Raw genomic sequence first — 57,454 nt, 5'->3', positions numbered from 1 at the left:
TCATCCCAGTCATCATCGTCATCGTCGTCGTCATCCCAGTCATCATCTTCATCGGCCTTCAATACCATCTTGCCCTGAGCAAGACTCGCATCAAGATCCGTCATCGGGGCTTCTTCATGCACCAGGTTCTGATGACAATCTATACACGTCGCTCCCTCTGTTTCCATCTTCTTATGCGCAGCCTGTGCATCCTCTCCAGGTGGATCCGGATTCTTATGACAATCACGACACGTCACACTGTCCCATTTCTTCAGGTTCATCCGCGCATCATGCGCCATGATTAACCGACGTTCGTTAAACTTCTCCAACGTCGAGTAATCATTCACCAGCTCCAGCCATAATTCCCGCGCACCATCTACTACATGAGTATAAACCGCCAAATGAAAGTTCTTGAATCCCTGCGGTATATGACAGTCCTTACACCCAGGATTGACTCCCAATGCCCCATAGTGGGTCGATTCTCTCAGCTCGTCCTGGGTATACGTCATCGAGTGACAGCTCGTACAGAATTCTTCTGTCGATAACGCCGCCTCTCCGCCAAATACTATACCCACCAGAACGATCCCCAGTAACGCCCCCGTTAACAGGGTGCCTATCGCTCCTTTTTGTAATGCAGTCATTCAGGTCTCCTGTTAATCATCATCGTCATCGTCGTCTTCGTCGCCTTTCTCACCCTCTTGGGCGTTGGCCTGGAATTCATCGTGAAACTTGAATTTCGGTTCGCCGACAAATGCACCATCCAGTTTGTAGTGCGCATGCATCGCACTGTCGTCTTTTACCATTTTGTCAAAGTCAAACCGGTATTTCTCATCAACTTCTGGTGTGAATGGCGTATAGGGTGCTTTCGTGCCTTTCCAGCCCGAACCTTCATAGTTCAGGTGACACCCCGCACACGCTTCTTCAAAATGAAAGTCCTGACCTCTGTCCGCCAGTCGCTTGCGCTCGGTGGTCCTGCCTGTTCTTTCAAATTGCTGCCCGCCTTTTCGGTGATCGCCCCTGTATCTTTTGCCAGCACCATGGCAGGATTCACACCCTACTGCCGCCAGTTGACGTCTCGGCCGCTCTATGGTGTATCCTCCTCTCTGCTCCCAGCCATCAACATGGCAGCCTACGCAGTCTTTGTCTTTGGTGTAGTCCTTGTCTGGGTCAAGGCCTGCTTTTTCTTTCGCTTCCTTGCGCTCGCCTGCCTTCAGCGATTCCATCGCTTTGGCATGCGCTGTCTCGCGCCATGATTTACCTTGTGATTTGTGGCATGAGCTGCATTTCTGCCGCCCCTCAAAATCCGCTACCGCTGTCCCCGTGAAAAACACAAATGTCGCGAGTATAGCCAGTACGTACGTTATTGGGTGTTTCATCCTTCCTCCTTGTACTTTTCTTATTTCAAGTTCTTAAGCCGCGTATTGTACGCGATCACCCGTTTGTGTAAATGCTTATATGGATGCCGCGTGCTTTTTTTGTTCTTGTTGTTGCTTATTTTAGCTGTCTCTGTCTACGCTGTCTTTATTGTATCAATCCATCGCTTTCGTTGCCCGGAATTTTGTATACCCAGTAACCGCCCTGCTGGTATACCAGTTGCAGTGCTTCCAGTTCCATCGGCGCGTCTTTGTCTGTGAACGGCAGCATTCGCGCCAGCAGGGTTTCACTGCTTTGTGCGTCGCTCAGAAAGTAGACTCTGATTTGCGTATCGGTTATCGATTGCAGGGTATAGGTGTCAAAGTCGTTTTCCTTGAGTTGTACTTTCATGTGGTTGATCATGCCATGGATGTTGCCCGTCATTGGAAAGTTCTGGTAGGCAACGCCAATTTTATCCGGGTACATGAGACCCAGTTTATACAGGTCTGTAACATGAACGATGATGTAGGCTTCCCGGTCCGTTCCAACGAGGCTGCGAAGTTGGGCTACGCCTTCTTCCGCTTTGGCTGTCAGCGCCCGGCTAAATCGCTCGAATTGCTCCAGTTCGCTTTGGCTGGGTTTGCTTTGCCAGAACGCCTGTTCATACGCATCTATGGCGTCCATATATTCATACCAGTGCTGCGGTATGATTAAAGGTTCGTTCAGGTGGCTGGTGAACAGGGTTTCGTGTCCGCTCAACAGGTTGATCTGTTGCGAGATGTCCCACCAGGCTAAGATGAGCGCATCTTTTTCTGCGTATTGGCCAATGGCTTTGGCCAGCGCACTCAGTTCGGATGATTTCCAGTCTAATGCGTGCAGGGTTTCTTTGCTGTGGTTCTCCCATTTGACCAGCACCGGCGCTGCGCCGTCCCGTTGCGCTACTGTTGCCTGCGCTATGGGCTTTTCAACATCCGGAACGATGACGTCATACCGGCTGATTTCAAGTTCAGGCCACGCATCCAGTTCCAATTCGGGATACTGCTGCGGATTCCCTGAGGATTGCTTCTGGTACTGATACGGTGCCGCTACCGGTTCAAACCATAAGTACGCAAACCACCCCAGAAAAACCAAACCTCCCGTCACCAGGAGTATGCCTAATGACGGGAGTAGTTTATCCCCCGACCGCTTCACTTGCGTGTCGCGGCCGGTCGTCTCTGCGGGTATCAAGCTTCGCTTTGCTTACGTTTACGCCATCCTGCCAAGGCTAATGTGCCTGCCAGCAGCATGCCGCCACCTAAACCGCCCAACGAGATTTTCTCTGCTGTACCGTCCAGATCCAGTAAGCTGGTGCGTTTGCCTTCGAGTTTGGCAACACGTTCTTTTAACGCGACCATTTCCCGAATCCGGAAGTTTTCGTCTTGTACTTCAACGTACGCCCGGTTCATCGGTCCCCAGCCTTCGGTGTAGGTCCAACCGCCTGGATTGACGTGTGCAAGACCAACGTGCATTTTAGCCAGGTCGTTTTCACCCATCTCGAGCACTTTCAACTCCATCGAGGCCGGGTTGTTGTCTTGCGACCAGAATAATTGCGTGAAGATCATGAATCCCGGTTTCTCCGGTGCCGGTGGATTCGGACGGTTGGTCTTCTGTCCTGCCAGCAAACCTTCGTTGTACAGCTTCTCGACTACTGCATGTGCATCCTGGTATTTCGCCAGACCTTGCAAGGTGCCTTTGTCCATCAGATCCAGATACGAACGTGCAAAACGCTCTGAGTGACACTGAGTACAGGTTACTACCCATGCATCCAGTCTCTCTTCTGACCATTCGCTGTTGATGTTCTCTGCTATCCCAGGTACAAATGGATAGTTCGCCCAGCGAATCTTTCTCACCATGTTGTGCGCGTATTCGCCTTCAAATTCCATGTGACAGCCCGCACAGGTCGGTGCTGTCTGGCCACCTTTGCTGTATGCATCCGAGAGTTGAACTTCCCAGTTCCAGCTATTGCCCAGCATCGCTACCATCTTGCCGTGCTTGGACATGGAATACGCTTCCCAGTTGTTGTGGTCTACACCACTGTGACAGGTCGCGCAGGCTTCCGGCTTACGAGATTCCGCCGCTGAGAATTCATGACGGGTATGACAGGTGTCGCATTTGTTCTGGTTCATGTGACACATGGTACAGCCTTCGGCTACTTCACGTTGTGGCATCGCCGCCCATACCGTGGTCTCTACGTTCGCCTTGTAGTCCAGCGCATGCGATGGACGTCCATCTGGCCACTGTCCGTTCGGCCAGATCAGCGTGTCACGCTCTGATTCGCGTTCCGCAAATTCCTGCAAGTGACATTTGCCGCATACATCCGCCGTCGGCATGATCAGGTCTTTGCTGTGATCTATCTTGCCCTGCTCGTTGATCCCAGCATGGCAATCTATACAACTCACTTCCTTCAGCTGCTCGCCTTCCTTCAGGTAACCCATCGAACGCAGATTCTTCTCTACGTCTTCAAGCTTGCCTTTCTTGTAAAATGTCGGATCGCTTGGCTTTAATGCACGCACTTTGTCCAGATTCGCATGGGTACTCTTCTTCCATGCGTTGACCCATACCGGCGATTCGTCCGAGTGACATTCCACACACTCTTTACGATCCGCTTTGTCTCTCATCGAGGTCGGCGGCTCATAAAATGTCGCAGGATCCATGTATCTGCTCAACGGAATCGGCTCCCAGTAATCACCCATCGTGCCCTTGCCCGCGCCTTGCTCAGGATCCTTATAACGCTTCACCAATGCTTCATGCAACTCCTTCGGACTCGCACCTCTGTCTATACCCAGTGCTTCATACGTCACGTCAGGAACACTTGGTATCGCCTGTACCGCACCCGCCAGCGCAAATGCACTTACAAACATGACCAATCTTAGCCATACCTTGGAAATCATCTCTCTCTCCTTTGTCTTTCTGTTATTTCCAGTTTTATTTTTACTTCTTTCTTCTTCTCTTCAGTGCAACAATTGCGCTTCCAAATACCCAACATACCTCGCGCATACCTCCCAATCCCACGCATAAATATGCAAATTCCCTTCCAGTATCCGAACCCCAATTCAACGCACTTGCCCTACCTTCCTTCGCTCCCCTAGACTACTCAGTCACCTTAACACTGTCAAGAAGTTTGTTAAATTCCATGGCATCTGGTTTAGCGTTCTCACACAAATTACAACATCAAATTCAGTACGGTAAGAATTGAAAATCAATAGCTTTGATCACCGCTTAATGCATAAATTCATAAATGCACTATTTAGATGAAGTAATTTATTTGACTTCCCCTTACTTTCCATGCGGTATTACTTAAATGGTTGCACATTCTTGTTATGGCGTTCAATAAATCTCCGGATCGCATATTTCTATTCTGAACCAAAACTTTTATTTTCAATGTTTTGTAGAATAGAATGCCAAATCAAACTTCCACCTTGTTTACCCAGTTTGTCTACGCCTTCATGTAACCGGTGCTCCTTCTGCTACATGGCATGGTCAACCACAACCCGGGTTAGCTCAGACTCAATCTGTAATAGTTTAGCTACACGAGATAATTTGGGTTTACACCATGATTTTTTAGTACGTTAGATTCAATTATATTGATACATGGTCTTGACTATGGCAAGATTCTGCAATTAATCAGTGCATTGAATAAAAGACAATCAAACAAAAAATCAAAATATCAACAATTTATTCAATTCGCATATTCATTAAGTTTAATGTGAGGTTACCTTGGAAGAATATTTAGGACAAATTTCCAAATACTTGGAGAATGTACCACTCTGGCCCTTTTTATTGTTTGGGTTTATAGGAATAGTCGCTTTAGCGGTAGATGTTGTCAATCGAAAACGCCGCGAAGAAGCGATCGAATGTTTTCGTCAAACGATCGAAACAGAATTAGCCAGCATGTACCCGAAACATATTCGCTGGCCGGAGAATATTAATCGCTACCTTTGCTCCCGTTTACCTGAAATGCATCATAATTTCGAGGTGCTAAAAATTTTTATTCCTCAGGATCAACTGCGTGACTACAACATCGCATGGAACAAATATAACGATTTCTGTCGCAATATCACTGATGAAAAATGTGCAGCAAGTGATGCATCAGGTACAGGCAATCCTTCTAAAGCTAATGAAACCGATCCCAGGGAAGAATTTCATAAACTTGTATCAGACTTGCTTGCTTATACTAAACTTTAGCAATCTTCGCGCACTGGTTCGAATGAAGTGAAAACCGATGTCGTTCGTTCGACAACAATGCGTTTAAAGTTACATAATCGTGCATATTATCAGATCTCGAAGCGATTCTAAGCCCAGCTTTATTATTGCCTCATTATCCTTTGCACAACCCCAATGGCGTGAAATCCCAGAAAATTACGTGCCAACATTGATTATGTGAAGTGAATATGACAGTATGATTTCCGCTGCGAAAACACAGCGGGTAACACATGTGATGGGGCGTCCATGATGTACAGATCACCTACATCCTACGTGCTGGTCATTTCCCAACCACTGATAATCCAGATTTTGTAATCGACACAATCATTAATTTTATCCGCTGTGCTCTGGGAAATAATGCTTTAACGGGCGTTTACATCGGCAACCATGGATCTGTAAAGGCAATGAACATCAGATGACTCATGTGCTACGCAGTTTACAAGGAAGGCATCGCCATCACTGATTTAACCTTTTCAAGACTTTTCGACTAAGAAAATGAAATACAATTGTACCTGTATCAAATTTGATTTGACCAAGCTGTGGAATTTCAATGACGAAATTTTTCGCTATCAACAAAACAAAACTAATCAATATAATTTAAGGGCACCTCTAAAAATTCAGAGTTTTAAACAAGACGAGGCGAGAACAAAAAATTTTGACACAGCATATGATTGATATGTAAGGAAATATTTTTTGTAAACAACGAAGTATTGTAACGAAGTATGGATTTTTAGAGATGCCCTTAAATCTTTTTCCAAATACTCCCGGTAACAATTTTAACTCGTCAATTTATTTTGGCATTCTCTTGAATATATGAAAACACCAAATGATGAACTGAATCCGCATACCTGGTTGAATGAACATGGCAATTATTTGTACAGCTACGCATTGTCAAGCGTGAAAGATCAACATATTGCAGAAGATCTGGTTCAAGAAACACTGCTTGCGGCGCTAACCGCAAAAAACAGTTTTTCCCATCAATCGACCGTTCGAACCTGGCTGATTGGCATTCTCAAGCACAAACTTATTGATTACTATCGCAAGCAAGGACGATATGTGGCACTTGAAGACTTGGCCGATGATGGAGATAATTTTTTAGACAATTTCTTTAGAACCCATTCCAGCTGGAAAGATAAACCTGAGGTATTTCCAAATCCCGAGTCTGTCTTCCAGCAAAAACAATTCTGGACAATATTCCAGAATTGTTTATCCGGTTTAAAACCCCGATATGCAGAAGTTTTTCTTGCCAAAGAAATTCATGGCATGAGTAATGATGAAATTTGTAAGTGTTTTTCACTCACACCGACAAATGGATGGGTTTTATTGCATCGTGCACGATTATCCTTGATTAAATGTCTAAAAACAAACTGGATTGACTGATTATTAGAAAAAAGTATGTTGAATTGTAAAAAAGCCAGTCTATTGGCTTCAAGGGCAATGGATGAAAAACTGCCATTCTGGAAAAATATTGCACTTAAAACACACTTGTTGATGTGTAGCAACTGCAAAAATTTTACGCATCAACTTGAATTTTTACGCAAAGCATCACTCAGCTTGACCGCCAACCAAAAATTAGAATTATCGGTGGAGGCTAGACAACGCATAGCTAGCAAATTCCCGAGGAATTAACCAGTTATTCCTTAGGCCATAAGCCCACGAGCCAATTCATTCAACTCACCTTGGCATTCAAGTACATTCTGTAACTCCGATTCTGCGTCAGATTCACTGACACCAAGATCTGTCAACAATACGGATGTTTCAATATGCGGACAAGAATCAGACACACCATATTTTTGTAACAAACGATTTGCAGTTGCAACCAGTTTTACATAAATTGCATGTTTACCTGCACAATCCGGGAAATGATGCTTGGCTGCCATCATGACGACTTCTTCCGGCAAATCCCAGGCTTTCAACAGATACAAACCAATTAGGTCATGGGTAATACCGAAATTCTGTATTTCAAGCGCCCTGATATCCTGTTTAGATTCATGGGTAATCATCGCATTCAGACTTGAAAATTCTTTAGGACAAAAATGTGCAAATAGCAGATAACCAAAGTTATGAAGCAATCCCCCCAGATAAGCAAGACCAGAATTAACACCGTGTGTTTTTGCCATGCATCTACTGAGTTCTCGGCATAATTGGGCACATTGCAATGCTTCACTCCAAAGACGAACACGCCCAAGCGGACCATAATTTGGAATTTTTAGACTGCCAGATGACGCAACACCCAAAGCAACATTTAACGCGGTTGCATAACCAAGTACCAGCGAAACAGCATGCGTAACTGAAGTTATACGTTCACCATAGCCGAAAATTGCCATTCGTGCATATTTCATAACAAAAGCCGCCAGAGAGGGATCTTCCTCTATTAATTGCACCAATTCTTCTAGGTTGGCATCCGGTTTGTTGCGTAATACTAAGATTTTCTGAGCCGTTTCGGGCAGCGGCGGAATCAATTCAGTCTGCTGTAGTGTTTTTCTAAGGTTTGTATTAATTTCCTGCCTATCATGCGCTTCCAAAACTTTCATTTCAATATCCTAAATTCTGAATTAACTAGATTGTCTGTCATCTCAAAAAATCATTTCCAAATCAGCCAATCCCATACTCTGGACATTGTTAATCGTAAAAACTGCTTAAATCTTTAGCAGGATGCTGCAATTCATTTCAGCTTTAACAAAACGCATAAGAAACACAAAGAAAATAAAATTAAACAGGCGCAAACAACCTACCTGTATTGCTTTTAGAGAAACCCATTTTCTTTCCCTAGTATTCAGAATACTATCGATAAGACAATTTGAAGTATCGACTTATCCACAATTACATCGTATGTTATTGTCGTCACAAAGTTTTTCTGGGCATGTTCATTTTGGACAAAATTGCAAATAATATGGAAGTTATGCGCTACGGCCTGTCAACTTCCAGAATTTCAATCAGCGAATTAAATACCCATCCTTGGGTATTTTTATCTGTTTGAACCATCAACCAATTCCCCTGATAGGCATTTGCAGTTAAAACTGTTCCTTTTTGCAGCAAATCGATAATTAATGAATGTCTGCCGGGTTCACGGCGCAAGTTCGCATCAGTAGTTGTCTGCAACATAATTGGCGTGTTAAATCTTATCGTTGTTCGATTAGGTTGCTCACGTTCCGAGTCAGAAATCATATTGATAAATTCGAGTGCCTGTGAAGCATAATATGTCGCTGTGGGGTAGTCATCACGCTGATAATTCGTAACAGCCATTGCCAGCAATCTCTGTGCTTGCGCATGGAGTTCCTGATCAGCTGGCAAAGTCGACTGCTGCTCGTTATAAGCTAAAGCGACTTCAGCTTCCGAGATTAAAGAAGCTGAACTGGGTTTTGTTGCCAAACGATGCAACTTGACCTGGGTATGTGCGATTTCTTTACTTGTCGCCTGAATAAGTTGTGCTTGATCTTGCTCGCGAACACGCTTTTGCTTAATCAGCGCACTCTGTTCCACCAGCTGCTGTTCCAATTGTTCAATTTTTCTTTGCATGCTTTCAATCTGCTGTTGATGGATATAAATTGGAATCTTATCTACATCCTGAATTGGCTCAATCGCAGGCGACTCTTCCATAGTTACGCAGCCGGACAGAAATACACTTGTCATAACGAGCATGCAATTTATTGATCGTAAGCTTTTTATTGTTTGCATATCTACCTTTTTGTTTCAAATTTAGATTTGAAAATCAACCATTCCAATGTTTATATTGAAAAATATATAATGTGATCGCCAAAATTTGAGGTGAAAAGAACATATAGAGGGGTGACAACTTGTTGGATGAACACGTTCATAGCAAATCACTTAAAAAGATGAACAACAAAATTGCGCCAACTTGGAAGCCAGATAGATATTGAACAACTGATTGAATTAGAAATCATCTAAAGCGATCTATCAAGAAACCAAACCTCATAAGCCTTTCTTCCTGCTGTCTTATGCTGTAGCTTCAACAAGCCATTCTTCTGGATTTACATTCTACTATTCTATCCATATGACATTGTCGGGTATAGCATTCCGCAGCGTTATGCAATAAGGTATAGTATGCATAAATAATCATTCCCTTTTCAAGTACTTTAAGCGGATGCACAGCACCAAGGTAGACCATGTGGATAAGTTTTTCATCCATGAGCTGTGTTGTGCCTTTTGGCGATAAAGCGACTATTCCTGCAATAAGGCGCACCTTACCATGTACACTGACAAGCTCACAAAACTCGGCGCTATCGTTGATCATTCGGTTAGCGTTCTCGTCGATCTTTAGAATTAACTCAATATTATTTCCAAAACAAATTTACTACCGATATAGGCAAGTAGCAGCATAACGAATCCAACCAATGTCCAGCGTATTGCAATCCTGCCGCGCCAACCGTAGAATTGTCGTCCTATCAATAAGGCCGCGAAAGTTCCCCATGAAATAAAACCAAACAATGTCTTATGCGAAAATGTCAGCGGCTGACCAAAAACTTCCTTGGAAAATACGACGCCACTAAGCAACGTTAATGTCAACAGTACGAACCCTACCGAAATAATACCAAACAGCAGCTTTTCCATCGCCAGCAATGGCGGCAAATTGGTCAATAATGAGTGTGCAGCCGGATGATGTAACTGATACTCAACAACCGTCATTAACACCGCATGCAAAGCCGCAATCGTTAAAAGGCTATATGCCGACATCGCAACAATCAGATGCGCCTTAAACGCTGGTAATTCGGTATTTTCCAGTGGTTTTAACGAAGGAAAAACCAATGGCAGCAACACTGCTATCGCGGCAGCCGCTGCAATCGGCGCGAGCAAAGATTGCAACCCCTGATAACGGCTAAAAAACCCTGAGAACCAATAAATAAATGCTGTTAGCCAAACAATCAATGAAACAGCGCTACCGACCCCCAGATTCAATCCTGTTCCAGCAAGAATAGACTGATAAAGCGCCAAAGCGTGCAACATCAATGGCGCAAGCATGGCGTAGTGAATGTAATGTACAGTAACTGCACTATTATCTTCTTTTTTCTTTAGTAGCTGGGGCTGCTCGTGAAGATTACGCCATATTAACAAACCCACCAGGATATAAAGCAAAAAAGCCGCAAGATAAGTTAAAATGTCAATCATCGATATGATCTTAAAAATAGGGACAACTGCTAAGTCTACATGGCACTTTTACAAATTCATAGTTTTCATCTGCATATTTCGTGAATTTTGACAAAAAAACAATTTCAATATCCGTATCCATTTATTTACTGAGGTTTCTAGTATGTTTGAGAATCTAACAGGCCGACTTTCTGATGTCATCAAAACGCTTAAAGGTGAGGCAAGACTCACTGAAAGCAATATTCAAAAGGCATTGCGTGAAGTTCGTCTGGCTCTGCTTGAAGCAGATGTTGCCCTACCTGTTGTAAAAGAATTTATTGCGCGCGTCAAAGAAAAAGCTATCGGTCACGAAGTCATGGGCAGTTTGACACCCGGGCAAGCTTTTGTAGGTGTTGTACACCAGGAACTCATTGCCATCATGGGTGGTGAAATAGAAAGCCTCAATCTTTCTACAACACCCCCCGCTGTTATTCTAATGGCGGGTTTACAGGGCGCCGGAAAAACAACCAGCAGTGGAAAACTTGCCAAATGGCTCATCGAACAAAAAAAGAAAAAGGTTTTGCTGGTTTCCTGTGACATTTATCGCCCTGCGGCTATTCATCAATTGGAATTACTGGCGACTCAATCCGGAGCCGATTTTTTCCCGGTTCAGGAAGGACAACAACCCGGAGAAATCGGAACAACCGCACTAGATTATGCGCGTAAACATCATCATGATGTTTTGATTGTCGATACTGCGGGCAGGTTGGGTATTGATGAAGCGATGATGAAGGAAATCAGTGAACTCGAAACACTGCTCAAACCGATTGAGACCCTTTTTGTCGTTGACGCCATGCAAGGCCAGGATGCCGTGAATACTGCAAAAGCTTTTTCGGAAGCTTTACCGCTTACGGGCGTTATTTTAACCAAGTTGGACGGTGATGCGCGAGGCGGCGCCGCTTTGTCCGTCAAGCATATCACTGGAAAACCCATTAAATTTACAGGTGTTGCGGAAAAATTAACCGGCCTGGAAGCATTTCATCCTGATCGCATGGCATCGCGCATTCTGGGCATGGGTGATGTTCTTGGTCTAATTGAAGAGGCCCAGCGCAGCACTGATGAACGTGAAGCAAAAAAACTGATGCAAAAGGTCAAATCAGGCAAGGGTTTTGATTTGAATGACTTTAAAGCACAATTTCAACAAATGAAAAAAATGGGAGGTATGAGTGCAATGCTGGACAAATTGCCTGCCCAGTTGAGTCAGGCCGCACAAAACGTGAATGTGGATGATAAAGTAATCAACCGCACCGAAGCCATCATAAATTCGATGACACAACAAGAACGCGTTAAGCCGGATATTCTCAAGGCTTCGCGTAAAAGGCGTATTGCAGCGGGTGCAGGTGTGACAGTTCAAGAAGTAAACCGCCTTCTTTCTCAATTTGAACAGGCAAGAAAAATGATGAAAATGATGAATAAGGGCGGCATGTCAAAAATGATGCGCGGACTAAAAGGAATGTTTCCGCGCATGCGTTAATATGCCGCAGGCACATGCTCAAGTCCGACAATCTGACTGCCTATACTGATTCCCCTGCTTGCAAACCAGCCGACGTTCATTTCCAGCGCGTATTTCGCCGGCCCGGCAGAATAATGTGCTGTGAGGGAATGAGGCTGCATATCAGCAATATTAATGATAACGCCCTTTTCATCAATAAAAGCTACACTTAACGGAATCACCGTGTTTTTCATCCACATGCCATAGTAGGCACTCTTTGGAAACACAAATAACATCCCTGTATTTTCAGCGAGCACCTTACGAAACATCAGTCCCTGTTCTCGGGAATTTCGCGTATTTGCCACCTCTGCTAACAGCATATGATGGGATATTTGTAAAGGAATCGTTGGTAAATCTAATGCATCCACATACATGGGATGCATCATGAAGCAAATAAAAAAATAATGGATTAACGTTTTTAGACGTGACGAACTTAACATTAATGCTTACCGGTACTTCCGAAACCGTTTTCTCCACGCAGACTTTCATCAAAATTTTCCACAACGTTAAAATCAACCTGCACAACAGGCACCACAATCAGTTGTGCAATACGTTCCATCGGATTTAATTCAAAAGATGCCTGCCCCCGGTTCCAGCAGGACACAAAGATCTGGCCTTGGTAATCGGAATCAATAAGACCGACCAGATTTCCTAAAACGATGCCATGCTTATGTCCCAACCCAGAACGTGGTAACACCATTGCCGCCAATCCGGGGTTTGCAATATGTATCGCAATACCACTTGGAATCAAAATTGTCTGCCCTACTTCAATTGTTTCAGTTTGATCGATACAAGCTCTCAAATCCAGTCCAGCGGAACCCGGTGTCGCATACGACGGCAGTTGTTCGTGTAAACGTTTATCCAGTATTTTTACATCTATAGTTGTCATATCATTGCCTGATTAATTACCGTTCTGTTGTTCGTATAATAAAGCAATATGTCTGATCAATTGCTTCGCCTGAAGATATTTGGATGCTTTCTTAAGAACATGCTTGCCGGCATCATCGAACAGTATCAATGCGGTTTCATCTGTCCCCATTGCTTCTTGCGCCCGATTGGCAACCAGTAACGGCAATTTCTTTCTCTGACGCTTAAGCGCCGCATTCTTCTCCAGATTATCTGTTTCCGCGGCAAAACCGACACAAAATGGTGGTTCCGGCAAATGGCTAACATATTGCAGAATATCCGGATTCGACACCAGTTCAAGCATCCATTTTTGATCGGATTTTTTCAGTTTTTTTGGACTGACCACTGCAGCACGGTAATCTGCCACAGCGGCAACACTGATAAAAATATCCGTACCGCCAATTTCTTCGTTAACTGCCTTCATCATTTCCTGCGCGCTCAACACATTTACCAAGACTGCTGCAGCGGGTGGATGCAAACTGGTCGGACCTGATATCAACTTAACATTTGCGCCCGCTTCCACAGCAGCCTGCGCAATGGCGTACCCCATCTTACCCGAACTGATATTGGTAATACCGCGTACTGCATCGATGGCTTCATAAGTCGGCCCTGCCGTTATTAAAACATTCTTACCGTTTAACAAGTTGGCAAAGTCAGTACATAATTTTGCTTTAACAATCGCCAACAATTCTGCTGCCTCAAGCATGCGTCCCATGCCTATTTCGCCACAGGCTTGCCCTCCGTTTGCCGGACCAAGAATCAACACACCGTCTCTTTTCAGACAATCAATATTACGCTGCGTTGCCGGATTTTCCCACATCTGCCGATTCATTGCAGGCGCGATCATCAACGGACAATCACGTGCCAGACATAGCGTCGTTAACAGGTCGTTCGCCAGACCACAGGCCAGTTTGGCGATAAAATCCGCACTTGCCGGGGCAATTAATATCATATCAACGCTTCTGGATAGGTAAATATGCGCCATATTACTTGCCGCATTCGTTTCCCATAATTCGGTAAAAACGGACTGTCCAGTCAATGACTGGAAAGTAACCGGACCAACAAAGCGGCATGCAGATTCAGTCATTACAGTCTGTACAACGCATCCTTCCTGTGTCAGCAATCGGGCAAGCTCAGCTGCTTTGTATGCCGCCACGCCTCCAGTTACCCCGAGCAACAGACGTTTTCCTGAAAAAGAATGCATATTGTCTTTTTTTTTCATCGAGATTAGAGAAATCCTTTTCTTTAAGTACAAGGCAGATCAATATCGAACTTTATCAGCCTTTGGAAGACCGGCACACATCATAATATTCACAATCCAACTCAATCAAATAAGGGTAATGCCGTAAAACAAAACACCCCCTAAACTTAAAATTGATCTTTATGGCAATCACAGATTGGCCAGTCGCCGAACGCCCTCGCGAAAAGCTTTTGAAAATAGGCGCAAAGAACTTGTCTGATACGGAATTACTCGCTATTTTCCTGCGTACAGGCACCGCCGGCAAAAGTGCCGTTGAACTGGCCAGAACTCTACTCACTCATTTTGGCAGCCTTACCAGCCTTTTTTCTGCAGACCAGTCATCATTATGCAATTTCCCGGGTATCGGCGTTGCCAAATATACACAATTACAAGCAGTTCTTGAAATGTCACGGCGCACCCTGGAAGAAAAACTGGAGCAAGGAAACGCCATGAATACACCACAACTTGTCCGCGAATTCCTACGACTAAGCCTTACGAACAAACTGCATGAGGTCTTCATCGCAATCTTCCTGGATGCAAAAAATCATATGATTTCGACCGAAGAACTTTTTAGCGGAACTCTAACACAAGCAAGTGTTTATCCACGCGAAGTCGTCAAACGCGCATTACACCACAATGCCGCAGCAATCATTTTTGCACACAACCACCCTTCTGGTGTTGCAGAACCCAGTCAGGCCGACAAAGATCTTACAGACACCCTAAAAAAATCACTTGACTTAATAGACATAAAAGTTCTTGATCATTTCGTTGTCGGCAAAAACAAAATCATATCTTTTGCCGAGCAAAATCTAATTTAACAACCACAACCAACCTGAAATCACAACGCAAACTGCTATAAATTTTTTGAATCTGCTTGCTGACACATCAGCTCACCTCGATTATATATATTTGAGAAAAAAACTGGAATCGCGATATAATGCTGGTTTTGTAATTTCGGGGTATACCAATATGGCACGCGTATGTGAAGTAACGGGGAAAAAACCGTTGACTGGAAATAATGTGTCTCATGCTAACAACAAGACCAAAAGGCGTTTTTTACCAAACCTGCAGCGTCGTAAATTTTGGCTGGAAAGTGAAAACCGCTGGATCAGCTTACGCCTATCCAATGCAGCTTTGCGCACAATCGATAAAAAAGGAATTGATGTGGTTGTTGCTGAAATGCGTTCGCAAGGCAAAAACATTTAGCACATAATACTACTTAAATTTATCTCATTATATTGAATCAGAAATAAGGAACTGACCCGATGCGCGATAAAATAAAACTTGAATCTTCGGCAGGTACAGGACACTTTTACACCACAACCAAAAACAAACGTGCAAATCCTGAGAAACTAGAAATCTCAAAGTTTGATCCGGTTGCACGCAAGCATGTCAAATATAAGGAAACAAAATTAAAATAAGATATTTATCTTGTTTCTTATACATGCTTATACAATAAAAAAACCCGTATAAAACGGGTTTTTTTATTCATCAGTCTAAATAGCGATTAAGCATAACACCGCAATCTTTGAGAGAACGAACGCAGTACTTCAATGCCACTTTCTTCGGCACGCTTACACCAATCTTCCAACTGCTTCACAAGCTCATCCTTTGATGCGGTTGAACGCTGCCAGATCGAGATTAGCTCTTCACGCATGTTATATACTGTATCCAGAGTCTTCGTATTACTCAGCACCTGGCTCAACGTCTCACGTTCATGTTCCTGTAATGTTTTGGCATCAGCCAAAAGCCAGCGTTTCAAAGTTGTTTTATCAATATCGTGATGTGCAATCAACTCTTTCAAATGCACTATTTCTTCGGCAAAAGTCGCCTTGAGTGACTTGGAATATTTGGCCAGTACTTCGTAGCGATGCGAAATAACTGCATGCAGGGTATCCACATCGCATTGTGTTTTATCTTTATTAAGGCGCAGCTTAGGTGCAACCTTTTTGACTTTCGCCAGGCCCATCATTTCCAGAAGACGAATATAGAGCCAGCCAATATCGAATTCATACCATTTATTGGACAAACGCGCTGATGTTGCATAGGCATGGTGGTTATTATGTAATTCTTCACCGCCGATCAAAATACCCCAAGGCACTATATTAGTGCTGGCATCTTCAGCCTGAAAATTACGATATCCCCAGTAATGTCCAATACCATTGATTACACCCGCAGCAAAAAGAGGCGTCCACATCATTTGTATCGCCCATATCGTTAAACCGATCGGGCCAAACAAAACAACATTAATGATAAGCATTAAGGCAATGCCTTTTGCACTATGTTTAGAGTAAATATTGCGTTCTACCCAATCGTCCGGCGTACCATAACCATAACGCTCCAGCGTTTCCTTATTTTTCGTTTCAATCCGGTACAGTTCCGCGCCCTCTGACAGGACTTTCTTGATACCATAAACTATAGGGCTATGCGGGTCATCAGGCGTTTCACATTTGGCATGATGTTTTCGATGAACGGCCGTCCATTCCTTGGTTACCATTCCACTTGTCAGCCATAACCAGAAGCGGAAAAAATGACTGGGAATAGGGTGCAACTCCAACGCTCTATGCGCCGAGTGACGATGCAAGTAAATCGTAATACTGGCAATCGTAAGATGTGTCAGGACCAGAGTTACCACGATATAACCCCACCATGGCAAATCAAAGACACCTGAAATTAAATTAAGAAAATCTGAAATCATATAGCGATTATCCTTCTAAAAGCTTGGAATTCATTCATTTAAACGAATTCATAGCAGCATATATAAACTTAAATCAAAACTTCAAAACATAATCGGTTATTCAGATGCTCACATTATGTCGATTAAACATTTTGCGAGTCGACAGACCGACTATTCGAACTTAAAAAAACCGTTAGAACCGTTAGTTTAGTTCTTACAATACCAACTTGATTTGTAAAAAAGTTACATTTTTGTATCTTAACACTTAATTGACTTGACTGTTAATATTTATGTCAAGAATTTTCAACGTCATGTAAAAGAAAAAAACCGAATAAAAATTTCAACCACAATACCTTCATAATCAATAATTTGTCTCAATATCCCACCACAAACAACCCACAGGCTTTACCTCAGTGAAATAAAACCAACGCAACAAACTAAATTTTTTGTTATCTTACATTTAACAGTCGCCAATCACCACAGGCAAGACTTCCCAAGGTATAGTGTCCAACTGAATATCGAATTAATCTTAATGTAGGATACCCTACTGCAGCAGTCATGCGCCGCACCTGACGATTTTTACCCTCCTTGATCACCAGTTCCAGCCATGCTGTAGGAATATTTTTGCGGTAACGCACGGAGGGTGTTCTTGGCCAGAGATTCTCAGGCTCGTCGATCAATCTGGCTTCAGCCTGTTGTGTCACATAATTTTTAATCGTGACTCCTTGACACAACTGCCCCAGTGCTCCAGGCGTCGGAATACCCTCAACTTGAACCCAATAGATTTTGGGTAATTTATATTTGGGATGGCTTATTTTATTTTGCAAATGGCCATCATCCGTTAATAGCACCAATCCTTCGCTATCGACATCGAGCCGGCCTGCCGGATAAAATTGTGGCAATGAAATAAAATTCTTCAGCGATACATGCCCCGATCCTTGAGTAAACTGGCAAATAACTCCATAAGGTTTATTAAATAGTATTAGCCGCGCCACAAAATGAATGTCCTATTTATCATTCAATATTTTCCGGCGATTAAAATCGAAACAGGGTATCAGGCAGGTGTCTGGACTGTATTATCACGACAGTTTTACGCCTGGATTTCTCACCATGCTTAAGCACCACCTGATTTTGTGGTACTTCAAAACATTCAGCCAGATATTTTAACAATGCAGCATTAGCCTTGCCTTCAACAGGCGCGGCGGCAAGCTTGATTTTAAGCGCATCACCATGCAACCCTATAGCTTCGGTACATTTTGCGCCTGGCTGCACATGCAATGTTAACACCAGGTTATGTGCATCATCATGTCGAAACCAGCACATATGCAAACTAATCTAGCATTGATTTGACTTCCATATTGATACCCGCCACGATCATGAGTAACAGTTGAATAATAATCAGCACAAATAATGGCGAGAGGTCTACATTGGCAATAGGTGGAATACGCCGGCGGAAAACAGACAGAAATGGTTGCGTAAATGTATTGAGCAAAGGCGCCAGAGGACTATACGGATTAATCCATGAGATAATTGTCTGAACAATAATCATAACCAGCACGATATACAGCGTCATCTTGACAATTTCGACCATGCCCAGCAATCCCATAACCCCCACAGCTGTGATCATGTTTGCTCCAAAGCCAATGCCTTGATAAAAATAAATACTGGTCACAATAACACACTCAATCAGCCATGCCAGCACCAGTGTCGACATGTCCATGCCTTTCCATCCCGGAATGAGTCTACGCGCAGGCCGCACAACAAAATCAGTCACCGCAATCAAAAACTGTACAATATTGTTGTAATAAGGCACGCGCAACAACTGGAAATAAAAACGCAGCAATAATGCCAGGGAAAAAAGTCCCAAAATAGTGTCTATAAGAAAAATCATAATTTGGTTAGTCATAAGCACTTTCCTAAATATTGATACAAAGATTACCCTTTAGGTCACTATCGGTTCTAAATTCATAGTTTACCGAACTCATCACTCATTTCCCGGGACCGCTTGTTAGCTGTATGAATGGCCGCGATGATTCTACGTTTAACCTCACTTACTTCCATTGATTCTATCGCCTGCTCTGTGGTGCCGCCTCTTGAAGTCACTCTTGCACGCAAAACAGCCGCATCGTCGTCACTTTCATTGGCAAGTTTGATTGCGCCCTGAAATGTTTGCAGGCTGAGCTGCCTCGCTTCATTCTGTGTCAGACCTAATTCTATCGCTGCCTGTTGCATCGATTCAATAAAATAAAACACATAAGCCGGACCGCTACCGGAAATCGCGGTTACCGTATGCAGCATTTCCTCTTCACTCACCCAAAGTACCGAGCCGACCGCTTTCATTATTGTCTCGGCAATCCGCCTATCCTGCTCAGCGGCATCGGAAGCCGCAAAAAGTCCTGTTACACCCGCCCCCACAAGTGACGGCGTATTGGGCATGGCGCGAATAATCCGCTTATACCCCCCCAACCAACGCATAATATCTGCTGTCCGGATACCCGCCGCAATGGAAATTACTAGATGCCGATCCAATAAACCAGCCAATAGCTGTGTAAGCGCATGCAGTTGTTGCGGCTTTACAGCAAGCACGATGACGTTGTCTGCATCGCCTGTTCCACAGGGTGCAATACCATTTTTCAGATCAGCGGCTGCCGTAATACCAAACACTTCTTTAATCCTGGTTCGGCTTTCTTCATTGATCTCAACGACACCAATTTGACTGGTTGCATAGCCTTGCTTCAATAATCCGCTGATCAATGCGGAAGCCATGTTACCACCGCCAATAAATGTAATTTTCATTATTCTCTTTTCTTTTTAACCGCCAATCATTGACTTATCTTAAATATAAACCACTACACAGACTTTCAATACAAGCATTCAATACGTATAGTGCATCATACTTGGACGTTACCGGCGCTGACAAGCAGGGCAATAAAAACTTGACCGCTGTGCTTGTTTGATCTGTCTAATCACCGTTCCACACTTTTTACATGCCTTACCGGAACGACCATAAACCCAATATTGCTGCTGGAAATAACCCGGATTGCCATCACTTTTAACAAAATCACGCAAACTGCTGCCACCTGCCTCAATCGCCATTTCCAGCACTGATTTTATTTGCGGCACAAGCATCTTATAACGGGACAGTCCAATTCTTCCGGCGGCCGTTTGCGGATTAATCTTCGCATGAAATAACGCCTCGTTTGCATAAATATTGCCAACGCCGACAACAATCTGATTATTCATTATCATTCCCTTGATACTTGTCTTTCGTCCACGTGAATTTTCATATAATCGTGGAGCACTAAAAGCCTCACTCAACGGCTCCGGCCCTAAATGAACAAATAAACGATGGTGTTTGATACTGCCCGGTTGCCACAAAACGGCGCCAAAACGGCGCGGATCCCTGAATCGCAACACAGTCTGATTATCCAGAATCAAATCAAAATGATCATGTTTATCTGGGGAAACAACAGATTTTATCGGCTGGATGGATCTTGGGTTGTCCACGCCAAGCAACCGTAAACTCCCCGACATTCCAAGATGCAGAATCAAAGTACCAACTTCACAATCAAGCAAAAGGTACTTTGCCCTCCGGCAAACTGACACAATCACCCTTCCTTGCAATTGTTCGTGCAACCCGTCAGGGATCGGCCAGCGCAGCCTTGGTTGACGAATTGTAACGCCGGCAATACGGCGTCCCTCAAGATGGGGTGCGATCCCAAGCCGTGTCACTTCTACCTCGGGCAACTCTGGCATAAAATGGAAGCGACTACAAACTAATAAACGTTATGCACTATTCTTGCATAACAAAAAACGGGTTTAGCAAGTAGCGTCCCTCCTGCTCAGGAAATAAATAACCAACTTGTTCTCCCCGCCGCTGAAACACAGTTCCAGTTTCTTTATCAATCACGTTAAAATCAACTTCACGCCCATCCATAAGTCTGATTTTTACAGTTGGTTGATCGTTAGAGTACGCCTGCATATTTATCAGCAATTCTGTTGCCGGCATGTCCCGCCATTCCTCCGTCCAGCGCTCCAGTACAATACTGTTTTGATTGTCCTGCCTGTCTGAATCAACAAACCACACGCCATTCTGTTTTGTTATCGTCAGGCCATTCAGCTCAAACTTGACCGGCAATTCATCTTCAGCCAGCAGCATCGGACTGACCAGATCAGAAGAACTCACAGGCATCCAGACCGCATAGCGTGGCGAAACCAGATATACATGCTCATTAATCGCCAAATACTGCTCATTTGTTACGGGTGCCATTCCACCAAAAGCAAAATAATCGTCATCAATATACAATTCGATACTTGGATGATCCAAATTAAAACTTTCGGTATCCCTCAGTGGAAAACGTTGCCGGCTATGCGCAGATAAAACATTCAGCATTTTGCCAACCAAGGCCTCATCTGCTCTGGCGTAAAATGGTGACACCAGGTGCCAGCCATGTTCATTCCGCTCCAATGTTGCTTCCTGTCCTTGCCGTATAAACCGTATCGACTGTACTGTTTCAGGTGTACGTACAGAGATCTGAGTGGCTTCATCGGTTTCAGATTGGAACTGGGGCGTCAAATACAAAAAAACTGCCAGACCAATGACAGTAACCAGCATGATCAAGTTTAGTTGTGAATGATAAGTCATGTTTTAGTTGGAACCTTTGTTATTCTTTTTCTGCGCCACCAGATGACAGCGCCACTCAACAGAAAAATTGCTGGCAAAATAAATAAAAAAACAATCACGATACCAGTCAATGCAGTCTCACTGAGCATCAGATAACTATCCACCGTAGCACGCGGTTGAATGGTGATCATTTCTTCATCACCAACCAGCCAGTTGACAATGTTAATACCCAAATCCAGATTATTACCATTTCCCAGATAAGCATTGGCCAAAAAATGACCGCTGCCAATCACAATCACGCGTTGTTCGCGGTCATTCACATAGCGTGATAGCGCAACCGCGATAACAACCGGACCCGCCACATCCTCATCCTCGTCAAATACATGTGTATCATCGAGCGAGCCTTTCTCCACCCAGCCGTTTTGCGCAACCTCAACCAAAGGTATCGTACGCCAGATTTCATTTTCAAGAAACGAAATCTGGCGCGCAAATGGAAAAACTGTGATGTAATCAAAACCACGCGTCGTTTCATGTTGTCCGTAGCCTGTACCCAATGCAAAAGTCATGGGCGCTTTAAGTTGCTCGGCCTGCGGATCGACAACAACGCCCGGTGTCAAAACCAGATGCAATTTTTCAGTTAGCGGCAACAGCCCCCGCAATGGCTCCTGGTCAACCAGCCATAATAAATTACCCCCGGCATCAATATAATCCAGCAATTTATCCACTTCGCCGGGCAACAAATCGATTTGCGGCGAAGCAATTAACAGCATGCTGGCGTCAACGGGAATTTCGGATTCAATCGCCAGATTAAGTGGGCGGCTGATAAATCCAGTGATGTGAAGCTGTCGGCCAAATTCCCCTAAATCATAATTTGCCGCACCCTCCAGGCTCCGTTCTCCATGACCGTTTAAAGCCACAATCAGCTTTTCTTGCTGACGGGCGAGACGCATGAGCACCTGGGTAAAAGCCTGCTCGTTGATTGTCGTCAGATGCTGCTGTCTGTGTTGAAAACTGATAACCATTTCCCCATTAACTTGCACACCGGCTTCCTTGGCCAAATTCGGATATTCCGTTGGATCGATGAATGTCAGTGTAAGGTCCGGTTTAAAACGCTGATACAGTTGCACAAAATTATGAATGATTTCACGCACATTCCCAAATTGTGCGTGCTGCGCTGTAGCATATGCCGTTACCTGGATGGGCCCATTCATTTTCTCCAGAATTTCGATGCTGGTTTGACTCAAACTGTTGCGGTTATTTTGACTGACATCCCATTGCATACGCGTTTCATATGCCAAATATCCCAGCAGAAAACATATCGATAACAATAACAATATAAAAATACCCTGCTGCATTTTCTGGTGAAACCGGAATTTTTTGTTTACTTGCGTCATTGTCGCAAACACACCGTCAAAGTGTTGGATTCATTAAATCTAGCCATGCAATCGTTCTCCTTCCAAATGACGGATGGTCAAAAACAAAAACAGCAATGTGAATAACGTGAAATACGCAATACTGAAGGTATCGATCAGGCCGTTGTTAAATAGCTCAAAATGCTTAAAGATTGAAAAAAAGTGTATCCACGCTTCATAATCGCTGGTAACCAGATCAATAACCCAGAAACCCAGCAGCACGCCCAACATGCCGACTGCTGCAATAACCGGTTGCGCGGTCAAACTGGAGACGTAAAGCCCTAGTGCAACAAAGCAGCTCACCATTAGAATCAACCCCGCCGCGCCACTGATTAACAAACCAAAATCCAGGGTACCGCCAGCCAGCAATGAAACAGACAGTGCAACAATCAGCGCAACAACACCCAGAAAAAAAATCATAAGACCAAAAAACTTACCTAAAACAATATCTGTCACAGATATGGGTGCAGAAATCAGCAATGTGAGCGTATGATTTTTACGCTCCTCCGCTAGCTGACGCATAGTCAGTAACGGTGTAATCATTAAGATCACAATTGCAGCCAAGCCAAATACCGGTGTTACAATAATCTCGGTAAATCCCGGCGGATTTGCGATCTGCATGAGCTGAGGCTGTACTTGCAGAAAAGCATCAAGACGGCCAAAAAAAACCCATGCCAATAGAATCTGTATCACCGTTAGCAATACCCATGCCAAAGGTGAAAAAAACAGCATGCGCAATTCTTTCTTCGCTATGGTGAAAATCATGGTTATAAACTATTAATGTGTAGTTTGAGCAGGTTGCGTCAATTGAGAGAATACCGTTTCCAGGTCAACATTCCTTTGCTTTAAATCATCCAATGTTTCATTCAAAACAATTTGCCCCTCATGCATGATGTACACCCGGTCACACACGCTTTCAACTTCGGAAAGAATATGCGTAGACATGATTACACTGCACGATTCGCTCAAATCCCGGATTAATCCCCGGATTTCGCGAATCTGATTGGGATCGAGACCTACAGTTGGTTCATCAAGAATTATGATATCAGGTTGGTGAATGATCGCTTGTGCGATACCAACGCGCTGTTGCAGTCCTTTTGACAAAGTACCGATCAATTGTTTACCCCGATCAGTCAGGCCACACCGTATTTTACAGTTTTCCAGCATCTGTAAAATGCGTTTTTTTTCAACACGGTGAAGTCGCGCGACAAATTGTAGATATTCATCCACAGTCATATCGAGATATAGCGGCGGCAACTCGGGCAGATATCCGAGGTGCGCTTTGGCTTTCTGAGGATGATCCAAAAGATCAACGCCGCATATCTCTATACTGCCCGCACTCGGCGCAAGATTACCGGTTATCATGCGCAGGGTTGTCGTTTTGCCTGCGCCATTTGGGCCCAGCAATCCAAGCACTTCTCCTTTTTTTAATTGCAGGTTTATGTCATTTACAGCCTGATGACGACCGTAACAACGCTGCAAGTTTTTTGCCAAAAGTGTAAATCGCACAGCCTGATCATTCATGGTATTACCTCCGACATGGCAAAGCCTTTAATCTCAATTCAATCCAGACGACGCATAATATGTATTTATTGTGCACTTACTTCTTCCATGCCTGCGCTGACATGTGCACTATTCTATAGCACAAAACCGGAACGGCAACACCGTATTTCAATCGTGAAAACACAGGTGCTTTGTAGTCCGGCAGACTTACACCATTTTTACACCATTTCCAAAGATTTAGTCTGCTTTGATATGTTATTCGTTTAAAAAGTATACTGTATGATTATTGCGACACAATCGCGCCTGTCCCGCCTATTTACCACCTATCAGAAATACCTGACACCGACAATAATTCTTTTTTATTTCAATATACTATTATTATATGTTGTAAATAAGACACATCCATATTTGACAAACAACTGAATATAAACTCATAATCGCGTCAGCACATCATACGTGGAAAGAAAATTAATGGTGGGACGGCCTTTTGTTATTTGTTCTATGCAAATTAACAAAAATTCTAAATCTGAAGTTTTCACTTAAAAGGATAACAGCATGAATAAATTGTCAACCAAACTGATTGGAATGATTTTACTGCCAGCGTTCTTCTCCGGTGCAGCACTCGCGCAGGATGGACCGGCGGACCGATACGAAAATAGCGATATTGAAAAAGCCGAAGGTTACGGCGTAGAAGACGAGAATGGCGTTGTTTGGCGCAGCTCACCCGATTTAGGCAATCACTGCTGGCGCACGGGGTACTGGGACGAGTCACTGGCTATTATCGAAGGTTGCGATGGCTATGAAAAAGTGGCAGAAGCAGAACCGGAACCCGAAGCAGCGCCTGCTCCTGTAACAGCACCTGATAAACTGACCTTCTCGGCTGATGCATTGTTTGATTTTGACAGCGCCGAATTGAAGCCGAATGGTAAAGTTGCATTGGACGACTTCGTCCGCGGACTGGAAGGTATCAATTTTGATGTGATCGTCGCTGTCGGTCATGCAGACAGAATCGGCAATCCTGATTACAACCAGAGATTGTCCGTACGTCGCGCAGAGTCAGTTAAATCCTATCTGGTAACAAAAGGAATCGACGGCAGCCGCATCTTTACCGATGGCAAGGGTGAAACACAACCCGTGACCGGTGACACATGCGTGGGCAAAACCAGTCATGCGCTCAAAGAGTGCCTAAGACCCGATCGTCGTGTTGAGGTTGAAGTTGCCGGTACACGCTAAGCACGTAACCCAAACAAAACTCTTCGCTTCATGAAATATTAAAGCCCTGTTCTCACAGGGCTTTTTTTATGCATTTTCCTTATGCAAGACACACCAAAATCCAAAATCGATACTCTGATTGAAGCCCGCTGGATTATTCCGGTCGACACTCTTCATTCCGTTCTGTGTAATCATGCAATTGCAATCAACCATGGCAAAATTATCGATATTCTGCCGATTAAACCAGCGCACGCCCGATTCAAAGCTGATAAAGTCTATATTTTGCATAATCATGCATTAATTCCGGGGCTTGTTAATTTACACACACATGCTGCAATGACACTGCTGCGCGGACTTGCTGATGATTTGCCGCTCATGGAATGGCTAAACCAGCATATCTGGCCCACCGAGAGCCGTCATGTGAGTCAATCCTTCGTACGCGACGGAACTTACATCGCCTGCGCTGAAATGCTCAGAGGCGGCATTACCTGCTTCAATGACATGTATTTTTTCCCTGAAGCCATCGCGCAGGCGGCGCTTGATATCGGAATGCGCGCGTCAATCGGCATGATTGCCATTGATTTTCCAACTGCCTACGCCAGCGATGCTGACGATTACCTCGCAAAAGGCATGGCGCTGCGCGACACACAGCATCCAAACCCTTTACTGTCATTTTGCTTTGCGCCCCACGCCCCCTATACCGTCAGTGATAAAACGCTGACCAATATCCTGACCTATGCCGAGCAACTTGAATCCCCTATCCATATCCATTTGCATGAAACGGTTGATGAAATCCGCATCAGCATGGAAACATATAACATGCGCCCTATTGAACGCCTGCATCAGCTCGGCATGCTCAGTCCCAGCTTGATCGCGGTGCATATGGTGCATTTAACCGACAATGAAATCGGACTTTTAAAACAGCATGGTTGCCATATTGCGCACTGCCCTTCATCCAATCTAAAACTTGCCAGCGGCTTTGCGCCCATCACAACCTTGCTGGATAATGGCATTAATGTTGGACTCGGCACCGACAGCGCAGCGAGTAATAATCGGCTTGATATTCTTGAAGAAATGCGGCTTGCTGCCTTGCTGGCCAAAGCTTCCAGTAATCGGGCAGATGCCCTGCCCGCGCATCAAGCACTCGAAATGGCCACAATCAACGGCGCGCGCGCACTTGGCATTGACGCAATAACCGGCTCGCTTGAACCGGGCAAAGCGGCTGACATTACAGCCCTGGATTTTTCCGACCTGCATTTATCGCCCTGTTACGATCCGGTATCGCACCTTGTTTATGCGGCCGGGCGCGATCAGGTGAGTCATGTCTGGGTAAATGGTAAAATACTGCTGGAAGATAAACAATTCATCACTCTGGATAATGCGGCTCTATATAATCGTGCTGCATACTGGGAAGAATGCATCAAATCCACACATAATTTAACCGACAAAAAATAACCTGGGAAATCGCAATGAAAGACGACGGCATAAATGCAGATCCTTTGGAACTGGAAAAATTCAGTCAGCTGGCGCACCGCTGGTGGGATCCTAACAGTGAATTCAAACCACTGCATGAAATCAACCCCCTGCGCATGGATTATATTGAGAAACTTGCCGGACTGGAAGGCAAGACCGTGCTAGATGTAGGCTGTGGCGGCGGCATCCTGTCTGAAGGCATGGCTTCCCGTGGCGCAACCGTCACCGGTATCGACCTGAGCGACAAAGCCCTCAAGGTCGCCAAACTGCATCTTTTGGAAAGCGGTCAGCAAGTTGAATACCGTAAAATCACAACCGAGTCTCTAGCCAAGGAACAACCGCAGCATTACGACGTCGTCACCTGTATGGAAATGCTCGAGCATGTACCAGACCCGATGAGCATCATCCGCTCCTGCGCAAAACTGGCCAAACCCGGCGGTTGGGTGTTTTTTTCGACCATCAATCGCAATCCGAAATCCTATTTATTCGCGATCATCGGCGCGGAATATATCCTCAAACTGCTGCCGCGCGGAACACATGAATACGCCAACTTCATTAAACCCTCCGAGCTTGCCCGTATGGCGCGTAACGCGGGGCTCACCGACGAGAAACTAATCGGCATGACCTATAACCCATTCACCAAAGTCTATGCACTGGGATCAGACACCGATGTTAACTACATCATGGCTTATCGCACCTAACACACCTGGAATATCAGCCAACTATCATGATCAGCGCAGTTTTTTTTGATTTTGACGGCACCATAGCCGATACCGCACCCGATCTCGGCCATGCGCTCAATCGCCAGCGTATTAAACGGGACATGCCACCGTTACCCATCGAGCAAATTCGGTTACAGGCCTCCGCCGGCGCACGCGGCCTGCTGGGACTCGGATTCAATATCGGGCCTGAAGATGAGCGCTATCTTGAAATGCGCGATGAATTTCTCGAATTTTATACTCACCGGCTCTGCCATGACACCTGCCTGTTCCCCGGCATAGATATACTGTTTGATCAACTGGACATGCATGGATTACCCTGGGGAATCGTCACCAACAAACCGGCCCGCTTCACTCATCCACTCATCGAACAGTTGGGTCTGCAGCAGCGCGTCGCCTGCGTAGTCTGCGGCGATGAAACCACAAAAACCAAACCGCACCCTGAACCGCTGCTGGTCGCCTGCAAAAAAATCAACGTCGCTCCCGCAGATTGCATTTATCTGGGCGATGACCTGCGGGACGTCAAGGCCAGTCTCGCCGCCGGCATGGAACCCGTGATCGCGCGTTACGGCTATCTCGGAACGGATCAACCGCCCGAAAACTGGGGCGCAAGTCATATCATTGATCATCCGCAAGACCTGCTCGCTTATATCCGGAACAGGTGTTAGAATATTGTTTCTAAACGGGGTTGAACTTTTAACAACCAACTCTATCTTATCAGTACCACAAAGAATGCGGGGACGATCTGGCTTCGACGTGGGTTGCAAAGCAGCGTAGGGCATACCGAGGATCAGATTACCTCGTAAATCCATCTGAAAACAATAGTCGCAAACGACGAAAATTACGCTTTAGCCGCTTAATGGCTAGCCTCTGCGCCGGTGGGCCTCAACGCCGGGTCTGGCAACAGACAGCAGAGTCACTAACGAGGATCGCGTACTGCAGGGTTACTTTGTAGCGCGTTAAATATAAGGTAACTCGCCTGTCATCAGCCTGCCAGTTGGCGGTTGCCGGGTTAAATCAAAGAACATGGCTAAGTATGTAGAACTGCCTGTAGAGGGCTTGCGGACGCGGGTTCGATTCCCGCCGTCTCCACCACGGATCAAGTATTCATGCGCTTTTCAAGCTGTTTGGATACATTTACCATCAATAATCCCATCAAAAGTGATGGGATTATTTGATACCTTAAAAAACAAAATGACAATGTGATAATTTGATTGTTACCCGTATCTGCTGATCAATTATCAGTCAATCAGCTAACAACCGGATTATTATTACCTTTTGCCATTTTTTCACAACCTCATACACAGTAATTGGGGATAACTTCAATCACATACCCAGAGAACAATCCCATCCACAACATTTGACGCGGCCTGAGTCTTATGGGCGTTTAGTAGCGAGATCAATTTCCCATTAAGCAGTTCCGTGGCTTCCTGTTGATCAGCATCTATGAATCGCGTTCTTACATTCACGGTCTGTCCAGATTTGCGGATAAGAATTTACCTTATGGCCTTTTGATGCCAGTATTTCAGCAACATAAGCCTTGGAGTATTCAAAATTCCAATCGACCTTCTTCAGTGTATTCAGACTTCCTAACAAAGCAATCACAGGAACTCGCCCTTTCAGTTCACCCAACTTTTCTGCCATCCACACATCCCGATTGGTTTTCAGTATAAGACTCGCATCGACAGCCATCACCTTCAGGCACTCATTGTGTTTCTGCAGCTCAATCAAGTCGGTAATCATTGATCTAAAATCCTGGCGGTCAATCATTGGAGCCACTACATCTTTGGTCTGAGACTTTAGAAACCATATGCTCAGCTCAGGATATTGAATCCATTACTCCCGTGCCTGATCTGATTGAGGCTGCAGAAACTGAATGACACATCAGTATATTGCTACTGTTTAAGTCAAATCGTATACAAAAATGTTTATTTAAGACACTATATAATTCCTCCAAAATGTCGTAAATATCTCTAGGCCATGATTTCACAAGAGAGAATTAACATGCCAAGAAAAAAAGAGAAAATTGTTGAACAGCTTTTTTATGCTGATATTAAAAGTGAATGTAAGTCTTCTCCTTTTTTAAGGGGACTAAATTTTCCTGAAAATATTAGAATCCACTCTGTAGTGTTTTGCGAAACCAAGAAAGGCGTACGTCGCGGACGAAGAATTCTACTTCTGCCAGGACAATTAAATAGGCTTTCAGAAGAATGGAAAAAATTGCAAGCAGAGATTGAGAAACAGAAACATGAAAATGAGAAGCTCCACACAATAAATAAACAATTAATGGAAAATATTGAAAACGAAGCTTTAAGAGAATGCAACCGTTCCAACAAACATAGCAGTAATTCTTCACGTTTTTCTGAAGCAGCTCCCAGCTTACACGGATTACCTTATCAAGGCGGAGCTCCAGGCCTAGGGAAAAAATAGTGTAAAGTCTAAAACTATCATTTTTTCAAATTACTAATTCCATACATAAGCTGACCCAGCTTTATTAATCTTGGCCAACGATCATGTATCCACGCATATTCCGGAGGCGTATCGATCGTTACCACATAAACCCGCATCTTTTCTTTACGTTCGGCCAGCAGCCCTTGTATGACCATTCTGTTATCGATCGGTATCCAGTGAGATTGACCATCGTGATCCTTTTCCATGAATTGATCGGCGGCAATTAAAACTGGTCTTGGGCGCCAAGGTTTCCATTTACCTGCTTTGATGGAATCCAATCGTGCCCAGCCGCCATTCGGAAATTGACCAATGGCTTCTTTTTGACGCCTACCCCATGTTACCCAGGTAACGTCGCCACTACGCAACCGCACGGGTAGTCTAGCATCGGGTTGGGGAAAGTAGATTTTGTGATCCTGATATTGGATACCGCCGCACATGTGAGAATTATTATTTCAATTGCCATACAATGGTCAGCTATCATGAATCAAAGCACGAATCGCGACAGCCTGCTTTTCCTTGGTAGCGGTAAATTTTCCGTATGTTGAAAAGTGATAATGCCAAAAGACAGTTTTGTTTTCATCGCTGAACCAAACCTTCAGTTCGCTATCGGTAACATCAGGTTTGGTTGTTATCCACGGGAAATGTCCGGTTTGGCGCATCAGATTGCCAACACTGGTAGGCATGAAGATATATTTTGAATCGCCTTCCAAGATCACCCGATTCAGCCACACCAGATGTTGATCGTCAAGATCGGACGGTACGAGTTTACTCCGGCCATATGTTGGTAGATGCAATAATTCTATAAAAGCAATTTCAGGCGCATGCGATTGGGTAAAGCCGATTTTTGCGAAACTGCGGTGATAGAACTTGCCATCACCTTGGTAATTGTCCAGCAAAAAAGGATGGTGCACACCGTATTTTTCCCAAAACAATACACCGTCATCAAGATATTCATACATTTCTTGCGATATTTCAGATTGATCGATATCTTCAGCATAGTTTGCATCAAGGCCAATAAATAAATACTTGGCTTTCATGGGATCAGTACCTTGATAGGGTCGATTGGAAAACAACCTGTTTAATGTCGTACTGGGATGTTTATAGTACATAAATGATTTAAATCCTAAAAAAGTTGAAAGCTATATAGCTGGGTCGGTTATCTATCTTTGAGCAGGATTCTTAATAATCCCCATGAAAAGGCAGCAATAAAACCAATACAGAAGAAAACAGTATTGATGCTCCATGCTAGGGCGGTCACAATCAAACCATTGTCTTTTTTCTTGTGGCGTTTATTCATTGGAGCTGCATGCCTGTAAAGATGGGGACTATCCGCTTTTTCTGTACCTGGTTCAGTCACACCCGCACAATAATCTCGATGCATTCGGGTGCGACCCCTAGCTTTTTTGCCAAATCCTCCTTGGCTTCTGCTATGGTTGCTTGGAGATTTGCGCCGGTAAGATTTCCGTAACTCGCAGGAAATTTCTTCCAATCAAGCTTATCTGGATCGAGATCAAAGCCCAGCTCATTTAGAGTTGTATATCTAACCGGATTTTGCTGTCCACTCCAGGCGTTAGGCAGGCTGATTTCAGCATAGTCGCTAAATTGAATAATGACTCTTCCTGGATTTTCAATGGAAGGTTTTATACCGGATATTTTTCCAATGAAAAAAGCTTCTCCGTGATTCTCGGGTTTATGCATACTCCAGTTTGAATGCGCATTTGCCACGGCAATTAGATAAGTACATTTGGCAACACGATCTTCTCTGGCAACCCAATCGCCACACCCGCCTTGTTTAAACATGTGCTCAAGGTTCTTGCTGGTTAGCACAATCATCGTATTCATATTGACACCGCGTAAAAAGATAACAAGAATACTAAACCGAAACATAAAGAAAGTAAATAGTATATAAAAAGTATATTAATAGTATGTAGGGTTAATATGCCAAGTACTTTTGATCTAACGTGCTATTGATTAATAATGACAACCTGAAAGCCATTCAGGAACGTCTGGCGGTTATGTGTTTTCTGTTGATATATAAGCTTCCTGTCAGCACGATAAGTGTTTGGAATAAAAAAACTATTGATTTGTGGTGTTATGTATTGTTAAATTACGACCACTTCTTAACCCACTATCAGGAGCGTCTCATGAACAAGACTGAATTGATTGAAGCTATAGCAACACGTTCCAACACCACGAAAGCACAAGTCGGTACCATGCTCAATGGAATGCTTGACGTTCTTCAACAAACACTAGCCACTGGAAATAACATTCAGTTAGTGGGATTTGGTACTTTTTCAGTGACGGAACGTGCAAGTCGCGAAGGCCGTAATCCGGCAGCCGGAAAAACCATGACCATTCCTGCAAAGAAGGTAGTCAAATTCAAGCCAGGCAAAGCCCTGTCAGAAGCCGCTGCAACACGTGCAGCCAAAACCGGAAAGCCGGTTAAATCAAGTGTGAAAGCGAAGAAGAAATAAATTTGAGAAACCCAGGGAATCAAGAAGGGGCCAAAATTCCCTGGGCAGGTTAGTTTCAAATTTACTCATGATTCGTAGGTATGAACACCCTACAATTTATGTATCGACCATATAAGCATACGGCTTTAGCGATTCAATGAACTGGACGGTTTATATTCTGGAATGTGCTGATGGTAGTCTTTACACTGGCATAACCAAAGATTTGACACGCCGGATCACCAAACACGAAACCGGGAAAGGTGCACGCTATACCGATGGTCGTGGCCCATTCCGGCTTGTGTGTCAAGAATTCCAACCAACCAGATTGGAAGCGACAAAAAGGGAAGCAGCAATCAAAGCGATGACTCGAGCAGATAAATTGGCATTGATTACAAAGGTTATGTTTACAACAAATATTCCCTCAGTGTAACTACGCCCGCATAATCTACGGCATGAATTTGCAGTTTCCTGGAAAACGATGACAGAACGCTGTATGTGGCAGCGGATACTCGGCTATTACGAATGGTGACTATGCGGTATGCGCATTCGTCCACCAAGGCATTGCGGGAAGCGGCTAATAGTGCTGCGGTGAAGATTCGGGGGTAGGAGAGTTGGGGGGAGTGTTCGGTGGTGCGCTTCTCTCTTTTGTCCTAAATCAATTGAAGACAGAATGCAAAGTCGATCATATTGGCTACTCAAGATTGGTATAGGGGCATGTGTTCATTCTGTTTAAATGAATCATGTTTATAATTCTATTCATTAAAATGAGTAAATTAAAATATTCTATACTCGTTTTGTATCTGGAAACTCTATTTTAGAGGTCTTTGATAAGGACAAACCATATAGGACGATGGGGATGCAAAGTGATTGTGTGTAATAGACATTTTGAGATTTTTTGTTTTTCCAAAGTGCTGCTGTTTTTTGATTAACAGTTTCTCTGATTTATGAATTGATGGAAAACAATTTTTGGTTCTATATGAATCGTAGTGACTTTGGCCCAAATTACCTTGGCTAATTGTTCGGGTGTTAGTACGCCGATTTATGTTATCTCTTTGGTTTATCGATGCTATATCAATAATTGAGGAAAAATTATGCAACATCAAGGTATCATTCTTGCAAAGAGCATTTCTTTGCTTGCTTTGCCGCACCAAGTAGCTTGTTCTGCCGAAATATTGCCAATATAAAGGAGAAATAGTTCATGAGAGTAAATTTACCAGTCTCCAATAATGAATATCCAATTAACGATGATACTCTCATTGTTTCTACTACAGATACAAAAGGGCGGATAACATACGTTAATCAGGCATTTATAGAGGTAAGTGGATTTGCAGAGGATGAATTGATTGGAAAGGCGCATAATATTGTACGCCATCCGGATATGCCGCCAGAAGCTTTTGCCGATTTATGGAATACCCTGCAAAATGGAAAACCCTGGACAGGGCTGGTCAAAAACAGACGCAAAAATGGTGACTATTACTGGGTATTGGGTAACGCAACCCCACTGATTGAAAACGGAACCGTCGTCGGGTACCTGTCGGTCAGGACAAAACCGTCACGTCAGCTTATAGAAAAGGTCGCACCGATTTATCAGCAATTTATCGAGGGAAAGGCTAAAAACCTCAAGATAGAAAATGGAGGTGTTGTTCGTACTGATTTTGTAGGCAAGATGGCTTCACTATTCAAAATGACCTTTGGTAAAAAAGTGGCAATGCTTTTATCGTTACCGGCATTATTATTACTAAGTACCGCAGGCGCCGGGTGGTGGAATATAAGTGATGCCACAGCGCCGTCTTGGCTGAATACTTTTGTAATGGCTGCAGGCATCGGTGGCGCTTTATTAATAGGTGCCATAAGTCTTTATTTAATCCGCAGTACGCTTAAACCTTTGAATGAAGCAATTGATGTGGCCAATACGCTTGCTGCGGGTGATTTACGGACAAAAATTTCTTCAACTTATACCGACGAATTTGGTTTATTGTTTAAATCACTGGCTCAGATGAATATTAATTTAAAAGCCACTGTTCTGGATGTCCGCAATAATGCTGAGATAGTTCGTCAGGCTGCTACTGAAATAGCATGTGGCAATATGGACTTGTCACAACGCACTGAAGAACAGGCATCTTCGCTCGAAGAAACGGCTGCAAGCATGGAAGAGTTGGCTTCAACTGTAAAACAAAATTCAGAGAATTCCAAACAGGCAGATCATCTTGCAACAAGTGCAAGCCATGTCGCAATTAAAGGCGGTCAGATGATGTCCGAGGTAGTCAATACCATGACATCAATCAGTGACAGTTCCAAAAAAATAGCGAACATTATTAATGTAATCGATGGCATTGCATTTCAAACCAATATTCTGGCTTTGAATGCGGCTGTAGAAGCAGCACGCGCCGGTGAGCAGGGAAGAGGATTTGCTGTTGTGGCAACTGAGGTTCGCAATCTTGCGCAAAGAAGTGCAACGGCTGCAAAAGAAATCAAATTACTGATAGATGATTCGGCAAGTAAAGTACGAAATGGAACGCTGCAAGTTGATGAGGCAGGTAAAACAATGGAAGAAATTGTTAATTCAATTAAACACGTTGCCGATATCATGACCGAAATAACCGCCGCATCTCAGGAACAAAGCTCAGGTATTGATCAGGTGAATCAGGCGGTTATGCAAATGGATGAAGTCACTCAACAGAATGCTGCTCTGGTAGAAGAAGCTGCTGCTTCAGCAGAATCTCTCGAGAACCAGGCTAAAGAACTCAGTGGTGCAATTTCTATCTTTAAGGTTGATCATTCAAGAATGGTTAATGAAACCGGAATACAGCAAATACCTGAGATAAAACAAGGTGTGAAGCAGATAACCCTAATGCCTCATAGGCAAGATCAAAACAGAAGTGCGTATATGAAAGTTGTCAATAGCAGAAAATATTGACATTATTTTAAATAAGCCTCCATTGTTAAATGGAATTAAATTCATTCCTTTGATTTTAATTAAGAAATATCGCCCTGTAATATAATAATATTTGTACCGTTTGATTTTTCACTACATGGTAGCTGATTATGAATAATAAAAAACTTTCACCTTCTATTATTGCGCGTGAAACTTTGATCAACTTGGCGTCGAAAAAAATTCCACCCACGCCGGACAACTATCAAAAAATTTATCATCAAATTGCGGGGTTGTCAGATGACCATGTAACCGATGTTCAGGTAAAAATGTTATTGGAATTAGCCAGAGGGATTCCACGTCACTCACAGAATTTGCTTGACGTTGCAAACGGTCTGGAACAGGCTGCAAATGAGAAGAAGTGGGCAAAGTATAAAACGATATTAATCAGATTTTTCGCTAACAATACCTCACATCTCGACAATTCATCAACACCACTCAAACCAGGATCGAGTTCTGATTATTCTCGGAACGTTTCCATGCAGGAGGGAAGTGATAATTCTGCAGCAAAACAAAATTTACATCAGGATTCCAATACTTCATTAATTAACGAAGACTTTGAAGTGGATAGTTATTCCATGCAATTCCTGAAGGTGGTAGTGCAACTTTTAGAACATGTATCTTTTAATTCGATTGAAAAAGAAGCAGTAGCCGAAGATATTAAAAAACTAGCTTTAAAAGCTTGCAAAATAAAGAACAAGCAAGAATTGAAACAATTCATAAATTCTCTTGAGCAACTTAGCGCTACATTAGAACCAGATGGCGAGAATGGCATGCTGTTGCAACAGGGTATCCGCCGGATACTCAATTTAATAATGGATAGTGCCGGACAACTGTTATCTGAGGATCAATGGATTAAAGAGCAGATTTCAAGTGCAAAAGAGACTATATCTGACTCATTAAGCCTTGAGGATATTAATCAAGTAGAGCAGATACTTAAGAAGATTGCACAAAGAAAGCAGGCCATCAAAGACAGGTTAGTTGAGGCCAAGACAGTTATGAAGCAAATGGTCACTTCTCTCATCTCAAATCTAGAGGAGTTATCTACCGAGACAGGTGATTATAGTGCCAAGCTTGAGAATTTTTCCGAGAGAATAGGTCGGAGTGATGACGTTGCAGATATAAGTTTGTTGATTGATGATGTGATACAGGAAACAAAGCAGGTACAGGAAAATTTATCGACGTATAGCGAAGTAATACTGACTTCTCGTGCCGAAGCGAGAGGTGCACTACTTCAAATCAACCAACTGGAAACCAAGCTGCAAGAAATGAGTGAGAAAGCATCTGAAGACCACCTTACCGGAGCACTCAATAGACGCGGATTTGATAATGCCTACCAACGCGAGATTTCGATTGCAGCACGTAACGAAAAACAACTGTGCTTTGCCTTGCTCGATATCGATAATTTTAAGCAGTTAAATGATACATATGGCCACGATGTGGGTGACAAAGTGTTGGTTTATTTAGTCGAGGCCGTAAAGAAGGTTGTCAGGCTGGAGGATATCGTGTCTCGATATGGAGGTGAAGAGTTCGCGATTTTATTACCCAACACGATGATTGAAAGTGCTGTTGAGATTTTAGAGAGAGTTCGTCGCCACATAGTTAAAGAGTTTTTTCTGCACGAAAACAAACGAATATTAGTGACGTTTAGCGCAGGTGTGACGCAATACCAACCAGGAGATTCACAACAAAATCTGTATCAACGCGCTGACAAAGCTTTATATCAGGCAAAAAGAAATGGCAAAAATCAGATTGTTGTAGATGCTGAAGTTACACAATTGATCCATTCATAAACATTCAATGATCCGTAATGGAGTGAAATAAAAAGTTGCTTCTTGAAATTAAGGCAATTATCAAAATCATTTTTTAAGGACGATCATGCTAGATCAACCAAACCTATCCGAATCAAATGAAATTAATATTTTAAAGTATGATTTCAATGACATTAAGCTTAAAATCGGCGATAGATTGCATATCAAACCTTCTGCGATGGCAAAGGCTCAATGCTGTTTAAAAAATGATGATCATTGTTCTGCTATTGTAATAGGTTACGTTCCTGATAAAACGCTGCTTGTCTATTTGCCAAAAGCAGAACCACTAATCGGATATCCTTTAGTCGGTGGCGATCAAATTTTTGTTCGCTTTTTCAACGGACAAAATATTTTTAGTTTTAAAGTTTTTGTTGAGAAAATCATTAATCTTCCCTTTAAATACATTCATTTATCATTCCCCACTCAGATTCATGGACAAGCTATACGGAACTCAGTACGTATTAAGACCAATATAGAAGCAAAAGTAACCGTTAACCATGAAACCTTTCCTGCAACAATCACAAATCTTAGCAGTACGGGTGCTGAAATCCAAATACGCGCTGATTTGGGAGAACCTGGTTCCTCTTTGAATCTATCTTTTGATGTTAGCATCCTTGAAAAAATTACCATCTTTTCTGTGTCTGCCATTATTAAAAGATTTAATGTGAGCAAAAATGAAATTGGTCAATTGATTTATGGCCTTAAATTTATCGACGTGAAGCCTGAGCAAACACAAATTCTATTAAATTATATATATCATGAGCTTATTTTTGGCAATGGCAAGATTATCTGAGAATGCCACATAAAACAAAAAATAGTTAACAGGTTCCTCGAGACATAGTGGCGTAATTATGGCGGATAGAATTGATCATCATCAGAGGCCTAAGGTCGAAGTGGAGGCATACCTAAAATATTTGGTCAGAAGCAGAATTAGAGTCTTGCAAATCGAAGACAATCCGTTTGATACCGAAATACTTTTAGCTTATTTAGATCAGACTTGCTATGCAGGGTCAGATAATGACATTGGCAAGGCAATGGGCATGCAGACGATTGCTAAATTTGTTGAGAATAATCAGATTAAGGCCGCGCTAAAAGAAATTGGCATTAATCGTGCAAGGCTATGGCGTTGGAAAACCAATTCCCCTGATTGAGTTACTTAAAGCGGGCGAACATTAAATATGTTAACCAATCTTGACAAAAGACTTTATCTTAATAAGCCGATTATAAATATTATTATGAATGCGGTTCCCGCCATCGAATTTTTTAAACAATTCGGCATTGCAGCAATCTACTTGATTCTTGGTAGTATCATCCATCTATACTTTACTAGCAATGGTATTGTAAGTGCTATCTGGCCAGGTAGTGGATTTGCGCTAGCGGTTTTACTTATTGGCGGCAAGAAGTATATCTTGGGCATATTGTCCGGTTCATTGCTGCTAAATTCTTTATTTCTTGATTCACCTTGGGCAATAGCTGGTATGACATTGGCTCAAGTCTCAGAAGCATTCTTAGGTGCGTGGTTAATTATTCGTAGCGTAAAAACTGTATTTTCATTGAACACACTATCAAACTACCTGTACTTGTTTGTATCCGGAGGCTGTGTTGCCTGCATTCTGGGTGCATTTATTGGCGTATCAGCGCTACTAAGTGCAGATATGATAGTAACAACCGACTATCTTGACAATATTTTACATTGGTGGATGGGAGATGTGCTTGGTGTTTTATTGGTTACCCCTTTTGTATTAGCTTTGAGAGAGACACTCCACTTTCAAATTAACGCAAAACAACTGTTTGAAGTCATCCTGTTAATAACCTTAACATTTATTGCCGGGCAGGTTATTTTTCTAGATTGGTTCCATGATTATCTCAGTGAAGCTCCAAGGGCTTACGTCATGTTTCTTTTTGTTGCATGGGCATCGATGCGTCTTGGCGCTTATGGTTCTGCATTTGTTTTGCTCATGATTGCAACACAGGCATTATGGGGTGCTAAACAGGAAATTGGCTTTTTTGCTAATGAGATAGCTACTGCGAATCTTAAGAATTACTGGTTCTATATGACTATTCTGTCCACGGTCGGTATCATTCTGGGAATCCATGTCAAGACAATCAACCTGGCGAATGAAACGATTAGGATTGCCAAGAAACGATTTAGTGATTTGGTTAACTCTACTGACGGAATTGTATGGGAAGCAGATGCTGCTACATTTAATTTCACCTATGTCAGTTGCCAAGCCGAACGTTTGCTTGGGTACTCGGTAGACGAATGGTATAAACCTGGATTCTGGGTGGAGCATCTGCATCCTGAAGACAGGGAGTGGGTGCCTAAATTTTGTGCAGCTAGCACAAAACGAATGGAAGCACATGATTTTGAGTATCGGATGATTGCAAAGGATGGCCGCGCAGTTTGGCTACGTGATATTGTTAATGTGGTCGTTGAGAATGGTGTGCCACGATGGCTGCGCGGTATCATGATAGACATCACCAGTCAGAAAAGAGCTGAGAGCGACTTGCGTATCGCTGCAACAGCTTTTGAAGCCAAAGAAGGAATGATGATTACTGATGTAAACAAAGTCATTCTTAGAGTTAATAGTGCATTTACTAAAATAACCGGTTATACAAGTAATGAAGTCTGTGGAAAAACCCCAAAAATACTCAGTTCCGGTCTCCAGGATAAAAACTTCTATAAAACCATGTGGAACAGCATCAATCAAACAGGGAGTTGGAGGGGTGAGGTTAAAAATCGACGCAAGAACGGTGATATCTACCCACAGTATCTTACCATTACTTCTGTGACAGATCAGAGCGGCAAGGTTATCAATTACGTTGCAACGTTAGCTGATATTTCAGAAACAAAAGCGGCAGAAGAAGAAATCAAGTATCTAGCTTTTTATGATCATCTTACCGGGCTTCCTAATAGACGACTCCTGCTTGATCGACTCAGCCATGCACTGGCTTCCAGTACGCGAAGCAAACATGATGGAGCCCTATTGTTCATTGATATGGATAATTTCAAGAACCTCAACGACACGCTCGGTCATGACCTGGGAGATAAATTATTGGTTCAGGTTGCAGAACGACTAAATACTTCTGTACGAGAAGGTGATACTGTATCTCGTTTCGGTGGTGACGAGTTTGTAGTATTGTTAGAAGAATTGAGCAAGGATTCCATGAATGCGGCAAAACAGGCTGAGACTGTAGCTAAAAAAATTCTTGCTTGTCTCAAACAGCCTTACCAACTTGGTGTGAATGAATACCACAGTGGAGCCAGTATAGGAGTTAGTATATTCAATGACAACCGTCAAGGGATTGAAGAACTTTTAAAACAAGCAGATATCGCTATGTATCAGGCCAAAAAATCAGGCCGTAATACGATTAGTTTCTATGACCCGGAAATGCAAAAAGCCATAGTTGATCGTTTATCTCTTGAAGTGGAATTGCGCCGGGCACTTGAGAAGCGACAGTTTCAGTTGTATTACCAAATCCAGGTTGATGATTTAAATCGGCCATTGGGCGCAGAATCACTAATTCGCTGGCAGCATCCCGAGCGTGGCTTGGTGTCTCCCGCACAATTCATTCCTTTGGCAGAGGATACGGGCTTGATAGTACCCATCGGAGAATGGGCTTTAGAAACAGCCTGTATTCAAATCACCGAATGGCAAAAAGATGAACGAACTCGCGACCTTGTTTTATCGGTAAACGTGAGTGCACAGCAATTCAACCAGGCTAATTTCGTGGTTCAATTAGAATCAATGATAAGACGTTATGCCATCAAACCAGGATTGCTAAAATTAGAACTGACCGAAAGCATGTTGGTGGATAATATTGATGAAACCATTTTAACAATGAATAGATTGAAAGAAATTGGCATCACGTTTTCGCTGGATGATTTTGGTACTGGTTATTCTTCCTTAAAATACCTCAAGCAATTGCCACTGGATCAACTAAAGATTGATCAATCCTTTGTGCGTGATATAGTTTTTGATAATAACGACAGAGCAATTGTAAGCACCATTATTGCAATGGCACAAAGTATGAATCTAAAAGTTATTGCTGAAGGAGTAGAAACAAAGGAACAGCAAGAACTGCTCCTGAAAAAAAGTTGTCATGCTTACCAGGGGTACCTGTTTAGCAAGCCGTTACCAATTGAACAGCTTGAAGGATTATTGAGAAAAACATACAGTTGAAGTAATCCTTCTCATTTCAGTCTGACTTTTTATTCGGAAGCACCAATTCGGGCAAATTATTCCCACCGACCCCACCCCATAAGTCCGGCGATCAGTCATCGCGGTAAACCCAAGAAAAGTATGATTCCTCGACCAGAATTCGAACTTTTGGTTTGGCTATGTAGCAATTAATTATTGAATTAGTTGTCCAATGTGTACTTACAAACAGATCACCCGGCAGGCAAATATTGTCCATCGCCCAGTTAATATCGCTGCAGGTCAGCGCGTTATAATCAACATTTATCATATTCAGAATGTTAATGCTTATGACAGTCGACTCAAACAATGGATGAGGAAATTTAATGGCGTAGCAACACGTTATCTTGAGAGCTATCTAGGGTGGCACAGAATGATTGACCGCCTTGGGCAAAGCATTACACCAACTCTTTGTTTCCTCGAGTCTCTTGGAAAAACAAGACAGTTTCAACAATTAATTGTGACATAGCCAAGTAAAACCTGTACACCATACCAAGGAAATCGATTTCGGAAGCAATTTAAATCACACAACTCAATCCATATTTTCATTCATTTCGATCATTATACCGGTGAGAAAAATGACTAAAATGATCGATTCTTAAACACGCATATCCGTTATGTAGCGAATAATTGGCAAATACTAACAGCGTGTTGTTGACACATTTAATGACCAACTAATAAGGCTAACAGCGTGTTGTTGACACATTTAATAACAGCGTGTTATCAGCACATTGAATGACAATTTTAATAAGGCTGTCCCGTGATTAATAAATTCCTGGTTCTCATTTCACTGTTCTCATCTTTCCATGTTTTTGCGGATACCCCTAGCTCGTTCTATAAGGCTAAGAAAATAGCAGTCGAGCTATATGCCGATCACCCGGTTAGTTTTTACTGTGGATGCGATATCGAATGGACTGGCAAGAAAGGGATACCTGATCATGACAGTTGCGGCTACGAAGTACGGAAACAGGAGAAACGCCGCACGTATTGAGTGGGAACATTGAAACGATTCAGGTACAATAGTAAATATATCTGCACTGGAGAGTTCATATGAATAATTTGGTACTTCGCGGCTTTTTCTTGATTGCCATGTTTATGCCATGCGCTATTTCTATAGCCCATGAGCTACCGAAAAATTATTCTCATGTGGTATTGGATTTACCTTTTGATCATATCAGCGAGGAACCCTGGAGCAAGATTATCGATAATCAAGAAGAGTGGGCAGATTTTTATCTGAATCTAATAGAAGAAAATGCACCTGATTCCGTAGCATCTTACATCCTTCCAGAAATCGACTTTGAAACGTTCCGTGTTGTTACTGGTGGCATTGGTGTTAGAACAAGCGGCGGGCATAGCGTTTCCATATCCAAGGTGGTTGAAACGACCGACGCTGTTTACATTGAGGTTCTTGTTATAAAACCAGATGGCAATTGTTTAGTAACAGCGAATATTACATACCCTTCGGCTGCTATTATGATCAGAAAATCGGACAAACCAATTAGTTTTTCATCTACTGAACTTACCCACATCTGTCAATTATAAACATACCATTATTTATTTTCATCCCTCAGAGCAACGGGAGTATGTCAATATTGGAATCGATTGCTTACGACCCATTTCGGACGGTGGGATAGGGAAAGTCCATTTTCAACAGAGATAAAGCCGCCATAAACAGCGTGCGACTTAGTTACATGTCCGGCAACCGTATGGAGTGTATTTAATGTAAACGCCACCCAAAACCCGCAGATATTTGCCGAATATTAAGCCTGTTTGATTTTTCCACTTTTTGAAAAAAAATCACTAAAAAACCAGAACGTCTATTTTTTGTGTTACCGGACAATCATAAACTGCAGCAAGGTATCAGTTTATGAGCTATAACGCAGTGTCGTTGAGAAAAGGTATGACGTCATCACAGATTTGACGGTCGACATTGACGTCATACCCCAAAAAACCGTGCCGATGCACGACCTCGAAAGATACTACATATAGAGGGGATAAATCCAGCCCTCATCGACTTTTTTGTCGATGCAAAGTACTGGTCGTCTTTATTTTTGCCAGCGTTGTCATACACAGGTAATTATCTGTTCTCGCTGTGATCGCGGACAACGATATTGTGACAGTACCTGCGCTAAAAATGCCAGGTCGACATCACTCAAATGTGCTGCTAAAAAATACCAGTCAAGCCGGTCAGGGCGATTCAATAATGCGGCACGCCAGCGGCGTTTTCGGCAGCGCCAAACACAAAAAGTAACGCATCAGGGTTCCCCGTCGTCTGCGCTTCGTGATTTACTCAAAAACAAGCCAAAACGGCCACGGATTGCGCAAAAACTGATGCCTGTCGACAGCTCCCTGATTTGTCATCACTGTGGTAGTGCTTGTCAGTCTTTTTTACGTCAGGATTTTCTACAACGTTACCAACCCAGGCATTCATTCAGGCGACAATCCGTGACTGGTATGGCGAAGAATTAATTCAAAACTCCACAAGGAATGCACATGACTATCACCAAAGAGATTGAAGCCAAAATACTGCGTTATCATTTTGCTGAACAATGGCCGGTCGGCACCATCGCCACGCAACTCGGCATTCATCACTCTGTGGTTGACCGGGTGTTATCACAAGCAGGGTTGCCAAAAGTGGAACGTTCACCACGCGCATCAATCATTAATCCTTATCTGCCATTTATTATTGAAACACTGGAGACATTTCCGACACTGACCGCGGCACGATTATATGACATGGCAAAACAGCGTGGTTATCCTGGTGGCCCCAGCTTGTTTCGTCAGCGGATTAGCCAGCTGCGGCCACGCAAACAACCAGAAGCCTACTTGCGTTTAAAAACCTTACCTGGTGAACAAGCTCAAGTGGACTGGGGTCATTTTGGTCACCTGCAAATTGGCAAAGCCAAACGGCCATTGATGGTCTTTGTCATGGTGCTCAGCTGGTCGCGGCAGATCTTTTTGCGCTTTTATCTCAATGCACAGATGGAAAACTTTTTGCGCGGCCATGTGAGTGCCTTTGAAGCCTGGAACGGAATACCTCAAGTACTGCTTTATGACAATTTAAAATCTGCGGTACTGGAACGTCATGGAGATGCGATTCGTTTCCATCCAACATTATTGGCCTTGTCGGCCCATTACCACTTTGAGCCACGACCAGTTGCGGTGGCGCGGGGTAATGAAAAAGGTCGTGTTGAGCGGGCGATTCGCTATATCCGCGATAACTTTTTTGCCGGTCGTGATTGGCACACACTGGATCAGCTCAATGCCCAGGCGGACGAATGGTGTCAGGGTGTCAGCGCCAACCGGCGCTGCCCAGAAAATCAGGCGCTATCTATCAAAGAAGCCTTCTTGCAGGAGCAACCGCGTTTAATAAGCTTGCCGGATAACCCGTTTGACACCCGTGAAAGAAAAATAGTCCGAGCGCAAAAAACACCCTACATTCGCTTTGACCTCAATGACTACTCGATTCCCCATCAGCAAGTACAAAAAACACTGCATGTCGATGCAGATCTACAGCAGGTACGCATACTGGCCGGTGACGCACTCATCGCTCAGCACCCACGCAGTTTTGCCAAAGGCGAACAAATTGAACAGGAAGAACACATCAATGCTTTATGGCTGGAAAAAACCCACGCTAAATTGCATCGGGGCCAGGATCGGTTAACCCAGGCGTCAGCACATATACCAACCTTTTTACAACAATCAATCGAGCGTGGACATGTGCTAAAAACCACTGTTCGTTTACTCAATGAATACCTGGATTACTATGGCCGCGATGAACTGCATATCGCAGTCGGCGAAGCACTCAAACAGCAATCCCCTTACCCGCAAGCCGTACAGCAAATACTGGCACGCCGGCGCGAAGAAAAAGACCAGCCACCACCACTGGCAGTTGCGGTACCCGACAAGGTCAAACATTACAGCGTTAAACCAGTCAGCCTAACTGTTTATGACAAACTCAACAAAGCGTCACAAGATGATTGATATCGAACAGCTCAAGCAACAGGCGACTGACCTTAAGTTACATGGATTGCTGGCGCATTGGCATGAACTCTCCGAAACCCATTATCCCTGGCTTGAAACCTGGCTAAACTGGGAGCAGACCGAGCGCAAGCAGCGCTCACTGGATCGCCGCCTGACAAGCGCCAAGCTGGGACAGTTCAAATCACTCAATGAATTTGACTGGCAGTGGCCTGACAAAATAGACCAACAGGCAATCCATCGGCTGATGCAGCTGGATTTTTTAACCACCGCCAGTAATGTCATCTTGCTCGGCAGCAATGGTGTGGGTAAATCAACGATTGCACAAAACCTGGCCTATGCCGCCGTCATGCAAGGACATACGGTGCTATTTACCAGTGCCGCCAATATGCTCAATGAGTTGGCAGCGCAAGATGGGGATAATGCACTGCGGCGCCGATTAAAGCATTATGCCAGACCAGCATTTTTACTCATTGATGAAGTGGGCTATCTCTCCTATAGCAACCGCCATGCGGATTTGTTGTTTGAAATCGTCAATCAACGTTATGAGCAGCGCTCAACCCTGGTTACAACCAATCGCCCATTCGGCGAATGGAATGAAGTCTTTCCGAATGCAGCATGTGTGGTATCGCTGATTGATCGGCTGGTGCATCACAGTGAAGTTATCGCCATTGAAGGTAAATCCTACCGCATGAAAGAAGCTCAGGAGCAGGCGGCAAAGCGGCGTACAACGAAAAAGGAAACCAAATGAAAACATTGAAAATCACAACCTATTGGTCGACTGAAGAAGCTGAAGGTATTTATCTGTTACTGGATGAGCTTAAAGAGGCGATTTGGCAAAGTTATGGTGAAGATATTCTGGAAATGCATCAAACAATGCTGCTTGAAAAACAAAACAGTAATGAGCCTGAAGATTTTAATAATGAACCGCCGTTTTAGTTGCTGAACATCATGTGGCAAATATTAAATCAAGTCATTATTTGTATTTTTAGTCTGCGGCAAATAGCGGCGGGTTTGGTGTGGCGCCAACATTTAATGGCCTTATTACGTGATGTACTCACCAAAGTAACACTCAAAGTCGTTTTATTGGGTTGATGGGTTTGTTTAGGAGAACTTGATATAAATTAGCACATCGATATATTCTTGAAATCCCTCTAGGCTCTAACTTATAAGCTAGTTGTCTTAACAAACACTTACTGGCACCAAGTGTACGGTACGTCAAAAGAACCCTTAATACCCCATCTTTCCATTGCTCAGGCTCATCCTTAAAAAATACAAAGGGAGCACAGCTAATTCTTAATGTAAGCGACTCGAGTTTTCGGAGCTTAACAATAAGGCATTTTTCATTATCGCGATTCCACTCCCATACATTTTCAGTACTACCTTGTTCATATTTGATTGTTTGTGGAGCGCTTGCCGCCATTCTGCCGTCTCTGTGAAAAAAGTCTAAATCAATGTTTTCAATAACAACATCCTGAAATGGTGAAAATACTTCCTAATTACCATTCAAGCTAAGCCAACTTTAAGAAGTCTTTCCGGCATGGGTGGGGTTCTTAACGCAACATATGCAAGTCTTGGAATCAAATTGCGCAAATCAAAACGCCGATTGAAACGATATTGAAACTCTGCCAGATAACGTTGCAAATATTTTGGCCGGACAGCATGATAGATACCACGAAATGTACTTTTCAGATTTCCAAGTATGGTGTTCACCCAGAAGAACTTAGGCTCTTCAACTGATGCTCGTCCTCCACCGCAAATGACTCTATCGTGCTGATATCCCTCGTCAGCAAACGCTTTGAAACACAACAAACCATCAGATACGACAGTACTGCCAGCAGTTAAATGACACTTGCTCCAGGCAGCTATCTCCGTTTTGCGAAATCCCTTGACGGATGAAAGCTTTATCCTCAATGGATGGCCTTCATCATTCTTTTCCACTGCGGCAATAAACGGAGATTTATCAGCAGCTCCGCGACCTGGCTTACACCCCGTACGTTCACCTCCCAAATAAGCATCGTCTATCTCTATAAGCCCGGACAATTTATATGTCTGATCTCGCTCCATCATCACCTGCATTAATTTGTGTTTCAATCCCCAGGCTGAATTGTACGAGATGCCTAATTGACGATGTAATTGCATGACAGAAATACTCTTCTTGGCCTGACTTATTAAGTATATGGCCAGAAACCACGTGGTTAGTGGCAATTTGGTTGATTCCAGTATCGTGCCGGCTGTTATTGATGTCTGGTGGTGGCAACGATTACATTGGCGCAATTTGCGGCTGGTTAACTGACAACTTTTATCATGGCCGCAGTTTGGACATTGAAATCCATTTGGCCAGCGCCACTTATATAATGCTTCAAAACACTGATCTTCTGTTCCGTAATGTTGAAGAAATTCGGGAAGACTCATGCCTTTTTGAAATTGTACTTTATTACGAGCCATAAAAATATCACTATTTTTCAATTGATTGAAGTGATATTATAGTCTCCTAAGTTTAGCTTAGCAATCTTGGTAATTAGGAAATACTTTGAGACGAAAAGATAGATTTACCCTACCTCCTTCTTTAAACCTCTGATCTTCAGGAATATATATTTGATTATTAAACCCACTGACAGGCTCCAGCTTTAATGCCGAATAGGGGTGTAACGTAATACGTTTTCTTCCAATAAAAAAGCAAATTGCGGCTAAAATACATAGTGCGATAATAACAACGATAGTTACTAAGTCAATTTTATTCGTGTTAGGCATAGACAGCCCAAGAAATTCAATAACTATGGTTATCGGGTCGAAAAATTGCGAAACACTTATAAATGCTAAAATTCCAGCGACTATATTTTGAGCACAAAATAAGTATGGGTTACCTTTTTTCAAAAGGTGGTCTATCCCTATACGAATCCAATCTTCAAGAATAACTAGAATGTTTATAGTCGCTTTTCCTCTCATGTTCGGAACTCTATGAATATACTCCTAAGTCACACTAGTCACGTAACTAGAATTAGACGTCCGAAATGACGCAATATATTACGTCAAAAATGAAATCCAACACCTCAAGTTGTGTTTTATCTCCATAATTTTCATGACTATATGTCAATTTAGCATTCATTATAACAAAGACAGAATAAATGATTTTTTGAAATGAATTTACAGGCCGGTATTGGCCGATAGCCGTTATTCATTTTCTGGCAAAACATCATAAGGGAAATCTACCCAGGAGAAAAAACAATAGCCAAAGTCAAATTGGATGGATAAACAATCCATTTCATTTGTTACTCATAATTTATGTTCTTATAACAATTGATATGGCTGCATACTGGCTGTACCAGCTTGTTACTTTGATACAATCTGGAAAAAATCAGCTTTCATTTCGATTTGGATTGTTCCTCGTATTTTTCTTCAATCCTTTTAACAATCTCAGCTGGCGACACATTCAGCTTCTGAGCCAGAACAAAAAGGGTCGTCAATGTCGGTTGCCTCAATCCCCTTTCCAGCAAGCTTATAAACGTTCGATCCAGATTGCATTCCAAACCGAGCTGTTCTTGAGACAAACCAGCCCGATTACGTAATTCACGTAACACCTTTCCAAATTGTTGATGCAGCTCTTTCGTTTGCCCGTCCATAGACAAACAGAATGGAATGAACTAGACTGTCAGTCGACGGACTATAGTCCGAGAGTTAATAAAACTCCTTACAATTATGGATGGCTTATGGTTCTTAAATCTTCAGTCGCTACAGTTACACAAAACTGTCCACTTAATATCAGTTTTTCCCGTGAAGCAATAAATTATCTCCTAAGCAGGAACCTGGATTCTACCCGGAAAGCCATTCAGAAGATCAGTAGTCAATTCAGATTAAGCGATTTAAACCAGAATATTGGTCAGAAATTTGAAGACTTATTCGGTCATCTGAATTCGTATCATCCATTCCACCATAAAAGAAGTCTTGGCTTTACCGCGACAGAACAACAAATAACGAAAGGCATTTCATATTTCATTGATCCATCAGTGCAAGGCGAGGTAGGAATGAAACGCCTGATCGCATGGATTCAATCGATTCTGGCGTCACACGTTAATAGCAACCTAATACTGCAAAGCCTGAAGTCGGAGGACATGCGTTCTTTGGAGGTTCACGCCGAATATCCTATGCCTGCACAAAGGCGCGCTGACTTGCTAATAAGATGGTCAAATTCCGGAAACGATTACGCGGTTATCGTGGAAGCAAAGTTTGATCACCACGTCACAACAGGACAATTATCAACTTATCGGGCGCAACTGAAAAAACTGGTTTCCGAGCCGCAAAACGGCGCTCTGGTTTTGTTAACAAAAAGCGGCGATGAAGCACCGTCCGGCAATAAAGATTGGCATCCCAAGGCATGGTTTACCGTCATGTCAAACTGGGAATGCCAATTGAATGACGATAAGGATTTGGGATTTTCACTATTTCGGCAATTTATTTGGAACAAACTGGAGAGTTAATTCATGTCTGAAACCATACAAATCAGTGAAGGGTTGCAATTCTATTTTGATAGTAATCAGAATCAGTGGGCTATCGATGAGATTCTATCCCAAAAGAACATACCCAGTGACTTAGAGTGGGATGAGATTGAACGATTTAACGATGCAAAACTGTCGGCACTTAACGTTCAAGCCGATTATTGGAAATGTTTGCATCACGTTTGGAATACGACATGGGGAACAGCAATTAACTTGTCTCGTTATCAGCCAGTTGCTCCAACATTTTATGCGGGTAGAAAAGGAAACGAAAATTCTGTCGAGTGGGTTTGGGAGAACTATTTCTACAAAGCATTCGAGTTTAAAAGCTATTGGCTCTATACCATTTGCTATGCAGATGCCGAATACGGTATCCAAATTGGTTTCTATGTTGAAGATGAAAACGGCGAACACGAGATTTCTAATCGGTTGGTTCTTTCTGATAACTGGCTGGAAGCCGAAGATGATGAACGATGGTCAAGGAATAAGCAGGTACAGCTTGCCGGACAGTCTGATGTCAATATCGATCAATTGGCTGGTTTAGCAAATGAAGCTGTTTCGGCTTTAGAACAAAAAATCTAATTGAGATGTTATTGGCCCAACCGGGAGAGAGATCAAATTCGTTATCCTGCGCTGTGATCACTGATTCTTAACCGCCATAGCTATAGCCTTTGGTTGCGCAATCTTGAATCAAGATTCACGCCGACCACGCTGTATAGGTCAAGCTTCTGTGAGTCCCCCGGCAAAACTGGGGGCTTACTCTATCGAGTTAAATTGACAGCCCCTTCTAATTTTATTGAATGCAGCCTGGTCAATTGTGTTTTTTTACATAGCCTTAGTATTGTACAGTATAATCCAGAAAAAATCGGATTGTCATAAATAACGGCTAAGAAGAAGGTATGATGAATTCACCGGACGCTAAGATAGACCCTCTCAAGAAACTACAATACTGCACGACACTGCCAACACTACCGGCAGTCGCTCTTAAAATTATCGAACTAGCCAATGACCCGGATGCAGATATTGTTTCTGCATGCAAATATATTTCCATGGATCCGGCGCTTTCAGCGAAATTACTCAAAACAGCAAATTCGCCACTGTATAAAACAAGAAGAATATCTACCAATATACGTCAAGCAGTCAGTATACTCGGCACACATACCGTGATTGTCATTGCACTTTCTTTCTCCCTGGCCAATTCTTTCATCAAAAACCCTGGACAATACTCAGCTGCATTTGACAATAATCTGTTCTGGCGTCGATCTCTAACATCAGCACTGGCTAGCCGCATACTGGGTGAAAAGCTGGGTCTAACGGCTTTAGATGATCTCTTTTTGGCAGCATTGCTGCAAGAAATCGGCATTCTCGCTTTCAGTGCCATAATGCCCGATGAGTATGGGGAAATTTTTTCATCAACGACCGACCATGATGTACTTTTGCAAACCGAACAAGAACAACTGGGGATTGGGCATGATGAACTGGGATATGCGCTGCTAAAGCAATGGCATATCCCCGATCATATTTCACTTGCCTGTATTGCCAGTCATAACAAGCCAGAATCCAATAAATCAGAACCAACACTGCACGCTTGTGTGGCTGTATCAAGATATTTAGCCGACTTCTTCCTTTATCCTCTGTCACCTGATAATAAAACTGCATTGGTAAATGCAGCCGATTCCTGGCTCAATCTTGACAATGCCCCGGTAGTTGAAATCATCAACAGCATGGAGGAGCAACTTGCTACCGTCGAAGAATTATTCGATATCAACATTCAGCATTCTTTAGAGATAAGTGGGATAATGACGCAAGCCAAAGAACTTCTGATGATACACAGTTTATCAAAAGTCAAAGAACTGGAAGAAAAATCACAACGGGACGGATTAACAGGCGCGCATAACAGGTGTTATTTTGATGTCACTTTACAGCGCGAGTTTGAACTCTCGCAGAAACATGACTTGCCCTTGACTATCGCCATGATTGACCTGGATCATTTCAAACGTGTAAACGATACTTATGGTCATGTTACAGGAGATTCCGTACTGGTTGCTGCTGTTCAAGCAATTTATGGACAGATTCGTCATGACGATAGTCTTTGCCGCTATGGCGGTGAGGAATTTGCATTAATTCTGCCAAGCACGACAATTGAGAATTCAAGAAATCTTATTGCTCGTCTTAAAGATAACATTACAAAAATCGCATATCCCATTGAAGACGGTTCCACAATCAATGTGACTGTTTCAATTGGTGTCGCGTCAACTCAAGGCGGTTCGGCAACTTTCAGGCAACCTGATGATCTGATAAAAGCAGCAGACAAAGCGTTGTATGCTGCCAAGCATAACGGCCGCAACCGCATTGTTGAGTGGCATGATATTGATAGCAGTTGATGGGATTGACTCAACACAATACACTAAGCAATAGCACATGCCGCCGAGAAGGCAGCTCACAGCTCACAGCTCACAGCCATACAGCCAAAGAATTAACTGAAATTATTCATAAGCGGCATCAGAGGAGATTCAGTGTTCAACAGTTTTATGTCAGACGAAAAATGGCTTTGGTGTAATCAGAGACAGGCTATATGGGTGACAAAGTAGAATTAGCAACAAATATAGAAGTACCCAGTCTTATAGCAAGTACTTTAATCAATAGACTTGGTTTCATCCAGCATCATTTCAATCGCAACAATTTCCGCCAAATTACCGTCGATAGCAGTCGGCCTGTTGTCGTGACATAGCGCTACAAATGAATCGACGAGATCACCCAGATCAATTCCAAGCCGTAGTCCCTGCGCTGCAAACTCACAGATGCCTTGCTGGTTAGCCAGATAATCCTGACGCATGGCAATACCGGCATCGTCTGTCATGATATTTCTTTGCCGCGCCATATCTAATGCCAGTTCAGCACAGATACCCGATCGGTTGTAACCAGTGGCTTTTAAATAAGCTGATCCATAGTCAGTGATCAGCTGCGCACCTAAGGGGCAGAAGTATTCCGGTGTGTGTTTCGCAAGCAGTTTGACATTTCTCGGCATCTGATCTTGGGCAACTACTTGGTAGTTCAGGATAATCAGTATAGTGAATGTGATTAATTTCATGACGCCTCCGTTATTTCATTCATCTGCTTCACGGTGTTCAATCGACAGCAAATACGTCAATGAGGGCCACAAGGTGTACGTGTTCTTTTCTTCAGGGCCGATGGTGCATTGATTCCGGTAAAGACGCTTCATACGTGCCGAGTCAACCAGTATTAATTCCTTCGGCGTAATCGCTTTGACACATGTCCAATGGCCAAAGTAGCGGCAACTGAAACAAATGATCACGGTCGAGCCATCATGACGCAGATGCTCAGCAAGTGTTGTCCAATACTCTGCTAATGTTTTGGGTGACTTGGTAAAGGCCCGTTGTTTCTTCATCTTGAGTCCCTGATATTGCTTGACCGATTTAATAGCGATATCGATCAGGCCGCCCCGGTTGTAGAGGTCTTCTATACCTACGGTTAGCGCTTCTTCCAGTAAATCGTTACGCGCCAAGTAAGCCACCAGTTCACCGAACAACGCTTTCTTTTGACTGGAAACACGTAACCGCCGATCATAGGGCGCATACTTTCCGATCAATAGCTCGGTTGCGTTCAATACCGAATAAAGTCCGCAAAGCTGATCGATGCTGCCTTGTTTAATGGTCATCGTCACGCTCTCCGATCACCAGATTTTCTTCACCGTATGATCAGTAAATAACCGACTATCACGAATATACCGTTGCAACATCTGATCTGATTTGTGATCGGTCTGCTGTCGTATCTTCCAGGATTGAATGCCTTTTTGCGCCGCACTGGTAACAAAGCCTGCGCGTAAACTGTGGCCTGAATATATGGCGGCATCGAAGCCCGCAGCGGTTACGCGTTGCTTGATGATCAGCGAGACCGATTGCGCACTCAATCCCTGATCCATGATCTGCTGATAACGGTTAATGCGTCTAAACAATGCACCTGACTGAATACCGGACTTTCTCAGCCATGTTTTGAGTGCCCGTACTGGACAGTGCTTGGCCCTCACATACGGAATGGCGATCTTGCGGCCTTGTCCGTTCTGATCAGTCTTGCTGCGTCGCAAATGAATGATGATGCCCTCGCGCACAAAGCACACATCTTCGATCCGAAGTGCAACCAATTCCGAACGACGAAACGCTCCGGCAAAGCCGATCAACAACAGAGCTTTGTCACGCATGCCTTTGAGGCCGGTTAATCGCTGCACCACTTTAGCAATATCTTGTTTAACCAATGGCGCTGCCTGCCGTTGTGCACTGCCATTGGTACGTCGGATGCCGCGTAGCGTTGCCACTACTAATGCGGATTTTGTCGGTGAATCATAACCCCGTACTGCATGAGCCCAGCCGATGGCGACGACACGTCGATTCAGTGTGGCGACGGACAATGTTTGTGCGTGTTCGGCCAGATACGATGCGACACATGCCGGTGTTGCCGGAATCTTGCCCCCGTTGTCAAGAAAGTGTGCGATATCCTTTTGGTAAGCCTTCTGTGTATTTTTGGCATGTGTGGCCGCGAGATACTGTTTAACTTTCCTGTGTGCCACAGTATTAGTTAATGATCGAACAGCTTGCGACTTGGGTGGCCGTTGTCCATGATCTGGCGGTATTATTTCTATGTTCTTCATTAGCGTGCCCTCTATACGATCTTCACATAGCGCATACAAGTAACGAGCAGGTGGTTGTAGTCGCCTGCTGTGGCTTCACGCATAAATTCATCGGCCAATTCCGGATGGTTGCTGCTGAGTATGCAGCTACGGACGTATCCGATGATTGCAAACGCATTGCCGTCTTTCCCGATGATACGCACCTCGGCATCAGTCAGTGGTTTTTGGTAGGGTGGTAAATTGTTCATGGTTATCCTTCAAGTTATTCCATTAGTTCAATAAGTTAACTAACGATAATGAAGCGTTATCGCTAGTTGACGAAAATTTAATAAAAAGCCCGCCAGGACATGGCCCCGGCAGGCGAATGGTTGGGTGTTTTCATTTATTTGCTCCCATAAACACCCGAACAGAGCTTATTATTATGGGCCCACACGTTATGCTAATAATCTTCAGGCAATAGCAATGTGGTAGCACTGCGATCTGCTTCGGTGATGATCCAGATGTTTTGATCTTCCGAGAGTGGATAACTCGACAAGATGCGAAAGCCTTGCTCAACAGATCGATCGTTTTCTTCCGCGTCACTCGGCGGCACATTGCCCCAGTCACCATGCTGATGACGGCGAATGAGATCCACGCTATTCACTGCTGCACGATCCAGCGCATCAAGTGCGTTGGGCGTCGCTACAACTTTGCCAAGTGGAAACAAGGGCGGCGAATTCCCCTTGCCCGTTCTAACTGCTTTGTTCATATGTACTCCTTTCAATAGACGTGCAGAACCGCAGGCGCAATACATGCGTCTGTTCTGGCTGCTACGTTTCAATGGGATTAATTCGGGATTGGTTGATACGACTGACCGATTGTAGTGATCAATCGATATTGCGAGAAACTGCCTGTTGCATCGTGATACTTGCCAGCCAAATATTAGTGATTATTCAGAACAGTATCATCGCAATATACAGCTATTTTAAACGACTGTTTTGTTGGAATAAAATGTGAGCCAGTTTTTGATAAACTTCTTATGAGATATTTCTTGAGGTGTGGGTTTGATGAGGAAATCTGTGACGGCGGACTATTTGTCGGAGTCTTTTACTCTAAAGATTCCTAGTCGAGGTACTATACTTTTTTCGGTCTTGCTGCTGATGCCACTGATCGTCCAATGGTACCAGTACCACCTACCAACCCTTGCAGCCTAATACCTCGCCGGTGGAACAATCTGATGTGAAAAATGATAGGATGCATTTCAAACATATGCAATGTCAGCGAGTTGATAGTCTTCTCTCTCCTTTACTTACAAGTAAAGGAGAGAGAAGACAATTATTTCGAACAATCGCATTTGATGCTTCGGTAAGTGATTCGACCAGAAGAAATAATCTAATGGTTTCCCTTGGCCAAGAATAATAGTATTACTCATATGAATCACGTGATAGTTTAGTTAAACTGCCTTGCTTCTCTAATAAAAATTGAAGGAGCAACTCATATGAAATCTTTTGTAATTTTATCAGCCTGTACGCTTGCAGTAATTTTTGGTCTGGGTGTTGTCGCATCTGCAGTGACCCCTCCTGCAATCGAACAACCTAAGGTGCAGAATAAAATCTGAATTAGGCACCATTGACTATCAAAGCAATTGGCCATAGGCAAGTGCATCGTGAAACAAACGCTGGTTATCTAGTTGAAGTTACGCTTTGCACTCTCTGGTAAATAATTACATCTGCAATTTAAGTTTTATTTCAAATTTCGTCGCGTGGCGAGCGCGAGTAGTGAGGGTCGGGACTAGACTTATAGTCTATTGTTTGTTCCCCCCCCTATCCCACTGGACTGACCTGGTCAAGTAAAATCGGACACTTCAGTTAAGCAATTTTCACCATTTTTGCTGTTTCTGCTTCGCTTCGTATTGATTAGGACTTATGTAATCCAAACTTGTGAGTAAGTACAGCATTTTTCATAGCCGTCCGAGCATTAGTTCTTCAAAATTTTAATGTGCATCTGTTGATTGCCATGTTCTAATGGTTTTACTTAGATAAAATTAATAGTAACCCCAATAGGCACGATTCACTGAATTGTTTAGACTTGTTTCCATGATGAATTAGCTTAATAAAGGAGTATCTATCATGAAAACAGGAACAGCTCAGACTCTTACAATTATTTCTTTAGTTGCTTCTCTTTTACTTGCTTTACCTGCCACCACTTTCGCTGGAGATCAGGACACTGCCTTTAACACGCAAAGCAATGCCAATCACTCCGCATTAGCGCAGTATTACAAAGAACAGGCAGATGAATATAAAGCCAAGATAGAAGAAGAAATTGAAGCAATTAAGAATAAACCAAGCACCGCTTCCTTTGGTAGAAATGCAAAAACGTTCAAGCAGCATGTGGATTTCAAGCTTCGCCAGTTTGAAGCAGGTGTAGAAGAGAATTTAAACAAGGCCGCTTATCATGAAAAAATGGCAGCTGAACAATCATTTCATCCAGCATCTGTACCGTCTGGCAAAACTAAAAGTTAAACTGCAATACT

At 43.3% G+C, this 57,454-nt stretch carries 60 protein-coding genes, 1 other RNA gene and 4 pseudogenes (1 of these 65 running past the window's edge); 31 read left to right on the top strand and 34 right to left on the bottom strand.

Annotated elements, in window-relative coordinates; all coding sequences use genetic code 11:
* The 4 genes from MRK00_11555 to MRK00_11540 form a co-directional block, all read right to left on the bottom strand.
* Positions 1 to 620 carry the 5' portion of a NapC/NirT family cytochrome c gene (locus MRK00_11555; GenBank protein MDR4518004.1) on the bottom strand. It extends 10 nt beyond the left edge of the window, so 620 of the gene's 630 nt are visible here — the first part of the coding sequence; its start codon is at positions 618 to 620; its stop codon lies beyond the left edge, outside the window.
* Between the two features lie 12 nt (positions 621 to 632).
* Positions 633 to 1,355 carry a cytochrome c family protein gene (locus MRK00_11550; protein ID MDR4518003.1) on the bottom strand — a complete coding sequence of 241 codons (723 nt, stop codon included), beginning with the start codon at positions 1,353 to 1,355 and terminating at the stop codon, positions 633 to 635.
* 145 nt (positions 1,356 to 1,500) lie between these two features.
* On the bottom strand, positions 1,501 to 2,559 hold the full coding sequence (gene haoB / locus MRK00_11545; protein MDR4518002.1) for a hydroxylamine oxidation protein HaoB: 1,059 nt from the start codon (positions 2,557 to 2,559) through the stop codon (positions 1,501 to 1,503).
* Positions 2,556 to 4,262, bottom strand: a complete 1,707-nt coding sequence (locus MRK00_11540) for a hydroxylamine reductase (protein MDR4518001.1) — start codon at positions 4,260 to 4,262, stop codon at positions 2,556 to 2,558. Before MRK00_11540 ends, haoB begins: the two co-directional genes overlap by 4 nt.
* Positions 4,263 to 5,088: 826 nt before the next feature.
* Here MRK00_11540 and MRK00_11535 point away from each other — a divergent pair.
* Entirely contained in the window at positions 5,089 to 5,556 is a 468-nt protein-coding gene (locus MRK00_11535) for a hypothetical protein (protein ID MDR4518000.1), read from the top strand.
* An 831-nt stretch (positions 5,557 to 6,387) separates the two neighbouring features.
* Entirely contained in the window at positions 6,388 to 6,954 is a 567-nt protein-coding gene (locus tag MRK00_11530) for a sigma-70 family RNA polymerase sigma factor (GenBank protein ID MDR4517999.1), read from the top strand.
* Between the two features lie 260 nt (positions 6,955 to 7,214).
* Here the strand turns inward: MRK00_11530 and MRK00_11525 are convergent, their stop codons facing one another.
* The 4 genes from MRK00_11525 to ccsA form a co-directional block, all read right to left on the bottom strand.
* Positions 7,215 to 8,108 carry an HDOD domain-containing protein gene (locus MRK00_11525; protein MDR4517998.1) on the bottom strand — a complete coding sequence of 298 codons (894 nt, stop codon included), beginning with the start codon at positions 8,106 to 8,108 and terminating at the stop codon, positions 7,215 to 7,217.
* 373 nt (positions 8,109 to 8,481) lie between these two features.
* Complete coding sequence (locus tag MRK00_11520; GenBank protein MDR4517997.1) at positions 8,482 to 9,207, bottom strand: SH3 domain-containing protein; 726 nt, start codon at positions 9,205 to 9,207, stop codon at positions 8,482 to 8,484.
* 337 nt (positions 9,208 to 9,544) lie between these two features.
* Positions 9,545 to 9,829: a hypothetical protein gene (locus MRK00_11515; protein MDR4517996.1), complete on the bottom strand. Its 285-nt coding sequence runs from the start codon at positions 9,827 to 9,829 to the stop codon at positions 9,545 to 9,547.
* Positions 9,830 to 9,858: 29 nt separating this feature from the next.
* Positions 9,859 to 10,701 carry a cytochrome c biogenesis protein CcsA gene (ccsA, locus tag MRK00_11510; GenBank protein MDR4517995.1) on the bottom strand — a complete coding sequence of 281 codons (843 nt, stop codon included), beginning with the start codon at positions 10,699 to 10,701 and terminating at the stop codon, positions 9,859 to 9,861.
* 142 nt (positions 10,702 to 10,843) lie between these two features.
* Here ccsA and ffh point away from each other — a divergent pair, with 142 nt between their 5' ends.
* Positions 10,844 to 12,193 (top strand): signal recognition particle protein, encoded by a 1,350-nt coding sequence (gene ffh, locus MRK00_11505; GenBank protein MDR4517994.1) that lies wholly within the window; start codon positions 10,844 to 10,846, stop codon positions 12,191 to 12,193.
* On the opposite strand, the gene MRK00_11500 is transcribed toward ffh, so the two are convergent.
* The 3 genes from MRK00_11500 to coaBC form a co-directional block, all read right to left on the bottom strand.
* Positions 12,190 to 12,585, bottom strand: a complete 396-nt coding sequence (locus tag MRK00_11500; GenBank protein MDR4517993.1) for a DUF192 domain-containing protein — start codon at positions 12,583 to 12,585, stop codon at positions 12,190 to 12,192. The two genes, ffh and MRK00_11500, sit on opposite strands and share 4 nt — an antisense overlap.
* 65 nt (positions 12,586 to 12,650) lie before the next feature.
* Complete coding sequence (gene dut, locus MRK00_11495) at positions 12,651 to 13,100, bottom strand: dUTP diphosphatase (GenBank protein ID MDR4517992.1); 450 nt, start codon at positions 13,098 to 13,100, stop codon at positions 12,651 to 12,653.
* Between the two features lie 12 nt (positions 13,101 to 13,112).
* Positions 13,113 to 14,339, bottom strand: coding sequence for a bifunctional phosphopantothenoylcysteine decarboxylase/phosphopantothenate--cysteine ligase CoaBC (gene coaBC, locus MRK00_11490; protein ID MDR4517991.1), 1,227 nt, complete (start codon positions 14,337 to 14,339; stop codon positions 13,113 to 13,115).
* 161 nt (positions 14,340 to 14,500) lie between these two features.
* Between coaBC and radC the strand changes: the two genes are divergently transcribed.
* The 3 genes from radC to rpmG all read left to right on the top strand — a co-directional run bounded on the left by radC (position 14,501) and on the right by rpmG (position 15,778).
* Positions 14,501 to 15,175: a DNA repair protein RadC gene (gene radC, locus MRK00_11485; GenBank protein MDR4517990.1), complete on the top strand. Its 675-nt coding sequence runs from the start codon at positions 14,501 to 14,503 to the stop codon at positions 15,173 to 15,175.
* Positions 15,176 to 15,326: 151 nt separating this feature from the next.
* Complete coding sequence (rpmB, locus tag MRK00_11480) at positions 15,327 to 15,563, top strand: 50S ribosomal protein L28 (GenBank protein ID MDR4517989.1); 237 nt, start codon at positions 15,327 to 15,329, stop codon at positions 15,561 to 15,563.
* Between the two features lie 59 nt (positions 15,564 to 15,622).
* Positions 15,623 to 15,778, top strand: coding sequence for a 50S ribosomal protein L33 (gene rpmG / locus MRK00_11475; protein MDR4517988.1), 156 nt, complete (start codon positions 15,623 to 15,625; stop codon positions 15,776 to 15,778).
* A gap of 86 nt (positions 15,779 to 15,864) precedes the next feature.
* On the opposite strand, the gene MRK00_11470 is transcribed toward rpmG, so the two are convergent.
* From MRK00_11470 to MRK00_11425, 10 genes are all read right to left on the bottom strand, one after another.
* A complete protein-coding gene (locus MRK00_11470; protein MDR4517987.1) occupies positions 15,865 to 17,055 on the bottom strand; it encodes a fatty acid desaturase in 1,191 nt (396 codons plus the stop codon).
* A 428-nt stretch (positions 17,056 to 17,483) separates the two neighbouring features.
* Positions 17,484 to 18,029: a pseudouridine synthase gene (locus tag MRK00_11465; protein MDR4517986.1), complete on the bottom strand. Its 546-nt coding sequence runs from the start codon at positions 18,027 to 18,029 to the stop codon at positions 17,484 to 17,486.
* Positions 18,030 to 18,069: 40 nt separating this feature from the next.
* Positions 18,070 to 18,357, bottom strand: coding sequence for a DUF167 family protein (locus MRK00_11460; protein ID MDR4517985.1), 288 nt, complete (start codon positions 18,355 to 18,357; stop codon positions 18,070 to 18,072).
* Positions 18,358 to 18,364: 7 nt separating this feature from the next.
* On the bottom strand, positions 18,365 to 18,940 hold the full coding sequence (locus tag MRK00_11455) for a YggT family protein (GenBank protein MDR4517984.1): 576 nt from the start codon (positions 18,938 to 18,940) through the stop codon (positions 18,365 to 18,367).
* A gap of 59 nt (positions 18,941 to 18,999) precedes the next feature.
* The gene (gene proC / locus MRK00_11450) at positions 19,000 to 19,830 is read right to left on the bottom strand and encodes a pyrroline-5-carboxylate reductase (GenBank protein MDR4517983.1); all 831 of its coding nucleotides are present in this window, start codon (positions 19,828 to 19,830) and stop codon (positions 19,000 to 19,002) included.
* 108 nt (positions 19,831 to 19,938) lie between these two features.
* Complete coding sequence (gene mutM / locus MRK00_11445; protein ID MDR4517982.1) at positions 19,939 to 20,790, bottom strand: bifunctional DNA-formamidopyrimidine glycosylase/DNA-(apurinic or apyrimidinic site) lyase; 852 nt, start codon at positions 20,788 to 20,790, stop codon at positions 19,939 to 19,941.
* A gap of 37 nt (positions 20,791 to 20,827) precedes the next feature.
* Complete coding sequence (locus MRK00_11440; GenBank protein ID MDR4517981.1) at positions 20,828 to 21,679, bottom strand: DUF4340 domain-containing protein; 852 nt, start codon at positions 21,677 to 21,679, stop codon at positions 20,828 to 20,830.
* Positions 21,676 to 23,052, bottom strand: coding sequence for a GldG family protein (locus MRK00_11435; GenBank protein ID MDR4517980.1), 1,377 nt, complete (start codon positions 23,050 to 23,052; stop codon positions 21,676 to 21,678). Before MRK00_11435 ends, MRK00_11440 begins: the two co-directional genes overlap by 4 nt.
* Before the next feature lie 39 nt (positions 23,053 to 23,091).
* Positions 23,092 to 23,835: an ABC transporter permease gene (locus MRK00_11430; GenBank protein MDR4517979.1), complete on the bottom strand. Its 744-nt coding sequence runs from the start codon at positions 23,833 to 23,835 to the stop codon at positions 23,092 to 23,094.
* A gap of 12 nt (positions 23,836 to 23,847) precedes the next feature.
* Positions 23,848 to 24,594, bottom strand: coding sequence for an ABC transporter ATP-binding protein (locus MRK00_11425; GenBank protein MDR4517978.1), 747 nt, complete (start codon positions 24,592 to 24,594; stop codon positions 23,848 to 23,850).
* Positions 24,595 to 25,128: 534 nt separating this feature from the next.
* Here MRK00_11425 and MRK00_11420 point away from each other — a divergent pair.
* The 5 genes from MRK00_11420 (at position 25,129) to ssrA (ending at position 29,072) form a co-directional block, all read left to right on the top strand.
* Positions 25,129 to 25,806, top strand: a complete 678-nt coding sequence (locus MRK00_11420) for an OmpA family protein (protein ID MDR4517977.1) — start codon at positions 25,129 to 25,131, stop codon at positions 25,804 to 25,806.
* A gap of 81 nt (positions 25,807 to 25,887) precedes the next feature.
* Entirely contained in the window at positions 25,888 to 27,240 is a 1,353-nt protein-coding gene (locus tag MRK00_11415; protein MDR4517976.1) for a TRZ/ATZ family hydrolase, read from the top strand.
* A 14-nt stretch (positions 27,241 to 27,254) separates the two neighbouring features.
* Positions 27,255 to 27,959: a bifunctional 2-polyprenyl-6-hydroxyphenol methylase/3-demethylubiquinol 3-O-methyltransferase UbiG gene (ubiG, locus tag MRK00_11410; protein MDR4517975.1), complete on the top strand. Its 705-nt coding sequence runs from the start codon at positions 27,255 to 27,257 to the stop codon at positions 27,957 to 27,959.
* 26 nt (positions 27,960 to 27,985) lie between these two features.
* The gene (locus tag MRK00_11405; protein MDR4517974.1) at positions 27,986 to 28,645 is read left to right on the top strand and encodes an HAD-IA family hydrolase; all 660 of its coding nucleotides are present in this window, start codon (positions 27,986 to 27,988) and stop codon (positions 28,643 to 28,645) included.
* 68 nt (positions 28,646 to 28,713) lie between these two features.
* Positions 28,714 to 29,072: a transfer-messenger RNA gene (gene ssrA / locus MRK00_11400) on the top strand.
* 342 nt (positions 29,073 to 29,414) lie between these two features.
* Here ssrA and MRK00_11395 read toward each other — a convergent pair.
* Positions 29,415 to 29,720: a hypothetical protein gene (locus MRK00_11395; GenBank protein MDR4517973.1), complete on the bottom strand. Its 306-nt coding sequence runs from the start codon at positions 29,718 to 29,720 to the stop codon at positions 29,415 to 29,417.
* A 261-nt stretch (positions 29,721 to 29,981) separates the two neighbouring features.
* Here MRK00_11395 and MRK00_11390 point away from each other — a divergent pair, with 261 nt between their 5' ends.
* On the top strand, positions 29,982 to 30,407 hold the full coding sequence (locus tag MRK00_11390; GenBank protein MDR4517972.1) for a hypothetical protein: 426 nt from the start codon (positions 29,982 to 29,984) through the stop codon (positions 30,405 to 30,407).
* Positions 30,408 to 30,424: 17 nt separating this feature from the next.
* On the opposite strand, the gene MRK00_11385 is transcribed toward MRK00_11390, so the two are convergent.
* Genes MRK00_11385 through MRK00_11370 form a run of 4 tightly spaced genes read right to left on the bottom strand, consistent with a single transcriptional unit; the run spans position 30,425 to position 32,270 of the window.
* Positions 30,425 to 30,865 carry a hypothetical protein gene (locus MRK00_11385; protein ID MDR4517971.1) on the bottom strand — a complete coding sequence of 147 codons (441 nt, stop codon included), beginning with the start codon at positions 30,863 to 30,865 and terminating at the stop codon, positions 30,425 to 30,427.
* A gap of 33 nt (positions 30,866 to 30,898) precedes the next feature.
* Positions 30,899 to 31,537: a hypothetical protein gene (locus MRK00_11380; GenBank protein MDR4517970.1), complete on the bottom strand. Its 639-nt coding sequence runs from the start codon at positions 31,535 to 31,537 to the stop codon at positions 30,899 to 30,901.
* 47 nt (positions 31,538 to 31,584) lie between these two features.
* Positions 31,585 to 31,809, bottom strand: coding sequence for a hypothetical protein (locus MRK00_11375; GenBank protein ID MDR4517969.1), 225 nt, complete (start codon positions 31,807 to 31,809; stop codon positions 31,585 to 31,587).
* Positions 31,782 to 32,270: a hypothetical protein gene (locus tag MRK00_11370; protein MDR4517968.1), complete on the bottom strand. Its 489-nt coding sequence runs from the start codon at positions 32,268 to 32,270 to the stop codon at positions 31,782 to 31,784. Before MRK00_11370 ends, MRK00_11375 begins: the two co-directional genes overlap by 28 nt.
* Positions 32,271 to 32,572: 302 nt before the next feature.
* Between MRK00_11370 and MRK00_11365 the strand changes: the two genes are divergently transcribed.
* The 15 genes and pseudogenes from MRK00_11365 to MRK00_11295 all read left to right on the top strand — a co-directional run bounded on the left by MRK00_11365 (position 32,573) and on the right by MRK00_11295 (position 46,743).
* Positions 32,573 to 32,902, top strand: a complete 330-nt coding sequence (locus MRK00_11365) for an HU family DNA-binding protein (protein MDR4517967.1) — start codon at positions 32,573 to 32,575, stop codon at positions 32,900 to 32,902.
* A gap of 136 nt (positions 32,903 to 33,038) precedes the next feature.
* Positions 33,039 to 33,311, top strand: a complete 273-nt coding sequence (locus MRK00_11360) for a GIY-YIG nuclease family protein (protein MDR4517966.1) — start codon at positions 33,039 to 33,041, stop codon at positions 33,309 to 33,311.
* A 768-nt stretch (positions 33,312 to 34,079) separates the two neighbouring features.
* Positions 34,080 to 34,361, top strand: a pseudogene (locus MRK00_11355) (PAS domain-containing protein).
* Positions 34,362 to 34,796: 435 nt separating this feature from the next.
* A pseudogene (locus tag MRK00_11350) lies at positions 34,797 to 35,657 on the top strand (methyl-accepting chemotaxis protein).
* A gap of 269 nt (positions 35,658 to 35,926) precedes the next feature.
* Positions 35,927 to 37,606, top strand: a complete 1,680-nt coding sequence (locus MRK00_11345) for a diguanylate cyclase (protein ID MDR4517965.1) — start codon at positions 35,927 to 35,929, stop codon at positions 37,604 to 37,606.
* A gap of 85 nt (positions 37,607 to 37,691) precedes the next feature.
* Positions 37,692 to 38,417, top strand: a complete 726-nt coding sequence (locus tag MRK00_11340; GenBank protein MDR4517964.1) for a flagellar brake protein — start codon at positions 37,692 to 37,694, stop codon at positions 38,415 to 38,417.
* Between the two features lie 58 nt (positions 38,418 to 38,475).
* Complete coding sequence (locus MRK00_11335; protein ID MDR4517963.1) at positions 38,476 to 38,775, top strand: hypothetical protein; 300 nt, start codon at positions 38,476 to 38,478, stop codon at positions 38,773 to 38,775.
* A 27-nt stretch (positions 38,776 to 38,802) separates the two neighbouring features.
* Positions 38,803 to 41,808 (top strand): EAL domain-containing protein, encoded by a 3,006-nt coding sequence (locus MRK00_11330; GenBank protein ID MDR4517962.1) that lies wholly within the window; start codon positions 38,803 to 38,805, stop codon positions 41,806 to 41,808.
* Between the two features lie 232 nt (positions 41,809 to 42,040).
* A pseudogene (locus tag MRK00_11325) lies at positions 42,041 to 42,292 on the top strand (IS1595 family transposase).
* A 294-nt stretch (positions 42,293 to 42,586) separates the two neighbouring features.
* Positions 42,587 to 42,824: pseudogene (locus MRK00_11320) on the top strand (deoxyribonuclease I).
* 49 nt (positions 42,825 to 42,873) lie between these two features.
* Positions 42,874 to 43,365, top strand: coding sequence for a protease complex subunit PrcB family protein (locus tag MRK00_11315; protein MDR4517961.1), 492 nt, complete (start codon positions 42,874 to 42,876; stop codon positions 43,363 to 43,365).
* A gap of 483 nt (positions 43,366 to 43,848) precedes the next feature.
* Positions 43,849 to 44,292, top strand: coding sequence for a hypothetical protein (locus tag MRK00_11310; protein MDR4517960.1), 444 nt, complete (start codon positions 43,849 to 43,851; stop codon positions 44,290 to 44,292).
* A gap of 24 nt (positions 44,293 to 44,316) precedes the next feature.
* Positions 44,317 to 45,807: an IS21 family transposase gene (gene istA / locus MRK00_11305; GenBank protein MDR4517959.1), complete on the top strand. Its 1,491-nt coding sequence runs from the start codon at positions 44,317 to 44,319 to the stop codon at positions 45,805 to 45,807.
* Positions 45,773 to 46,555, top strand: a complete 783-nt coding sequence (istB, locus tag MRK00_11300) for an IS21-like element helper ATPase IstB (protein MDR4517958.1) — start codon at positions 45,773 to 45,775, stop codon at positions 46,553 to 46,555. The genes istA and istB overlap by 35 nt, the downstream gene beginning before the upstream one ends.
* Complete coding sequence (locus tag MRK00_11295) at positions 46,552 to 46,743, top strand: hypothetical protein (GenBank protein MDR4517957.1); 192 nt, start codon at positions 46,552 to 46,554, stop codon at positions 46,741 to 46,743. The genes istB and MRK00_11295 overlap by 4 nt, the downstream gene beginning before the upstream one ends.
* A 567-nt stretch (positions 46,744 to 47,310) precedes the next feature.
* Here MRK00_11295 and MRK00_11290 read toward each other — a convergent pair.
* The 3 genes from MRK00_11290 to MRK00_11280 form a co-directional block, all read right to left on the bottom strand.
* A complete protein-coding gene (locus MRK00_11290; protein MDR4517956.1) occupies positions 47,311 to 48,252 on the bottom strand; it encodes an IS1595 family transposase in 942 nt (313 codons plus the stop codon).
* A gap of 57 nt (positions 48,253 to 48,309) precedes the next feature.
* Complete coding sequence (locus MRK00_11285) at positions 48,310 to 48,753, bottom strand: hypothetical protein (GenBank protein MDR4517955.1); 444 nt, start codon at positions 48,751 to 48,753, stop codon at positions 48,310 to 48,312.
* Positions 48,754 to 49,169: 416 nt separating this feature from the next.
* Positions 49,170 to 49,427 (bottom strand): helix-turn-helix domain-containing protein, encoded by a 258-nt coding sequence (locus tag MRK00_11280; protein MDR4517954.1) that lies wholly within the window; start codon positions 49,425 to 49,427, stop codon positions 49,170 to 49,172.
* A gap of 87 nt (positions 49,428 to 49,514) precedes the next feature.
* Between MRK00_11280 and MRK00_11275 the strand changes: the two genes are divergently transcribed.
* From MRK00_11275 to MRK00_11265, 3 genes are all read left to right on the top strand, one after another.
* Entirely contained in the window at positions 49,515 to 50,282 is a 768-nt protein-coding gene (locus MRK00_11275) for a PD-(D/E)XK nuclease family protein (protein MDR4517953.1), read from the top strand.
* 3 nt (positions 50,283 to 50,285) lie between these two features.
* Positions 50,286 to 50,879: a hypothetical protein gene (locus MRK00_11270; GenBank protein ID MDR4517952.1), complete on the top strand. Its 594-nt coding sequence runs from the start codon at positions 50,286 to 50,288 to the stop codon at positions 50,877 to 50,879.
* A 317-nt stretch (positions 50,880 to 51,196) separates the two neighbouring features.
* Positions 51,197 to 52,681: a GGDEF domain-containing protein gene (locus MRK00_11265; GenBank protein MDR4517951.1), complete on the top strand. Its 1,485-nt coding sequence runs from the start codon at positions 51,197 to 51,199 to the stop codon at positions 52,679 to 52,681.
* Between the two features lie 251 nt (positions 52,682 to 52,932).
* Here the strand turns inward: MRK00_11265 and MRK00_11260 are convergent, their stop codons facing one another.
* From MRK00_11260 to MRK00_11240, 5 genes are all read right to left on the bottom strand, one after another.
* The gene (locus MRK00_11260) at positions 52,933 to 53,388 is read right to left on the bottom strand and encodes a hypothetical protein (GenBank protein MDR4517950.1); all 456 of its coding nucleotides are present in this window, start codon (positions 53,386 to 53,388) and stop codon (positions 52,933 to 52,935) included.
* A 15-nt stretch (positions 53,389 to 53,403) separates the two neighbouring features.
* The gene (locus MRK00_11255; GenBank protein ID MDR4517949.1) at positions 53,404 to 53,976 is read right to left on the bottom strand and encodes a hypothetical protein; all 573 of its coding nucleotides are present in this window, start codon (positions 53,974 to 53,976) and stop codon (positions 53,404 to 53,406) included.
* A 15-nt stretch (positions 53,977 to 53,991) separates the two neighbouring features.
* Positions 53,992 to 54,963 carry a site-specific integrase gene (locus tag MRK00_11250; protein ID MDR4517948.1) on the bottom strand — a complete coding sequence of 324 codons (972 nt, stop codon included), beginning with the start codon at positions 54,961 to 54,963 and terminating at the stop codon, positions 53,992 to 53,994.
* 11 nt (positions 54,964 to 54,974) lie between these two features.
* Positions 54,975 to 55,190: a hypothetical protein gene (locus tag MRK00_11245; GenBank protein ID MDR4517947.1), complete on the bottom strand. Its 216-nt coding sequence runs from the start codon at positions 55,188 to 55,190 to the stop codon at positions 54,975 to 54,977.
* Positions 55,191 to 55,381: 191 nt separating this feature from the next.
* Positions 55,382 to 55,690 carry a type I restriction endonuclease subunit M gene (locus MRK00_11240; protein MDR4517946.1) on the bottom strand — a complete coding sequence of 103 codons (309 nt, stop codon included), beginning with the start codon at positions 55,688 to 55,690 and terminating at the stop codon, positions 55,382 to 55,384.
* Positions 55,691 to 57,050: 1,360 nt separating this feature from the next.
* Here MRK00_11240 and MRK00_11235 point away from each other — a divergent pair.
* Positions 57,051 to 57,443 (top strand): hypothetical protein, encoded by a 393-nt coding sequence (locus tag MRK00_11235; GenBank protein MDR4517945.1) that lies wholly within the window; start codon positions 57,051 to 57,053, stop codon positions 57,441 to 57,443.
* The last annotated feature ends 11 nt before the right edge of the window (positions 57,444 to 57,454 follow it).

This window comes from Nitrosomonas sp. (assembly GCA_031316255.1).
Taxonomy (GTDB): Bacteria; Pseudomonadota; Gammaproteobacteria; order Burkholderiales; family Nitrosomonadaceae; genus Nitrosomonas.
This window is presented reverse-complemented; position numbering and strand designations above follow the sequence as displayed.

Excerpts from the sequence above, each read along its gene's own strand:
- MRK00_11550 (MDR4518003.1), bottom strand. The coding sequence starts at position 1,355 with ATGAAACACCCAATAACGTACGTACTGGCTATACTCGCGACATTTGTG.
- MRK00_11540 (MDR4518001.1), bottom strand. The coding sequence starts at position 4,262 with ATGATTTCCAAGGTATGGCTAAGATTGGTCATGTTTGTAAGTGCATTT.
- MRK00_11530 (MDR4517999.1), top strand. The coding sequence starts at position 6,388 with ATGAAAACACCAAATGATGAACTGAATCCGCATACCTGGTTGAATGAA.
- MRK00_11525 (MDR4517998.1), bottom strand. The coding sequence starts at position 8,108 with ATGAAAGTTTTGGAAGCGCATGATAGGCAGGAAATTAATACAAACCTT.
- MRK00_11520 (MDR4517997.1), bottom strand. The coding sequence starts at position 9,207 with ATGACAAGTGTATTTCTGTCCGGCTGCGTAACTATGGAAGAGTCGCCT.
- MRK00_11515 (MDR4517996.1), bottom strand. The coding sequence starts at position 9,829 with ATGATCAACGATAGCGCCGAGTTTTGTGAGCTTGTCAGTGTACATGGT.
- ccsA (MDR4517995.1), bottom strand. The coding sequence starts at position 10,701 with ATGATTGACATTTTAACTTATCTTGCGGCTTTTTTGCTTTATATCCTG.
- ffh (MDR4517994.1), top strand. The coding sequence starts at position 10,844 with ATGTTTGAGAATCTAACAGGCCGACTTTCTGATGTCATCAAAACGCTT.
- MRK00_11500 (MDR4517993.1), bottom strand. The coding sequence starts at position 12,585 with ATGTATGTGGATGCATTAGATTTACCAACGATTCCTTTACAAATATCC.
- dut (MDR4517992.1), bottom strand. The coding sequence starts at position 13,100 with ATGACAACTATAGATGTAAAAATACTGGATAAACGTTTACACGAACAA.
- coaBC (MDR4517991.1), bottom strand. The coding sequence starts at position 14,339 with ATGAAAAAAAAAGACAATATGCATTCTTTTTCAGGAAAACGTCTGTTG.
- radC (MDR4517990.1), top strand. The coding sequence starts at position 14,501 with ATGGCAATCACAGATTGGCCAGTCGCCGAACGCCCTCGCGAAAAGCTT.
- rpmB (MDR4517989.1), top strand. The coding sequence starts at position 15,327 with ATGGCACGCGTATGTGAAGTAACGGGGAAAAAACCGTTGACTGGAAAT.
- rpmG (MDR4517988.1), top strand. The coding sequence starts at position 15,623 with ATGCGCGATAAAATAAAACTTGAATCTTCGGCAGGTACAGGACACTTT.
- MRK00_11470 (MDR4517987.1), bottom strand. The coding sequence starts at position 17,055 with ATGATTTCAGATTTTCTTAATTTAATTTCAGGTGTCTTTGATTTGCCA.
- MRK00_11460 (MDR4517985.1), bottom strand. The coding sequence starts at position 18,357 with ATGTGCTGGTTTCGACATGATGATGCACATAACCTGGTGTTAACATTG.
- MRK00_11455 (MDR4517984.1), bottom strand. The coding sequence starts at position 18,940 with ATGACTAACCAAATTATGATTTTTCTTATAGACACTATTTTGGGACTT.
- proC (MDR4517983.1), bottom strand. The coding sequence starts at position 19,830 with ATGAAAATTACATTTATTGGCGGTGGTAACATGGCTTCCGCATTGATC.
- mutM (MDR4517982.1), bottom strand. The coding sequence starts at position 20,790 with ATGCCAGAGTTGCCCGAGGTAGAAGTGACACGGCTTGGGATCGCACCC.
- MRK00_11440 (MDR4517981.1), bottom strand. The coding sequence starts at position 21,679 with ATGACTTATCATTCACAACTAAACTTGATCATGCTGGTTACTGTCATT.
- MRK00_11435 (MDR4517980.1), bottom strand. The coding sequence starts at position 23,052 with ATGACGCAAGTAAACAAAAAATTCCGGTTTCACCAGAAAATGCAGCAG.
- MRK00_11430 (MDR4517979.1), bottom strand. The coding sequence starts at position 23,835 with ATGATTTTCACCATAGCGAAGAAAGAATTGCGCATGCTGTTTTTTTCA.
- MRK00_11425 (MDR4517978.1), bottom strand. The coding sequence starts at position 24,594 with ATGAATGATCAGGCTGTGCGATTTACACTTTTGGCAAAAAACTTGCAG.
- MRK00_11420 (MDR4517977.1), top strand. The coding sequence starts at position 25,129 with ATGAATAAATTGTCAACCAAACTGATTGGAATGATTTTACTGCCAGCG.
- MRK00_11415 (MDR4517976.1), top strand. The coding sequence starts at position 25,888 with ATGCAAGACACACCAAAATCCAAAATCGATACTCTGATTGAAGCCCGC.
- ubiG (MDR4517975.1), top strand. The coding sequence starts at position 27,255 with ATGAAAGACGACGGCATAAATGCAGATCCTTTGGAACTGGAAAAATTC.
- MRK00_11405 (MDR4517974.1), top strand. The coding sequence starts at position 27,986 with ATGATCAGCGCAGTTTTTTTTGATTTTGACGGCACCATAGCCGATACC.
- MRK00_11395 (MDR4517973.1), bottom strand. The coding sequence starts at position 29,720 with ATGATTACCGACTTGATTGAGCTGCAGAAACACAATGAGTGCCTGAAG.
- MRK00_11390 (MDR4517972.1), top strand. The coding sequence starts at position 29,982 with ATGCCAAGAAAAAAAGAGAAAATTGTTGAACAGCTTTTTTATGCTGAT.
- MRK00_11385 (MDR4517971.1), bottom strand. The coding sequence starts at position 30,865 with ATGTGCGGCGGTATCCAATATCAGGATCACAAAATCTACTTTCCCCAA.
- MRK00_11380 (MDR4517970.1), bottom strand. The coding sequence starts at position 31,537 with ATGTACTATAAACATCCCAGTACGACATTAAACAGGTTGTTTTCCAAT.
- MRK00_11375 (MDR4517969.1), bottom strand. The coding sequence starts at position 31,809 with ATGCATCGAGATTATTGTGCGGGTGTGACTGAACCAGGTACAGAAAAA.
- MRK00_11370 (MDR4517968.1), bottom strand. The coding sequence starts at position 32,270 with ATGAATACGATGATTGTGCTAACCAGCAAGAACCTTGAGCACATGTTT.
- MRK00_11365 (MDR4517967.1), top strand. The coding sequence starts at position 32,573 with ATGAACAAGACTGAATTGATTGAAGCTATAGCAACACGTTCCAACACC.
- MRK00_11360 (MDR4517966.1), top strand. The coding sequence starts at position 33,039 with ATGAACTGGACGGTTTATATTCTGGAATGTGCTGATGGTAGTCTTTAC.
- MRK00_11345 (MDR4517965.1), top strand. The coding sequence starts at position 35,927 with ATGAATAATAAAAAACTTTCACCTTCTATTATTGCGCGTGAAACTTTG.
- MRK00_11340 (MDR4517964.1), top strand. The coding sequence starts at position 37,692 with ATGCTAGATCAACCAAACCTATCCGAATCAAATGAAATTAATATTTTA.
- MRK00_11335 (MDR4517963.1), top strand. The coding sequence starts at position 38,476 with ATGGCGGATAGAATTGATCATCATCAGAGGCCTAAGGTCGAAGTGGAG.
- MRK00_11330 (MDR4517962.1), top strand. The coding sequence starts at position 38,803 with ATGTTAACCAATCTTGACAAAAGACTTTATCTTAATAAGCCGATTATA.
- MRK00_11315 (MDR4517961.1), top strand. The coding sequence starts at position 42,874 with ATGAATAATTTGGTACTTCGCGGCTTTTTCTTGATTGCCATGTTTATG.
- MRK00_11310 (MDR4517960.1), top strand. The coding sequence starts at position 43,849 with ATGCAAAGTACTGGTCGTCTTTATTTTTGCCAGCGTTGTCATACACAG.
- istA (MDR4517959.1), top strand. The coding sequence starts at position 44,317 with ATGACTATCACCAAAGAGATTGAAGCCAAAATACTGCGTTATCATTTT.
- istB (MDR4517958.1), top strand. The coding sequence starts at position 45,773 with ATGACAAACTCAACAAAGCGTCACAAGATGATTGATATCGAACAGCTC.
- MRK00_11295 (MDR4517957.1), top strand. The coding sequence starts at position 46,552 with ATGAAAACATTGAAAATCACAACCTATTGGTCGACTGAAGAAGCTGAA.
- MRK00_11290 (MDR4517956.1), bottom strand. The coding sequence starts at position 48,252 with ATGGCTCGTAATAAAGTACAATTTCAAAAAGGCATGAGTCTTCCCGAA.
- MRK00_11285 (MDR4517955.1), bottom strand. The coding sequence starts at position 48,753 with ATGAGAGGAAAAGCGACTATAAACATTCTAGTTATTCTTGAAGATTGG.
- MRK00_11280 (MDR4517954.1), bottom strand. The coding sequence starts at position 49,427 with ATGGACGGGCAAACGAAAGAGCTGCATCAACAATTTGGAAAGGTGTTA.
- MRK00_11275 (MDR4517953.1), top strand. The coding sequence starts at position 49,515 with ATGGTTCTTAAATCTTCAGTCGCTACAGTTACACAAAACTGTCCACTT.
- MRK00_11270 (MDR4517952.1), top strand. The coding sequence starts at position 50,286 with ATGTCTGAAACCATACAAATCAGTGAAGGGTTGCAATTCTATTTTGAT.
- MRK00_11265 (MDR4517951.1), top strand. The coding sequence starts at position 51,197 with ATGATGAATTCACCGGACGCTAAGATAGACCCTCTCAAGAAACTACAA.
- MRK00_11260 (MDR4517950.1), bottom strand. The coding sequence starts at position 53,388 with ATGAAATTAATCACATTCACTATACTGATTATCCTGAACTACCAAGTA.
- MRK00_11255 (MDR4517949.1), bottom strand. The coding sequence starts at position 53,976 with ATGACCATTAAACAAGGCAGCATCGATCAGCTTTGCGGACTTTATTCG.
- MRK00_11250 (MDR4517948.1), bottom strand. The coding sequence starts at position 54,963 with ATGAAGAACATAGAAATAATACCGCCAGATCATGGACAACGGCCACCC.
- MRK00_11245 (MDR4517947.1), bottom strand. The coding sequence starts at position 55,190 with ATGAACAATTTACCACCCTACCAAAAACCACTGACTGATGCCGAGGTG.
- MRK00_11240 (MDR4517946.1), bottom strand. The coding sequence starts at position 55,690 with ATGAACAAAGCAGTTAGAACGGGCAAGGGGAATTCGCCGCCCTTGTTT.
- MRK00_11235 (MDR4517945.1), top strand. The coding sequence starts at position 57,051 with ATGAAAACAGGAACAGCTCAGACTCTTACAATTATTTCTTTAGTTGCT.